Raw genomic sequence first — 57,671 nt, forward strand, 5'->3', positions numbered from 1 at the left:
CCCCATTCAAACGTCTCACACTAACTTCCACCATAGCGGAACTTAATCTGAAACGCCTTCAGATGAGGGGATTTTGTGCGCTCTTTTTTTCGATACCTTTCGGCTACAAAAGCGATGAAATCAAGCAGTAGTAAAACCAGTGGAACTTACCCTGACACGGATTTCCACTGGTTTTTATGATTTTTATCAGACTAACTTCCACTTCTACTAGCGGTGGAACTTAGTTTGGGAATTTAGCTTTTTTATTTCAATCCTAGTAAAATTGAAGTATAAAATCTCCAAAATACTCTAGAAAAATAAAATGCATATCATCAAATTTTTCCAATATCTGATAATATGCATTTTTCTGATTTTAAAGATTTTTTAACCAACCTCATACATTTTAGAAAAAAGAAGTTGATTCTCAATTTGAATTTTTCTCTTTTATACTTCCTTTACAAAAACCAATTTCTGTGGCTGTGACAAATCTTCTCGGTAGGTAAATCCTGCAAAGCTTAAGCCACGAGCTTCCTCCACCGTCTGTACTTGATTTTCAATCAGGGCTGTCAGAAAAGCTCCACGCGCTTTCTTGGAAATAGTTGAATGAATCTTCAGCTGACCACCCTTGTCCTCCATGAATTTGAAGGTCACCATTTTTTCTCTAATTTCCTTAGAAAATACAGTCTCAAACTCGGACGACAAGAGGGAGAAAATTACTTCTTCCTTCTTCACAGCTTCATCATAGGCTGCCTTCCAATGGCTCTTCAAAGTCTTAGCAGCGACTTTTAATTTCATCAAAAAATCCAAACGGTGAGGGGCCATAGGTGACAAGGCTGGAACGACTCCGTACAAAGCCGAGGTAATGAAGACATGATTTTCAAGATAAGCTTGTTCTGCCTCGTCCAGTTTGTCTCGCTTGATATGACGGTACATAAGTCCATCAAAAAGTTTCAAGGCTGGATAGTGTTGAGCAGTTTGTTTTTTTAAAGCTTGGATATTTTGAAATTCTTCCATTGCCTTCTCAACTGATACCTTATAAAAACTCTCCAATTGACTAGCAGAATAGAGGGCCAAGGCATCAAGCGCGGCCTGACTTTCTGGTCTTAAAGGTGTTGCCTCGATACTTGGCATATCTGTGTTCATTTCTTTTGCTGTTGGGATTAAAATTTTCATATTAATAGTGTAGCATATTTTTTTGCCACTACCAAGAAATTCATCTGAAAAGAGACTGGGAAAAGGCTTAAAAATCAGAAAAACGCATAATATTAGGTGTTGAACCCTGATACTATGCGTTTTATGATGGAAAGATTTACTTCATTTTTTCCTGAAATTGAGTTTTTGTCCAGCCTCTTCCCTTACTGCACTTTAAAGGTCTTGAGATAGTTGTCTTTCCCTACTTGACCTTCGAAGGTTTTACCATTTTCAAGGTAAGGGAGATCATCTGATACTGAGGCCTTAACCTTATAAATCTTGCCATCAACTTTAAAGAAGTAGACGGTGTCTCCCTTGATAACAGCTGATTTGAGGTCTGCTACTACACCCTTGATACTTTCAGTGGTTTCATTGTCAATTTCAAGGTCGTTTTTATTGGCGTACTTGCTGAGCAGTTCTTCCACTGTCGTGGCTACGATAACATTTTGGTACTCAACTGCGTCTACCAGGGCGTACTCTTTGACCAAGCCCGCATTGTCCTTCAAGCCCATGATATACAGAGGTTTGTCATTGAGGTTGATGAGGATTGGGAAGGTTGCCTTGTAGGATTTCTCCTGAACAGCACCTTCGGCTGATTCACGGGCTGATTCTTCTGTCGCAGAAGCCAAGCTATACTTAGTGATTTCTCCTGTTCGCATATTTTCAAGAATAAAACCAAGATTACTTTCATCCGCATTAGCAGAAGTTACACCTGTGTAGAGGTAGATGTCATTACCGATAGATAAATAATTATAGCCCTTGGTAGTCTGGGTCACGTTTTTCTTGGAAATCATGGCATTCCAGAAACCGTCCTTGTACTTGCCGTTGTAGTTGATTTGCTCAATAGTTTCCTCAGCTGGATAGACCCTGTCCACCCATTCTGGAACATCTGCCAAGCTGTATTCCTTGGTTTCTCCATTTGTGGCATCCAAGATAATGACTGAAACAGGACGAGGAACCGCAAGTCCAAATTGCTTTTGGTAAACCGTTGCTACATAGAAAGGATTGCCCTCATCGTCCACCTCGAAAGATGGAGTCTTGAAGATCTTGGTAGGATACTTAAAACGCAGGTGACGTTTGACATCGCGGTTAAAATACTCTGAATCAGAATACTTGATTGGAGTCTTCAAGTCCACCAAGTTGGCATTTCCAGTTACCATGTCCACCTTGATATACTCGCCGATTCCCTTGGCCTGATTATTAAACCATTTGATAGGGTCAGCGTATTCTAGTGGCGTAACCCGATAAGGTTTCCCATCAATCGTCAATTGAGTATAGGTGTCTGCCGCTACATACTGCGACACCTTATCCGTCAGGGAACCCAAGTAGCGGTCACCAATTTTTTCAGCAGTGCTTCTATCTAAAATAGGAACCTTACTGGTGTCACTCTTAGGAAATTCAGTAAAGTCTTTTTCCGTCACCGTGACTACATTGGCATAATTTTTAGCCTGAAAAATGCTGGAAGTCACCAAGGAAACCAAGGCTGCTAAGAGAAGAATTCCTCCAATGGAAGCTAAAAGAATTTTCCCCAACCGATTGATTTTGAAACCCTCTAGATTTAAGGCAGCTTCCGCCTTTCCGTGGCGCACATGAACTGTTTTGACCAGATTTATTCCCTTGCCAAAGCCAAATAAGATTGCCACAAGCAATAAATGCCCACAGAGGAAGAAGAGAAATTCCCAGCTGGTTAGATTAAGGGGTGGTAAAAAGATATACCAGGTCGTTGCGATAAAAATAAATTCAAAGACTATCCGTTTCATTTGTTTTCCTCCTAAATGATTCGTCCTTCCAAGTGATCCAGTTCATGCTGGCAAATCTGGGCTGGGAAGCCTGTCAAGGTCATGGTCTGTTCCTGCCACTTGCTGTCACGATAAGCAACCCTTATGGTTTCATAACGCCTAGTAGGTCTCACACCTGTCAAGGACAAACAGCCTTCTTCTGTCTCATAAAGTCCTTCATAGGACAGGAGCACTGGGTTAAACATGACCAAAGGAACCAAGCCAAGATTAAAGATAATCACGCGCTTCTGTACCCCAATCATATTGGCAGCCAGCCCAACACAAGTCTCACGATTTGCTAATAGTGTATCCTGTAAATCTCTGGCAAGATACAGGTCTTCCTGACTTGCTGACTGAGACACCTGAGATAAAAACAAAATATCCTTCACAATTTTCTTTTCCACTTCCTCACACTCCTCTTACTTTTTACTATATTATAGCAATTATAGCACAAAAGCCGATAACTGCAAGCCCTTTCCTTCAACTGTAGCAAAAAGCCATCCGAAGATGACTTTTTCTTTTTAAATCGCATTCTTGTCAAAGCCGAGTTTACGTTGAGCAAACTTAACAATTTCGACAATAATAATCATTGAGAAGCTTCCAGTCATGACGATTCCCCATTGTGACAAGTCTAGTTTAGTTACGTGGAAGATTCCTTCAAGCGGTTCTACGACGATTGTTGCCATGAGAAGAATGAAGGATACCAAAATGGACCAGTTGAAGGTCTTAGACTTGAATGGGCCAACTGTCAAGATGGACTGGTAAACCGACTTGACATTGTAGGCATGGAAGAGCTGAATCAAACCAAGGGTTGCAAAAGCCATAGTTAAGGCATCTGCATGAATGGCATGATTGTCACCCACATGAACTGGGTAAGCAAGGGCAAGGCCATAAACACTCATAACAAGGGCTGCTTGGAGTACTCCTTGATAAATGATGGAGCTGAAAACACCACCTGAGAAGAAGCTTGCCTTACGTCCACGTGGTTTATGGGTCATAACACCTGGCTCCGCAGGTTCAACACCTAGAGCGATAGCTGGGAAGGTATCCGTTACCAAGTTGATCCACAAGAGATGAACTGGCTGCAAAACATCCCAACCAAACAAGGTCGATAGGAAGATTGTTAATACTTCAGCAGTATTAGCAGAAAGTAAGTACTGAATAGTCTTTTGAATGTTTGAGAAGACCTTACGTCCCTCTTCAACTGCAACGATAATAGTCGCAAAGTTATCATCTGCAAGAATCATGTCAGAAGCCCCCTTAGAAACCTCTGTACCAGTGATCCCCATACCGATACCGATATCAGCTGTTTTCAGAGCTGGCGCATCATTGACACCGTCACCTGTCATGGCAACGACTTTACCTTGTTTTTGCCAGGCCTTGACGATACGAACCTTGTGTTCTGGAGACACGCGGGCGTACACAGAGTATTGACCAACTACTTTTTCAAAGTCTTCATCAGATAGTTCATTGAGTTCAGCACCAGTTAAAACGTGGCCTTCTGTATCATTTGCATCAATGATTCCCAAACGTTTAGCAATAGCTTCTGCTGTGTCTTGATGGTCACCCGTAATCATGATTGGACGGATTCCAGCTTCCTTAGCCACACGAACAGCCTCAGCCGCCTCAGGACGTTCAGGGTCAATCATCCCGATCAAACCAGTGAAGATTAAATCATTTTCAAGCTCTTCAGAAGTGAGGTTTTCTGGAATGTTGTCAATAATCTTATAAGCACCTGCAAGGACACGCAAGGCTTGATGAGCCATTTCAGAGTTGTTTGTATGAATGAGGTTTGTAACCTTCTCATCAATCGGAGCAATATCCCCAGCCTTATCACGAAGAACACAACGTTTCAAAAGTTGGTCTGGTGCACCCTTGACTGCTACAAGGAAACGACCATCTGGCAATGGGTGAACCGTTGACATGAGCTTACGGTCAGAGTCAAATGGCAATTCAGCTACACGAGGATATTTGTCTAAAAATCCTTTAACATCGTAGCCCTTGTCCAAGGCATACTGGATAAAGGCTGTTTCGGTTGGATCACCAATTAGATTGCCTTCCACATCGATTTTCGTATCATTAGCCAAGACAACTGAACGAAGAAGGGGCATTTCAAGACCTAGTTCAATGTCATCAGCTGAGTCATGTAGGACTGCATCGTAGAAGACTTTTTCGACGGTCATCTTGTTCATGGTCAGCGTACCAGTCTTATCAGAAGCGATGATTTCAGTTGAACCAAGTGTTTCAACTGCTGGCAACTTACGAACGATAGAGTTACGTTTAGCTAAGACTTGAGTACCAAGGGCAAGAACGATAGTTACGATAGCAGGAAGCCCTTCTGGGATGGCTGCAACGGCAAGTGCAACAGAGGTCATCAACTCACCAAGTGGATTTTTCCCTTGGATAAAGACACCAACTACAAAAGTAACAAGGGCAATGACCAAGATTGCATAGGTCAAGACCTTAGAAAGGTTGTTCAAGTTTTGTTTAAGTGGTGTATCTGTCTCATCCGCATCTTGAAGCATACCAGCGATATGACCAACTTCAGTGTACATCCCTGTATTGACAACAACACCCATACCACGACCATAGGTTACGTTAGAGTTTTGGAAGGCCATGTTGACACGGTCACCAATACCAGCATCTGCAGCAAGTTCAACTGTCAAGTCTTTTTCGACTGGCACAGACTCACCTGTAAGAGCTGCTTCTTCGATTTTAAGAGAATTGGCTTCTAATAAACGTAGGTCTGCTGGTACCACGTCACCTGCTTCAAGGGCAACAATATCTCCAGGTACCAATTCTTTAGAGTCAATCTCAGCCATGTGGCCATCACGAAGAACGCGGGCAGCTGGACTAGACATGGATTTGAGGGCTTCGATCGCTTCTTCTGCTTTCCCTTCTTGGTAAACACCAAAGGCAGCGTTGATGATAACCACAGCTAGGATGATAATGGCATCAGCGATATCTTCCCCTCCAGAAGTCACGACTGATAAGATTGCTGCCGCAACTAGGATGATAATCATCAAATCCTTAAATTGCTCGATGAATTTGACCAGTATTGATCGTTTCTCTCCTTCTTCGAGTTCATTGTGGCCAAATTCAGCAAGGCGTTTTTCCGCCTCACTTGATGACAAACCTTGCTCGGTCGCATCCACAGCCTTCAAGACCTCTTCAGGACTTTGAGTATAAAACGCTTGGCGTTTTTGTTCTTTTGACATGTGTCTCCTCCTTGACATTGTGTGCAAAACAGGCTCTCTTTTTCCCATCGTATCTTTTCACGACAAACAAAAAGAGACCTGTTAATCATAACAAGTCTCGCTGTTTAAGATAGGGCCGGAAAACATACTTTTCAGTATAAAATTCGGAATGACGACACTATCACAGGTTTCTGCCAGCTACTCCCTTGAGTAGTACTATTATACCAAATTTTGAAAAGTTTTCAAAGAGTAAAGATTCTATAAAATTCTATCCTTATCAAAAGTACGTTCACTGATAATATATCTAGGACGACGTTTCGTTTCTAGGTAAATCTTTCCAATATACTCACCAATTACTCCCAAACTAATCAATTGTACTCCACCAAGTAAACTAACTATTGCATAGGTGCTTGCCCATCCAGCCACAACCGTACCAACAAACTTACTCCATAAAACCCAAACAATCAATAGAAAACTAAAGAGTGACGTCAAAACACCCAGGCTTGTAATCAAACGAATCGGTTTGATTGATAAACTGGTAATACCATCCATAGCTAAACCAAGCATTTTAGATAGTGGATAATGGCTCTCACCAGCAATTCGTTCATGGCGCTTATATGAAACGTAAGAATATTTAAAACCAACTAAAGGCATTAAACCACGAAGAAATAGATTAACTTCTTGGAACTTCTCTAACTCCTGCAAAAATCTTTTAGAAACCAAGCGATAATCAGCATGATTAAAAACAACTTCTGCTCCAAATAAGCGTAGCACGTTATAAAAACCTTCGGCTGTAATTCGTTTAAAAGCAGAGTCCGTATCACGATTATCACGTACACCGTATACAATTTCAGAACCACTTTTATATTCTTCAATCATTTTGTCCATACAATTGATATCATCTTGACCATCAGCATCAATGGTAATAACAATATCAGCAAACTGAATAGCTTCATACATCCCTGCAAGGACACTACTTTGATGCCCCCTATTACGACTTTGTGATACACCAACCACAGAAGGAATGGAATTAGCATAACTTTCTATCAATTCCCAAGTCCGATCCTTACTGCCATCATTTACATACATGATTTTACTATGGGGATGTATTTCTTCTTTCTTTACTAATTGTTCAATTTTTTCAACAAACATTGGATTAGTATATGGTAGGACTTGCTCTTCGTTATAACATGGAATAACTATATATAAAATTGGATTATTTCTGTTCATTTTTCACTCCTGTTTTTAATTTAAGAGCTCTTTTTTTAAAATTCTGGGTCATTTGTTGAAATCCCACTGAAGCTACAATAATATATATCGGAACAAAAGTATATAAATATCTTGATCTGGATTCAAAGATAGATTCAAACAGGAAAATTCCTATTAACGAAGTCATTAATACTAGAAATTCTCTTGTCATTTTTTCTCTGCCTATCAGTACATTCCCTAAAACTAAAAATAAAATACTCAACCATATACTTTGTACGATTCCTTGAAAAATTAGATGTAGTTTACCTGAAGAATAATAAAAACTTCTAGTTATCTTTGCTACATAAGAATCATTTGGAAAGATTTTTTCAAAAAAACTACCTTCTAACCCCCAACCAAAAGTTCCATCATTATAGTTATTAAGAGTCTTTTTAGCTTGGTGTTTAATCAAACCTGTAACTCCGTAGTTCTTAATTCTTTGTGCAATTATCTGTTTATTATAAATAATTCGCTCTTCTTTATTTTCAATCGATATTGAACTACCAACGTCATTTGACAAATATCCACCATCTGTCTCCGAATTTAAACCCATCTTTATAAAATGGTGGTACGTCATTTCCCACTCATAATCAAGGTCGAATCCTGCAGTTGAATTTATGCGATTTATTGCAAAGAACATAGGAAAACTCACAACAAATATCGCGATTATCGCAGCGATAAGAGGCTTCATTTCTATTTTTTGAGTCAAGAGACTGACCATAATAATTGCAATGATCATTATAGCAATTTGAGGTTTCACTGAATAACCTATAATTCCAATAGCACTCAGTAAAACTGATTTTAGAATGTAATGCATTTTAGGATGGGTATATATATAATACATTAGAATAGGAAAAATAAGTCCCATTGAATCAGAATATGGAATTACAACCCAAGGTGATAGCCAGAGAATTAAAAGATAGAGCCAGTATGAGAAAAAAGCATATTTTTCGCTTTTCGTCAATAAGAGCGTCACCTTTAATATCAAAACTCCTGAAAGTATATTTAATATCGACTGAATCACGAGTAAAAATACGTACGCAAAATCTTGCCCTAAGAGACCATTAAACAAAGTAAATATTTTTGAAAAAAACACCGTTAGGAAGATATTATTGGGGTATCGAGAAAAATAAAAATTATTTAATTCTGAAAAATTCTTATCAGAGAGGGCAATAGCGTTCTTTAATAGCTCCTGAACATCCCAATCGGTATAAAAGTAATAATGAAAAATCAAAAATAATTGAATAAAAAATAAAAATGCAGAAAGCACCAAAACGGTCTTTCTATTGTACTTAAAATGCCTTGAAAGTTTAAAACCTAGAAGTACAGAAATTATACCGATTCCTAACAAGAATACATTATAATTAGAAATATATAACTTGTAAGCATTTATTATTTTAAACGAAAAAATACAAAGTAAGAAAATGAGTAAATGGGTTGTTATAAATAAATACTGAATACTCTTTGAAAAAATATTTCTATATAATTGATTAGTTATTTTCATAAAATTCTCCCAGTCTAAAATACATCATTCATATGATTTTCAAAGTTCTCTGGGAAATCATATGAATACTTAAGCAATCGTTATTTTATAATTTCAGCTTCTGCAAAACACTTTTTATCTTTACTAAAAATTTTTAAAATATTAATTAATCTGTTTGAGTTAAAAAATTTCATTTTTTCTCCTAGTTTATCTGATATATTTTCATTGTATCGATTTGTTTTTCCTCATGATAGTTTTTTTGAATAAGTTCTTTTATAAAGGAGTCCGTCAATCTACCATAATCCCACTTAGAATCAAAAACAATGTACTTAGGAAGATTCATTTTAAATGATTCTTTGAAAGAATCAATAATTGGAGTCTCATCTTTTAAAGACGGAACAAAGAAGAATTTTGTACTAGATAACCTCTCACTATAAAGATAAATAATCCCATTGAGCCTGTGACTATATATTCTATCTTGCTCATTTGTATGTTGATGTATATAGTCGGCAACTTCTTTTTCATTTACAGAATAATCAATTGAACGATTTGTTACTCGATCCTTTATTCCATGGATAGGTCCCCAATAAATAAAAACTAAGCCTATTGTAAATATTAAAAAGCATAGTAGAGAACTTTTATTCATGAATTTATTTATAGCTACACTAATATAAGGAATAAACAAAGGGATAAGGACAATCAGGTAATGCAAATAAGCTCTTTTAGAAATTAAAGCTAACATCAAACAGAAAATAAAAGCACCATTGTAAAACAATATTTTTATACCATATTGTTTCCAAACTGCAATCATAGCAATAACTATCATAAGGTTTAATTGTAAAACATTAACTTGATTCATGTACCATTTTATCATTTCCATAACAGTCAAATAGCCACTTCCTTTGGAATAAATAAAATTCATAACTACTGACTGATAGAACATTTCTTTTAGTGATCCTTGAAACCATAAAAAACAACACAACGGGACAATAAATAAAGCACTTCCAGTTATAAAGAGAGCAATATACTTTAAGAATATGGAGAATTGTTTTTGATAAATAAGTTTTATTGTAACTAGTAACGAAAAAATTAACCAAATTCCTATCATATTTGCCTTAGTAAACAAGACTACAGCAAAAGAAAAACCACTTAATATTATTTCATATTTATTAATTTTATCTTCTAAAAAATATTTTAAAAAAATATAAAGTGAATAAGTTAAGCAAGGCAATATATAACCTTCTAAACCCCATCCGCCTTCAAAAAAAGATTCAAAAATTATAAAAGTAATCACAAGAACAACAAATGAATTTCTTATACCTGTAAAAAGTCTCGAAATATAATATCCAATGTAGAAAAAAACTATCAGACTAACAAGGTATAATATTTTAATTCCTAAAGAAGCTCCGATACTATATCCCAAATAGTTAATCAAGAAAATCACCGGTCCCTTATGATCAAATAAATCTAAATACATTCTCTGTCCATGACTCATTGCATATCCAAAATATTCAAATATACTTGCGTCTAATAAGGGTAAACCTTTACGAACACTTGTCGCTAATGTAAACCAGGTTATGATTCCTAAAAATAATGAGAAACTGAAGGCAATCATTTTCTCTTTCTTCATACTATTACCTCTTTTTTTCAATATATTCTTCCGTTATTAAGTCTATCATATTTTTCTAATTAAAACAAAAGTATTTATAATTTCAGGTAAATTTCCAAACTAAGTTCCACCGCTAGTAGAAGTGGAAGTTAGTCTGATAAAAATCATAAAAACCAGTGGAAATCCGTGTCAGGGTAAGTTCCACTGGTTTTACTAATGCTTGATTTCATCGCTTTTGTAGCCGAAAGGCATCGAAAAAAAGAGCGCACAAAATCCCCTCATCTGAAGGCGTTTCAGATTAAGTTCCGCTATGGTGGAAGTTAGTGTGAGACGTTTGAATGGGGTTTTAGGTTAGTTTTTAGATTTTATGTTGGAGTAATGTAGAAGACTGACAGACATCTTCTGCAGGTATTTTAGAAATACCGAGAAGCTTATGAATCTCTTCTCCATAAGTAAAGGCAAAGAGTTCATAGACTGATTTTCCATTCAAAGCAGCACGTTTGACGCTGTTGACATGCGAACAGATGAGATTAATGTCCTCTTGAGTTAAGTTGTCAAAAGAAGTTCCTTTAGGTAGAATGTCGCGAATTAGTGTGTGATTTTTCTCAATTCTCCCTTTCTGGTCAGAGCGATTAGGGTCACAAAAGAAGAGTTTACTCTCTCCTCGAACATCCATTTCGATGTCATCGACCCTGGCAAACTCTCCACCATTATCTGTGAGGATGACAGGAAAGAGTAGGAAGAAATCTTTGTCAGCTTGGTGAAGAGTGTTCTTGAGCTTATAGAGGTGTTTGGTAACCTCAAGGGCAGTTTTATTATCCATAAGTCTAGCGAAGATAAAGTTACAGAAAGAGAGATTGAAGGTGAGTAGGACTTTACCTCCCATCCTGCCCATAACGGTGTCCATTTCCATCCAGTAGTTCAGTTGGTTAAGAGCTAAATAATTTTGGAAATCCTCATAGGAACGTCCTTTTTTAGCTTCTTTAGGGATGGAGGGTAGTTTACTTTTCCGTCTTTCTTTGAATTTAACGGCTCTGGCTAAATCAATCGGAGCGATAGATAGGTATCCTTTTCGGATGTGTCGATAGACAGTTGAGGAGCTGACATCAAGGTTATGAGTTTTGAGGATATGATAGATGTGTTGTCCCTTTTTAACCCCATCAGAAATGACTTTGTCCATGTCCCAGAAAGTCTGAGAATTAAGGGGAGTCCCTTCACGAGCTTCAACAAGAGTTTGTTCGTATTGTTTTTGAGCTTGTTTAGCGAGGTAGAAGATTTTCTGATAGCCACAGTTTTGTCTTCTTTTAGGGCACCCATTACAGACAAAGGGAGCCTTATCGAGTAGAGGGCAAGGAAGGTTATCGCATGTAGACTCTCGGACTTGTCTGTTTCGTTTGACTTCTTTGGAAACAGTGGTTGGGTCTTTTAGAATGGATTGTCCGATAACTTTGAAGGTTTCACCGCGCTCTAAGCCTAATTGGATATCATTACGGTCTGAAAGGGTAAGGTGTTTATGTTTTGTCATAGTGGACCTCATTTCTAACTCAAACGTCTCATACTTAATTCCACCATAAAAATCCGTTTTAGACTAATTTCCACTTCGGTTGGGCAAGTGGATGTTACTTTGAGAAGTTACCATTTATAATTTCAATTTCTAATCACTTCTTAGTTATTTGAATTTTCCCTTAAAAACCAGTATAATGGTAGAATGCTATGTGACTAGAAAGGAAGTTGAATGAAGCAATCTATTTCAAATCTCAAGTTAGCTGAGCGTGGCGCTATTATCAGTATTTCGACCTATTTGGTCTTGTCTGCTGCAAAATTAGCAACTGGTCACCTCCTTCATTCATCTAGTTTGGTGGCCGATGGTTTTAACAACGTGTCGGATATCATTGGAAATGTCGCCCTCTTGATAGGCATTCGGATGGCGCGCCAGCCTGCAGACCGTGACCACCGTTTTGGCCACTGGAAGATTGAAGATTTGGCTAGCTTGATCACTTCTATCATCATGTTTTATGTCGGTTTCGATGTACTTCGGGATACCATTCAAAAAATTCTCAGTCATGAAGAAACGGTCATTGACCCTCTTGGTGCAACTCTAGGAATCATTTCTGCAGCGATTATGTTTCTAGTTTATCTCTACAATACTCGCCTCAGTAAGAAATCCAACTCCAAGGCACTAAAGGCTGCCGCCAAGGACAATCTTTCTGATGCTGTCACCTCACTTGGTACTACCATTGCCATCCTAGCCAGCAGTTTCAATTATCCCATTGTGGATAAACTGGTTGCTATCATCATCACTTTCTTTATCTTGAAAACTGCCTATGATATCTTTATCGAGTCTTCCTTTAGTCTTTCAGATGGTTTTGATGACCGTCTGCTTGAGGATTATCAAAAGGCCATCATGGAAATTCCCAAAATCAGCAAGGTTAAGTCCCAAAGAGGTCGTACCTACGGTAGCAACATTTACCTTGATATTACGCTTGAGATGAATCCTGACTTGTCTGTTTTTGAGAGTCACGAGATTGCGGATCAGGTCGAATCTATGCTGGAGGAACGTTTTGGAGTCTTTGATACCGATGTCCATATCGAGCCAGCACCTATCCCTGAGGATGAAATTTTAGACAATGTCTATAAAAAACTGCTTATGCGTGAACAATTGATTGACCAAGGAAATCAACTGGAAGAACTCTTGGCTGATGATTTTGTCTATATTCGTCAAAATGGAGAGCAGATGGATAAAGAAGCCTATAAAGCTGAAAAAGACTTGAATTCAGCTATCAAGGATATTCAAATCACTTCCATCAGTCAGAAAACCAAACTCATCTGCTATGAGTTAGATGGTATCATCCACACCAGTATCTGGCGTCGCCACGAAACTTGGCAAAATATCTTTCATCAAGAAACCAAAAAAGAATAGAGAAATCCTGTCCATGAGACGGGATTTTTTCTATTCTTTTAACTATCAAATTCACTGAGATACTCATAGCGCTCGTATTTTTCAAGGAGTGCTTCGTTTTTCTCTTCCAATTCTTTTTGGAGAGTAGCCAGTTTGCCAAAGTCAGAGCCATTTGCCTGCATTTCCTCTTCAATAGCAGCGATACGGTTTTCCAAGGTCTCAATATCGCCTTCAATGCTTGCCCACTCCTGCTTTTCTTGGTAGGTCATACGTTTCTTGTCTTCGCGGACCTTGACCACCTTTTCCTTCTCGGCTTTTTGCACTTGATTGGCCATCTCTGTTTCAAAGGCTTTTTCATCAAGGTAGTCGGTATAATGACCAAAGAATGAACGAATCTTGCCATCCTCAAAAGCGAGAATCTTAGTCGCTACCTTATCCAAGAAATAGTGGTCGTGACTAACTGTCAAGACAGGTCCTGCAAAGCCTTGCAAGAAATTCTCCAAAACTGTAAGAGTTGCAATATCCAGGTCATTTGTCGGTTCGTCCAAGAGAAGAACATTTGGTTTCTCCAAAAGCAATTTGAGGAGATAAAGACGTTTTTTCTCTCCCCCAGACAATTTCTCAATCAAGGTTCCATGCGTCGAACGTGGGAAAAGGAACTGCTCCAGCAACTCTGCAATGGAAGTCGTAGAACCACCGCTTGTCTTGACCTCTTCTGCCACTTCCTGCAGGTAATTGATCACTCGCTTACTTTCATCCAAGCCCTCAATTTGTTGAGAGAAATAGGCGATGCGAACAGTTTCCCCAATCACAACTTGTCCTTCAGTTGGCTCAAGACTTCCTGCAATCAAGTTGAGCAGGGTTGATTTTCCAACACCGTTGTCCCCAACGATTCCAATACGATCTTTAGCCTGCACCAAGAGATTAAATTCTTGCAAAATGGACTTGTTGTCATAGGAGAAGGAAACATCCTGAAACTCGATGACTTTTTTCCCAATCCGACTGGTTTCAAAGTTCATGGTCAAGTCTGTCTCAGCAACACCACCTGAAACTTCTTTCTTCAAATCATGGAAACGATTGATACGAGCCTGCTGCTTGGTCGCACGTGCCTGCGGTTGTCTGCGCATCCAGGCCAATTCTTGCTTATAAAGTTGTTCCTTTTTGTGGAGAAGAGCCGCATCGCGCTCGTCCTGTTCCGCCTTAAGGCGAACATAGTCCTGATAATTGCCCTGATACTCGGTCAAGCCTGCTCGGTCCAACTCGAAAATCCGTGTTGACAAAGCGTCTAAGAAATAACGATCGTGGGTGATAAAAAGGACGGTTTTCTTGGAATTTTTCAAAAAGAGGGTCAGCCACTCAATAGTCGCAATGTCCAGATGGTTGGTCGGCTCGTCTAGAAGCAAGAGGTCGTGGTTGCCAAGTAAAACTTGCGCCAACTGAACCCGTCTTCTTAGACCACCTGACAATTCTCCAACTGGAGTAGATAAATCCTGAATACCTAGCTTGCTAAGAACCGTCTTGACCTGACTCTCAATTTCCCAAGCTTGGAGAGAGTCCATCTCTGCCATGACACGTTCCAAACGCGCCTGCTTGTCCTCACTATAGTTGAGCATGAGGAGTTCATACTCACGAATAAGCTGGATTTCCTTGAGGTCGCTGGATAGGACTGTATCCAAGACCGTCTTGTTATCATCAAAATCAGGATCCTGGGTCAAGTAACCAATCTGGTAATCATTTTTAGCTGAAAAAGGACTTACATCCCCATCAAAGCCAGAAACACCAGAAAGGACATCCAAAAGGGTAGTCTTGCCCGTTCCATTGACACCAATCAAACCGATTCTGTCTAGGTCATGGATGATAAAGGAAATATCCTTAAAAACAGTCTTGTCACCGACGGATTTAGTTAGTTTTTCAACGATAAAATCACTCATTTTTTCTCCCTTAGATAAGCATGAATGGCTTGACGGTCATTTTCCAATTCTCCATCGACAATGGCATACTCAATCTCTGTTAAAATATCTCCCAAGTCTGGCCCTGGTTGATAACCATATTCCTTGATTAAAATGCCACCGTTGATTTGGATTTCTTTCTTATCATGAATGGTCAAGCTCTGGTAGGTTTCTGTGATGACTTGTGGGTTGACTGGTTTTCCCTGAGCCTGACGAAGACTTTCAGCTTGTAGAAGGGAATCCAAGTCAAAGCGGTAACAATCGCGCTTGCTCAATTCTCCTTTTTCACGCAAGGCCAAAATAGTCAGTAAATCCTGAACTTGCTTGGTAAACTGGCGTGAGGTCTTCCAAGCCTTCAAAAATGGCTGCGCATTTGCAATCTCCAAAGCCCACAGTAGAGCCGCCCAGGCTTGTTCAGAGGATTCAAAAGTAAAATCCGTCTTCAAATCAAACAGTCTGTTAAGCTTGTCCTGACTAGAAGTCATATCAGGAAGATAGTCATAAGCTTGACTCTCAATCATGGAAGCCAAGCCCCTTCTCCAAAATGGAGCCAGCAAAAGTTTGTCAAACTCAACGAAGGTACGCTCTACAGAAATTTTCTCCAAAAGGGGCGTCAAGATCTTCATAGCTTTAAAGGTTTCTGGTTCAAGTTCGAAGCCAAGACTGGCCTGAAAACGGAAACCACGCATAATCCGCAAAGCATCTTCGTTGAAACGCTCACTAGCCACTCCAACTGCTCGCAAGACTTGATTTTCCAAATCGTCTAAACCATGGAACAAGTCAATGATTTCTCCTGTCTCATCCAAGGCAAAGGCGTTGACCGTGAAATCACGGCGTTGGAGGTCTTCTTCTAGCGAACGCACAAAAGAAACCGCACTGGGTCGTCGATAGTCCACATAGACATCCTCTGTCCGAAAGGTGGTTACCTCATACTCCTCATCCCCATCTAGGACCAAGACAGTTCCATGCTCGATTCCGATATCGGCTGTTCGCGGAAAAATCTGCTTGGTCTCTTCTGGATAGGAAGACGTCGCAATATCCACATCATGGATAGGACGATTGAGGAGGGCATCTCGAACAGAACCCCCAACAAAATAGGCCTCAAAACCTGCTTCTTTAATTTTTTCTAATACTGGTAAAGCCTTCTGAAATTCAGAAGGCATTTGCGTTAATCTCATAATAAGTGTTCTAATCCATAGACAAGCTCATGACGCTTGACAACTTCTTTAATTCCCAAATTGACCCCTGTCATGAAGGAGCTGCGATCATAGGAGTCATGACGGAGGGTCAATCCTTCTCCCTGATTGCCAAAGATGACTTCCTGATGAGCTACCAAGCCTGGCAAACGAACTGAGTGGATCCGCATGCCATCAAAGTCAGCACCACGGGCACCTGAAATCAATTCTTCCTCATCAGGCGCACCTTGCTGGATTGACTCTCGAACTTCTGCCATCAATTCAGCTGTTTTAATAGCTGTTCCACTCGGGGCATCCTTTTTCTTGTCATGATGGAGCTCAATAATCTCCACATTTGGGAAATATTTGGCAGCCTGCGTCGCAAATTGCATAAGCAAGACAGCACCCAAGGCAAAGTTAGGGGCAATCAAGCCACCCAAATCTTGGGCACGAGAAAATTCTTTTAGCTCTACAATTTCTTCACTCGTGAAACCTGTTGTTCCAACTACTGGAGCAAAGCCATTTTCAAGAGCAAAGCGTGTATTTTCATAGGCAACAGCTGGAGTTGTAAAATCTACCCAGACATCCGCTTCAAAGCCCGCTAAATCAACCTTATCCTTGAAAACAGGAATACCCTGCCATTCTGACTCAGACTCAAAAGGATCCAAAACTGCTACCAAGTCCATGTCTGGATCAGCCAAGACCATCTGACAAGCAGCCTGGCCCATCTTTCCCTTAAAACCAGCAATAATTACTCGAATACTCATCTCTACTCCTATTTAAGATACTAAGGACCTTATCTGCCCATGAAAAATAGGGAATGACGCTGACTTTCCATGAAAGGCAAGGCAGGCATCTTTTTTCAAGAGGCAGGTAGTCCGTGTTCAATTTCTAAGATACAAGGCATCTTAACTAGCCTAGAAGCACCAACTAAATCACTGGAATATAACCCAGAGCAATACTTCCTGCACCTAGGTGGGTTCCAATGACACTACCAAATGTAGCAAGTGAAATATCTGAACCCAAGCCAGAATCAAGCAAGTGCTGACGCAATTCCTCAGCCTTTTCAGGAGCATTTCCGTGAATGACAATAACACGGTATTGACCTGAAGCCGTTGTTTCCTTTATAATTTCAATTAAGCGCTTGGTTGCTTTCTTTTCAGTACGAACTTTTTCGTAAACTTCAATCACACCTTGATCGTTGAAATAAAGGATTGGCTTAATGCTAAGCAAATTGCCCAAAATAGCAGCCCCATTTGAAAGACGTCCACCTTTCACCAAATGATCCAAATCATCTACCATGATAAAGGCTGACGTACGGCTGATTTGAATAGCTAGCTTATCTTGAATAATAGCAAAATCATCTCCTTGGTCTCGCCAGTTAAAGACACTTTCAACCATGATACCCAGCGGAGCACTTGTAATCAAAGTGTCTGGGAAGGCAATGGTTAAGCCCTCATAATCATCGACCATATACTGGATATTTTGGTAAAAGCCTGAAATTCCAGAAGATAGGAAAAGCCCTAAGGCATGGGTATAGCCTTGTTCTTTGAGCGAAGTTAGAATCTCATCTAACTTGGCAATGCTTGGTTGACTGGTCTTAGGCAATTCAGAAGCCTGAGCCATTTTTTGGTAAAATTCCTCAGCAGTCAGATTGATACCTTCGACATACTCCTCACCATCAATATTGACAGGAATATCCAAGACATACAAATCTTCTCTTTGCAAGGTCTCTGCATTGAGATAGGCAGAAGAATCTGTGATAACAGCTAGTTTCATATTAGAACTCCAAATTGATTCCTGGTAAGTCTAATGCAATTTCAGTTACTTCGTAAGTCAAACGGTTGAGCATGTTCAAACATGGACGAGCCAAAGTTTCAACTTCTTCTTGGTTCAATTCACTTGGTTCGTTAACAATACGGCCATCGATATGGTTCACTTGTGAAATGGTTCCACTGATGACAAACTTATCAAATACAATCATAAAGGTCAAGATGACAATCAAGGAAGTCACTTGATTTTCTTGGTCATGTTGAATCAATTGGAAGTTCACATCCACCTTAGTTTCAGGAGCTCCATTTTCATTTTCCCATTCAAAATTACGTGCATCAAAATGATACTGACTAACAAATTCTTGTTCACGTTTAAGATTCATGTCTTTCTCCCTCGGCTACAATATTATAAGCTATTGTACCATAATTTTTTATTTTCATCTAGTTTTCTAGGATTTAGTCAATCCCGATTTCAGCTCGAACCACATCTGCGATGGTATCAACATAGTAGTCCACTTCTTCTGTTGTAGGCGCTTCTGCCATAACACGCAAGAGGGGTTCTGTTCCACTTGGGCGAACAAGGATACGTCCGTTCCCCGCCATTTCTTCTTCCATCTTCTCGATGATAGCCTTGATAGCTACTACTTCCATAGCCTTTTCCTTCATGGCATTTTCCACTCGGATATTGACTAATTTTTGTGGATAGATGGTTACTTCTGCTGCCAACTCTGACAAGCTCTTACCTGTTTCCTTCATGATTTTAGTCAATTGGACAGCAGATAATTGACCATCACCTGTGGTATTGTAATCCATCAAGATGACGTGACCAGACTGTTCACCACCCAGGTTGTAGCCTGATTTTCTCATTTCTTCAACAACATAACGGTCTCCAACTGCAGTGACTGCCTTATTGATGCCTGCGCGGTCCAAGGCCTTGTGGAAGCCAAGGTTAGACATCACAGTTGTTACAATTGTATTTTGAGCCAATTGTCCTTTTTCAGAAAGGTATTTCCCGATAATGTACATGATTTTGTCACCATCGACGATGTCGCCATTTTCATCAACAGCAATCAAGCGGTCACTGTCTCCGTCGAAAGCCAGACCGATAGCTGACCCGCTTTCTTTGACCACTTCTTGAAGGGCTTCTGGGTGTGTAGAACCAACATTAAGGTTGATGTTAAGACCATCTGGTGTTTCCCCGATAACCGTCAATTGAGCACCAAGATCTGCAAAGATTTGACGGGCACTTGTAGACGCTGCACCATTGGCTGTATCCAAGGCAACCTTCATTCCTTCAAGGGGAGTTCCAGTTGAAACCAGATAGCTTTCATACTTACGCAAACCTTCTGGATAATCTACCAAAGTTCCCAAACCTTCTGCACTTGGACGAGGAAGAGTATCTTCTGCAGCATCTAACAAGGCTTCAATTTCTGCTTCTTTTTCGTCGTCTAGTTTGAAGCCATCCCCACCAAAGAACTTAATTCCATTATCAAGGGCTGGGTTGTGGCTAGCAGAAATCATGACACCTGCACTTGCTCCTTCAGTTTTGACCAAGTAAGCTACTGCTGGTGTTGCCAAAACGCCTAGTTTGTATACGTGAATTCCCACAGACAGTAGACCTGCCACCAAGGCTGATTCTAGCATTTCCCCAGAAATACGTGTGTCACGTCCTACAAAGACTTTCGGTGCTTCCGTTTCATGTTGGCTAAGAACATAGCCTCCAAAACGTCCCAGCTTAAAGGCCAATTCTGGCGTTAGTTCTACGTTAGCTTCTCCACGGACTCCATCAGTCCCAAAATATTTACCCATTTTTATAAAATCCTTTTTCTATTTTTAATTTGTTTTTGAACTAGTTGCTTTCGTTGACGAGGATGTCTCCGACGAACTGCTTGTAGTTGAATTTGATGTACTTGAACTTGGTGTCACTGGTTTTGTAGTCACCTTCATTGTTGTGTCAAACGGAGTGATAACTACTGGTAAGACAACCCCATTGCGGTCGATTGCCTGCAAAGGTACTGAACCACTGTAATTACCTGTTATGCGTTCGCTAGTTGGTAAAAGCGCAATAACTTTGTCAATCTTAGCTAATGTTTCTTGGTCAGTTGTGACCGAAACTCGTTCATTTGACACGGTTACACTATCAATTTGTAACTTGGGATCAATCTGGTTTTGGTCAACTTGTGGCACAACAATCATCCCATCTCTTTTAACCTTCTTCCCAACTTTCACTGTGATCTTTTGAGGCGTTGCCACAGCGGTCAATCCACTTGGAAGATTTTCAATGTTCAAGGGAACTTCAATCGTTCCAACACTGGCATCCGTCAAATCCGCTGTGACCTTAAACTTACGAGTACTTTCCTGCATTTCGCTGGCCAAAGTCACACGATTGGCACCTGTCAGCACAACTGAAACTTCTGAAGCAAAACCACTAATAAAGTATTGACTATTATCATAATGAATATCGATAGGAACATTCGTTATCGTATTGGTGTAGGTTTCCGATTTGACCTGCCTTGCGGTATTGCTATTTTGAAAGTTGGTTGACGTTGCATAGACAAATAAGACACAAGCAAAAAAGAGAGATGAAATGATATATAGACTATTTTTTCTCATATTTCCAACCTCCTAGCAAACGTTCCTTGAAACTGGCTTTTTCCTCAACAGCTGGCAAAAGAATTGTTCGTAGCTCCGCTTCAAATTCTTCAATCGTCAAGTCATGCTTGAAGACCCCATTGTAAGTAATAGAGATACCACCTGTTTCCTCTGAGACGATGAAGGTCAAGGCATCGGACACTTCTGATAAACCAATAGCCGCCCGGTGTCTGGTCCCAAATTCCTTGGAAATCCCTGTACTTTCTGTTAAGGGCAGATAGGCAGAAGTCACTGCAATTCGATTTTCTCTGATAATCACAGCACCATCATGTAGGGGAGTGTTGGGGATAAAGATATTGATGAGGAGTTCAGCCGAAATATTGGCATCCAAGGGAATCCCTGTAGAAATGTATTCTTGCAGGGTGCGAACTCGTTGGATGGCAACTAGGGCACCTATCTTACGAGGGCTCATATATTCAACTGACTTGACAAAGGCACGAATCATTTGCTCTTCTGCACTAATTTGAGTAGTAGAAAAGAAATCTGTCGCCCTTCCCAAACGTTCTAAACCAGTTCGAATTTCTGGAGAGAAGATAACAACCGCAGCAATAACCCCATAGGTGATAATCTGATTAATCAACCAAGAAATCGTTGTTAAACCAAGGATATTGGCCACGACCTGGGCTAATACAAAAATCAAGACCCCCCGTACCAAAATCATAATCTTGGTGCCAGCTATCGCTTTTGTAAAACGATACAAAACATAGGTCACAATCAAAATATCAAACAGATTGATGGCAATACTCCAAGGACTAGAAAACAAGCTAGTCCAATATTGCAGGTTGGATAATTGTTGAAAGTTCATCTGCTGTCTCCTCTCTGTCCAAATATGTTCCTTTCTATTATACCATTTTTCTGACATTTTTTTCCCTATCCTACTTCATTTTAAATTAAGGAAAAATATGATAAAATAAACTGACTAGGAAAAACAAAGGAGAAACCATGTCTCAACTCTATGATATCACTATTGTAGGTGGTGGTCCCGTCGGGCTTTTTGCAGCCTTCTATGCCCACCTACGCCAAGCCAAGGTTCAAATCATCGACTCTCTTCCCCAACTCGGTGGACAACCTGCTATTCTCTATCCTGAAAAGGAAATCCTCGACGTTCCAGGTTTCCCAAACCTGACTGGAGAAGAATTGATCAACCGCTTGATTGAACAGTTAAACGGCTTTGATACCCCTATTCATCTCAACGAAACGGTTCTTGAGATTGAAAAACAAGAGGAAGGATTTGTCATCACAACTTCTAAAGGAAGTCACCTGTCTAAAACAGTTATCATCGCTATGGGTGGCGGTGCCTTTAAACCACGTCCGCTGGAACTAGAAGGCGTTGAAAGCTATGAAAATATCCACTACCACGTTTCCAACATCCAGCAATACGCTGGTAAGAAAGTGACGATTCTTGGTGGTGGGGACTCGGCTGTAGATTGGGCTTTGGCTTTTGAAAAAATTGCGCCAACTACCCTTGTCCACCGCAGAGATAATTTCCGCGCCTTGGAACACAGTGTCCAAGCCTTGCAAGAATCATCTGTGACCATCAAAACACCATTCGTCCCTAGCCAACTCCTTGGCGATGGAAAAACGCTTGACAAATTGGAAATCACAAAAGTAAAATCTGATGAAACCGAAACGATTGACCTAGACCACCTCTTTGTCAACTATGGTTTCAAATCTTCTGTCGGTAACCTTAAAAACTGGGGTCTGGACCTCAACCGCCACAAGATTATTGTCAACAGCAAACAGGAATCTAGCCAAGCAGGTATCTATGCTATCGGTGACTGCTGCTACTATGACGGAAAAATTGATCTGATTGCGACAGGTCTAGGGGAAGCACCGACTGCTGTAAACAATGCCATCAACTACATTGACCCAGAGCAAAAAGTACAACCAAAACACTCAACCAGTTTATAAAAAAGAACCACGAGTCACATAGGATTCGTGGTTTTATAGTTTAGCTACAATCTTGTTAGTTCATATCTTTCCCTTTTTTAGCAAAAATAAAAATGCCTATCAAACTGATAAAACATGTGATATAAGAGGAACGGCACTAACAATACGCCTTGGAAAAGAAGGTATTACAGATGCTAGAACTTCTCAAAATAATACTTATCGCAGTCATCGAGAGTATTATCTCATGGCTGGTGACTCGTTGGTTAGACGATCACTTCGACAAGTAATACTCCTCGAAAATCTCTTCAAACCACGTCAACGTCGCCTTGTCGTACTCAAGTACAGCCTGCGGCTAGTTTCCTAGTTTGCTCTTTGATTTTCATTGAGTATAACCTCCATGGTTAGTACTATCTAACCCAGAAAAAATCCCCTCGGTATTGCAGTACCGAGGGGATTTCTGTTAGCACTAAGATGCTAGAACTTCTCAATTTCCCTTTATTATCTCACATACTCTATTCAATTGTCAAAAAACAGGTTGATATTTTGTAAGTTAGCGATATTAGACCATTAGAAAAAATAGAATCAACCAATCACACTAATAATTCAAAGGAGTATATCTTTATAGTTCATCGGCTAATTTATTTATCTTTCTAAGTCTGTGGTTAACACCACTTTTAGTCAGAGGATTGCTGAGGCTATCTGCTAACTGCTGGATTGAGTAGTCTGGGTGTTGAATCCGCAGTTGCGCTACTTCCTGCAAATCCACTGGCAGATTTTCTAAACCCATGATATCTTTGATTTTACTGATATTGTTGATGGTCTTCATGCTGGCAGAAACTGTCCGAGCAATATTCGCCGTTTCAGCATTATTAGCCCGATTGAGATCATTACGAGTTTCTCGCAAAATTTTAACCCGCTCAAAATCATCACGCGCCTGCATAGCTCCGATTACTATCAAGAAGTCCATAATGTCTTCGGCTCGCTGGAGATAAGTCACAGCCCCCTTCTTGCGCTCAAGCACCTTGGCATCCAGTAAAAATTGCTGGAGAAGGGAGGCAATCCCTTGCGCGTGGTCCAGATAAACAGAACTGATTTCCAACTGGTACTTACCCGATTCAGGGTCACGAATGCTCCCATTTGCTAAGAAGGCACCACAGAGATAGGCACGACCTGCTTCCTCATCCGATAAAATCGCCTCATCAATACCTGTTTCCAAACCAAAGAAAGAGTCGGCCAAGTGCAAATCACTCAACAAGTCCTGCACCTTTTCATCTGTAAAAACAGTATAGACCCGATTCTTGCGAAGATTGCTCCGTTGGTGGTGGCGAATTTCCGATTTGATTTCATAAAAATGGAGAAAGGACTCATAGAGGTGCCGAGCCAGCTTGGCATTTTCTGTCACGACAGACAAGGTCAAGCCCGAGGTCGAGAGACCGATACTGCCAGACATCTTGATAATGGCAGATAATTCATGCCGGCTCAGATGGTGCTGACCTAGAATTTCTTCTTTTACTGCTACTGTGAAACTCATTTTCTCACCCGTATAATCCGCATCAATTCGTCCACAATCAAATCCCCATCGTGGAAGGCACCTCCATTTTCCAGACGAAGGAAGTTAGATGAAATCACACGCGGAACTTGCTTACAAAGCCCAGCAAAATCGTGTTCCACCTGCACCAAGTATTCATCAAAACGGTTGGAATTCATGTATTCCTGAGGCACTTTTTCGATATTCACCAAAACAGTATCGATAAAAGAGCGACCAAGGTGACGATGTAAGACCTCCACGTGGTCACTATCTGTAAAGTGTTCCGTCTCCCCACGTTGGGTCATGATATTGCAGACATAGGCGATTTCTGCCTTGGTTTCCAAAAGTGCCTGCCCAATTTCCTTAATCACGATATTAGGTAAAATCGAGGTAAAGAGGGAACCAGGTCCAAGGACAATCATATCACTTTCAAGAATGGTCTGCACCACTCGACGACTGGCCAGAGGCGTATCATCGTTGAGGGTATTGGTTACATAGACATGGTCAATCATGCCTGGATGGTCTGCAATATGACTCTCTCCAGCCACTTCTGTCCCATCCTGAAAGACTGCATGCAGGGTCAAAGGATGGTCACTGGAAGGATAAATCTTCCCAGTTGTATGGAAAAATTTGCTCAATAACTGCATGGCATTATAGGTCGAACCCTGCATTTCTGACAGGCCTGCGATAATGAGATTGCCCAGCGGATGTCCAGCAAAGGCTCCGGCATCCTCAGAAAAACGATACTGAAAGACCTTCTCATAAAACTTAGGCATATCCGACATAGCCACAAGGACATTGCGAAGATCACCTGGAGGTGTCAACTGCTGCATATTTTTTCGGAGTTCACCTGATGAACCACCATCATCCGCCACCGTTACGATAGCAGCGATTTCCACATCTTTTTCACGTAGACTTTTTAGAATGACAGGGATCCCAGTCCCTCCACCAATCACCGTTATCTTTGGTTTTCTCATGAACGGTTTACCGTTTCCTTTCTTCGGTCTTTGTCGCGATGCCCTTCATTGACAGGCCAATTCTTGGATAAGTCCTGTGCCAAACGCTTAGCAAAGGCCACACTACGGTGTTGTCCACCCGTACATCCCATGGCAATAGTCAAAACAGACTTTCCTTCCTTTTGGTAACTTGGCAAAATCGGCTCAATCAAGGCCAATAAATGTTGATAAAAATCATCTGACTCAGGATGATTCATTACATAGTCATAAACTGGTTCATCTACACCCGTTTGATTACGCAGTTCTGGTAGATAGTAGGGATTTGGCAAGAATCGGACATCAAAGACCAAGTCCGCATCAATCGGGATACCATACTTGAAGCCAAAAGACATAACTTCGATACGGAAAGACTGGGCTTGTTCTTGGTCAGAAAACTGCTCTGCAAGGGTTTTACGTAGCTCACGTGGAGTCAGTTCAGTCGTATCCACCACATTTTGGCTCATATTTTTCAAAGGTGCCAAGAGTTCACGTTCCAGTTTGATACCATCTAAAATCCGACCATCCGCTGCTAGAGGGTGACTCCGTCTGGTTTCCTTGTAACGCGCGACCAATTCCTTATCAGCTGCATCCAAAAAGAGAATTTTAAAGTCCAGTTCTTCCTTATTTTCCAACTCATCCAAAACAGTTTGAATCTCTGAGAAGAAAGAACGGCTACGCATATCCACTACCAAGGCCAACTTATGGTCGTCTTCCTTTGTTTCCACCAACTGCAAAAACTTAGGCAAGAGAGCTGGTGGCATATTGTCAATGGTGAAATATCCCAAGTCCTCGAAGGACTGAATGGCCACAGTCTTTCCTGCACCACTCATCCCTGTCACAATCACCAAGTGAAGTTGTTTCTTTGTCATCTTTTTCTCCTTATATCAAAAGAAGTTTGGCAACACCAAACTTCAACTAGCTTATCCAATCTCTGCGATAACTTCAATTTCGACTTTTACATCACGAGGAAGACGAGCTACCTCCACAGCTGAACGAGCTGGAAATTCCTCTTTAAAGGCCGTTTGGTAAACCTCATTAAAAGGAACAAAGTCGTTCATATCGCTCAAGAAGCAAGTTGTTTTGACAACATGGTCAAAGTCTGTTCCAGCTTCTGCCAAAATAGCACCGATGTTTTTTAAGACTTGTTCTGTCTGTTCTTGAATCGTTTCTCCAACGATTTCCCCAGTTTCAGGAGATAGGGGAACTTGACCGCTAGCAAACAAAAGGTTGCCAACGATTTTTCCTTGAACATATGGTCCGATAGCCTTTGGAGCTTTGTCTGTATGAATTATTTTTGCCATTTTCTTTTCCTCACAATTTTTCTAAGATTGCATCCCAAGCCTCATCCATCCCTGCCTTGCTGACAGATGAAAAGAGGATGAAATCGTCACTTGGGTCAAAGTTTAATTTCTTTTTGATTGCTGATTCGTGCTTGTTCCATTTACCACGAGGAATCTTGTCCGCCTTGGTCGCAACGATGATAACCGGAATCTCATAATACTTGAGAAATTCGTACATCTGCACATCATCTGCTGACGGGTCATGACGGAGGTCAACTAAACTGACCACTGCACGAAGATTTTCCCGAGTCGTTAAGTACTCCTCAATCATGCGCCCCCACTTTTCACGTTCCTTTTTGGAAACACGGGCATAACCATAACCAGGCACATCCACAAAGCGCATCTTGTCGTCAATGTTAAAGAAGTTGAGAAGCTGGGTTTTCCCAGGTTTCCCTGACGTACGAGCCAGATTCTTACGGTTCAGCATAGTATTGATAAAGCTAGACTTGCCAACATTTGAACGCCCTGCAAGAGCGATCTCTGGCAATTCATCCTGCGGATAGTGGGACTTGTTAGCCGCACTGAGCAAGATTTCAGCATTGTGTGTATTGATTTCCATAGTCACCTCTAGGCTGTTTCTAGGATTGGTTTATCCGTTCCATCGACAGCTTCTTTTGTGATGCGAACCAATTTCACATTTTCCTGACTCGGTACTTCAAACATGACATCTAGCATGGTTTCTTCAATAATCGAACGAAGACCACGCGCACCAGTTTTGCGTTCGATGGCCTTGTTGGCAATCTCTTGAAGGGCTTCGTCGTCAAATTCCAACTCGACATCATCATAAGACAGCAAGGTTTGGTATTGTTTGACCAAGGCATTTCTTGGTTCTTTCAAGATGCGAACCAAGTCATCCACTGTCAATTGCTCAAGAGCCGCAAAGACAGGCAAGCGTCCAATCAACTCAGGGATAATACCAAATTTTTGAATATCTTCTGCGATAATTTCTTGCATGTAGGAGCTGTTTTCATCAATCGCTTTATTATTTTGACCAAAGCCAATGACTTTTTCACCCAGACGTTGTTTGACAATTTCTTCAATGCCATCAAAGGCACCACCCACGATGAAGAGGATATTTTTTGTATCCACTTGAATCATCTCTTGTTGTGGATGCTTGCGTCCACCTTGAGGCGGAACACTAGCAACGGTTCCCTCGATAATCTTGAGGAGAGCTTGTTGCACCCCTTCACCAGAAACATCACGTGTGATAGAAACATTCTCGCTCTTCTTAGCAATCTTGTCAATTTCATCCACATAGATAATCCCACGCTCTGCTCGTTCGATGTTAAAGTCAGCAGCTTGCAAGAGTTTGAGGAGGATATTTTCCACATCCTCACCCACATAACCAGCCTCAGTAAGAGCTGTCGCATCTGCGATCGCAAAAGGCACATTCAAGCTCTTAGCCAAGGTCTGGGCAAGGAATGTTTTCCCAGAACCAGTTGGGCCAATCATCAAGATGTTTGACTTCTGCAAATCCACATCTTCCGACTCTTCACGCGTATCGTGAAAATTGATACGTTTGTAGTGGTTATAAACCGCCACTGCCAAGGCACGCTTGGCACGATCTTGACCAATTACATAGTGGTTCAAGATATGGAGGAGTTCGATTGGTTTTGGTACCTCAGACAAGTCTGCTAAAACTTCCTCAGCCAACTCCTCTCGAATGATTTCCTGGGCCAACTCTACACATTCATTACAGATAAAGGCGTTGTTGCCTGCGATTATTTTTTGTACTTCTTCTTGGCTTTTACCACAAAATGAGCAATAAACCATCATATCATTATTCCTATTTGTAGGCATGATTTCCTTCCGTTCTATTCTTTTTATACTGTCATTCTATCTAAAATAAGGTCATGTAAAAAGCATGGATACTATTGACCAAATTAGTAAAGGCATTTAACCAGAGCAGGACAGAAAGTCCATAACGCTTCTTACGAAAAGCCTGTGCTCCAGCAAGCAAGCAGACCAAACACAGCATGGCTGTGAAAAAACCAAATATACTACGTTCCATTAGACTTCCTTTCTCTTGCGATATTGGATGGTGAAATCATAAGGATTTTTCTCATCTTTGACGTAAAATTTGCTTGAAACTGTCTCAAAAAGAGACAAATCAAACTCTTCAGGGAAATAGGTATCTCCTTCCACCCGAGCATGAATTTGAGTCACAATCACTTCATCAAGGTAAGGTTCAAAAGCCTGAAAAATTTGCTTCCCACCAATAATATAGAGATTCTTTTCTTGACTCTGATACCAGTCCAAGACAGACTGAACATCATAAAAAGTAGTAACACCATCCATCTTTTCTTCTGGGTTATGTGTCAAAATCAAGGTTTCCCGTTTTGGAAGCAAGCGACGCCCCATCCCATCAAAGGTCACACGCCCCATCAAGATGGCATGATTCAGAGTTGTTTCCTTGAAATGTTGCAGTTCTGCTGGCAAATGCCAAGGCAGACGATTGTCCTTACCAATCACACCCTCTTCATCCTGAGCCCAAATAGCTACGATTTTCTTAGTCATGCTTCCATCCTTTTCACTGATAGTACTATTTTATCAAAAAACTAAAAAAAAGGCTGGTTTGGAATAGCTTACAGAATAGAAAAAATCTGTAAGAAATTTCCTACAGATTTATATATGTTACTATTATTTCTTACAAACCAGGTGCTTGTCCAAGTTCTGCTGCAAGCATCCAGATTGTTTTGTCCGTTTCAGTTTTAGCATCTGCAAAGATACCATTTGTCACATCGTCACCTTCTTCATCAGTAACATCCAAACCTTTTTGGAAAAGTTCTGACAAGTAACGGTAGATAACAAGAACACGTTCCAAGCTTTCTTCAACATTACGGTATTCACCAGCTTCTTCTTCGATTTCACTGTTTTGAAGGAATTCTGTCAATGTAGAGAATGGGCTTCCACCAAGTGTAATCAAACGTTCGCTAATTTCATCCAATTGACCGTCAAGAGCTTCCATATACTCATCCATTTTTGGATGCCATACAAGGAAACCACGACCACGCATGTACCAGTGCACTTGGTGCAAGGCAACGTGAGCTACATACAAATCAGCAACAGCTTGGTTCAAGACTTCCTTTGTTTTTGCCAATGCTACTGGTGCTGCTTTTGTTAATGATGTTACGTCTTTTACTGCTTCTTTTTTCAATTCTACCATTGTTTTTACCTCATTCATTATTTTTTGTAACCACTTCTTAATGATTACTACCTTAGTATACTACTAATAAAAAACAATAGCAAGCCAAATGACTCACATGAGAAAAGTTGCAATAGACTGATAATTTAAGAATTTTTAAAATAATACTCTTCGAAAATCTCTTCAAACCACGTCAGTTTCCATCTACAACCTCAAAACACTGTTTTGAGCAACCTGCGGCTAACTTCCTAGTTTGCTCTTTGATTTTCATTGAGTATAAAACACAGTTCCTTTCAAACTCTCTTAACTTCTATAAAATAAAGAAAAAAGAGGATGCAATTTTCTTGCACACCCCTTTCTCAAACTTATATCTTAATACCAGACGCTGACATCGACACGTCCTCTAATCCCTTTAAGAGAGTCAGATGAAGTATATTGCCATCCTTTTTCTCCTGAATAGTGATGATTTGTCCAATCAAGTGCATCAGTATAAGCTGCAACCCAGTTGACATGTTGTAAAATATCTGGATGATTCAAACGAGTTTGCAAGAGTTGACGATAGCTATAAACTTTCACATTTTGGTAACCAGCCTGCCTCATTGTTTCCATATACTTATTGATGATCTTGACCAAGATTCCAGTATCACTTGGGGCTCTCTTTGTTTTATTGACATATTCCCAGTTCTCAACATTATAATATATAGGGTAAGATAAGTTCATCTTGTATTTTTTCAAGAGTTCAATGGTTTGATTGGCATCTGTTTCATTTTCTGCATAACGACCATCTGACTTAATATAAAACCAAGCCTTATAGTAGTTATCAAAAATCCACTCACTCTTAGCTTTAGAACCATCAGCCTTTACTCCTTCGCTCGTTTGAGTTTTATTAGAAGACTGATTTTGCTCTGAACTACTTGAAACTGTCGTTGTATCCTGCGAAGTTTTTGCTACTTCAGTTTCATTTGCAGCGACCTAGCTAGTTGCCAAGCCTAGTAAGCAGATACTTGCTAATCCAATTTTTTTAATCTTTGTTTTCAATCTTTCCTCTCCTATAAAAAATGGAACAGACATCTGAATGCTGTTCCACCTAGCTTTTGCTACTTACTAATTATTTTACAAAGTCAAGCAATGCCAAGAAGCTTTCAGCTTCAAGTGACGCACCACCTACAAGGGCACCGTCAACGTCTGGGCAAGCCATGTATGAAGCAACATTCTCAGGTTTAACAGAACCACCGTATTGAACACGAACTTTGTCTGCAACCTCTTGACCGAAGTCAGCAGCTACAACGTCACGAACAACTTTACACATTTTTTGTGCATCGTCTTGTGAAGCTGATTTACCAGTACCGATAGCCCAGATTGGCTCATAAGCGATAACTGATGCCGCAACTTGTTCAGCAGTCAAACCAGCCAATGCAGCAGATACTTGAGCACCTACGAATTCAGCTGCTTTACCAGCTTCGTAAGTTTCGAGTGATTCACCACAACAGATGATTGGAAGCATACCATTTGCAAAGATTGCTTTAGCTTTTTTGTTAATATCTTCGTCAGTTTCATGGAAGTAGTCACGGCGTTCTGAGTGACCGATAACAACGTAGTCAGTACCGATTTCTTTCAAAACTTGTGGGCTAGTTTCACCAGTGAAAGCACCTGCATTTTCAAAGTAGCAGTTTTGAGCAGCAACTTTAAGGTTTGAACCTTTTGCAGCAACAAGAACAGTTGTCAAATCAAGAGCTGGAGCAGCGATACCTGCTTCAACAAGATCTGATGAAGGAAGTTTTGATGCAACTGCTTCAACAAATGCTTTAGCTTCTTCTGGATTTTTGTTCATTTTCCAGTTACCAGCGATAAATGGTTTACGTGACATTTCACATACCTCTTTTTTCAATTTATTTTCTATTTATTTTATCACAATTATACACAGCTTGCAAATCTTACTAGAATTTCAAGCCTGCTGCCATGGATTAATCCTTCCAAAGATCCATGGCATTTCTGAAATCTGCAGATACCTGTGTTAACTGAGGATTGCTTGCTTCTCTTTCTGCTCGCTTAGCCTCGATTTGAGCCACACTTTTGATACCTTCATGGCGCCAGTTTCTCAAAATCGCCTGAATATACTTCCAGTTTGGTTTTCCATTCAAAACAGCTTCACGAAGAGCTTCCTTAATCAAGTCAGCACTGGTTCCATCTTCCTTTAGCGTTTTAGTCAAATCCTCAATCTCAAAAGGCGTCAACAAGCGTCCCAACTCCTGCTGGAAGGTTTCTACCAAATCCTTGAGCTGATTTTGAGGTGTCAACTGGTCTGAACTCGAATGACTAGCGTCAAGCAAGTCATCCAAACGTTCCAAAGCCAAGCTAGCATCAAAAAGCAATTCGATTTCACCATTCAATTCGATGGTTCTATACTGAAGCAGTCCCCTCTCCGTCAGATTGGAAATGGCCTGGTTGACATCCGAAATTTCCTTGCCAATCCTTTCAGCAATCTGGCTTGGCGACATTTCTTCCAAACCTGTCGTATTTTGCAAATAGAAAAATTGCCAGACCAGAAAATCGTCGCTAGAAGGAAAGAGTTCCTTAAAATGCAAGAGCAGGGCACTCGGTAAAACCAAGTTCCCTGATTTAAAAGCGTCTAAATATGTCATAATTCCTCTTATAAATACCCAAATGCAGATGCATCATCTTCTATCTTTCTCCAGTCAAAAGGCGTCTCCTGATAGACAGCATAGTTCACCCAGTTACTGAAAAAGAGGGCTGCCGATGAAGACCAACAAAGACAAGGTGTCTGATTGACATCATCATCCTTAAAGTAATTTTCTGGAATATGTGGGTCTAAACCTGCGTCACGGTCCCTAAAATACTCTTTTGCCAAGGTATCACGGTCATATTCCAAATGCCCAAAACTATAAATTTCTCGTAAATCACGACTGGCCAAAATCGAAACCCCAACCTGAGGTCCTTCTGATAAAATCTCGAGATTGGTTTTGTTTAAGATCTCGTCCTTATAAATTTCTGTATGCCGAGAATGAGGGGAAACGTAGCTATCGTCAAAGCCTCTAAAGAGAAGATGTCCTTCTTTTAAAGTATCCTGAGGATAGATACCTGATAACTTACTGTCCATCTGGTATTTTTCCACCCCATAACGCAGATAAAGACCAGCCTGAGCCCCCCAACAGATATGAAGGGTCGAATAGACATGAGTCTTAGACCACTCAAGCACCTGAGTAAATTCCTCCCAGTAGTCTACTTCCTCAAATGGTAAATGTTCAACTGGAGCACCCGTGATAATCATCCCATCAAAATACTCATCCTTGACCTCAGGAAAAGTTTTATAGAAGGTTTCCATGTGCTCTGAACGAGTTGTTTTAGAACGGTGGGTCTCCATATAGAGAAAATCAATGTCCAATTGCAGGGGCGTATTAGCCAAATGGCGCAACAATTGGGTTTCTGTAACCATTTTCTGTGGCATGAGATTTAAAATTAAAATCTTCAAGGGACGGATATCTTGGTGGGCCGCACGTTGATCATCCATGACAAAGATATTCTCTGTCCGTAAAATCTCAACAGCTGGCAATTTTTTATCAATTCGAATCGGCATAACCCTCTCCTAGCTGTACTCTTTCAGGAATAATTGCATGTGTTTGAAGTCAAAACTCAAATACTTGTTCCCTTTATTATACTGCAAGAAGATATAGTTTTCAATTATAGTTTTTCTCTAACTAGATATAGTCTGTTTTTATATCCTAATGTAGAGAAAACAGCCCTAGGGACTGTTTTTCATTAATAATGCATAAGAACCTTGTAATCGTAGTCACCGATTTTTTCACGACCGTTCAAGTCATCCAATTCAACAAGGAAGGCACAACCTGCTACAACACCACCAAGTTTTTCAATCATCTCGATGGTTGCCTTAACAGTTCCACCTGTTGCCAAGAGGTCATCTACGATCAGAACACGTTGACCTGGCTTGATGGCGTCAGCATGCATAGTCAAGGTATCAACACCGTACTCTTTTTCATAGTCAGCAGAAATGACTTCGCGTGGCAATTTTCCTGGCTTACGAACAGGCGCAAAACCAATTCCCAACTCAAAGGCAACTGGACAACCCACGATAAAACCACGAGCTTCAGGCCCTACGATCATATCAATTTTCTTGTCAGTAGCATACTGAACGATTTCACGAACAGCATAGCTATAAGCATTTCCATCAGCCATCAAAGGACTGATATCACGGAAAGTAATACCTTCCTTCGGATAATTTTCAATTGTTGCAATGTAATCTTTTAAATTCATCTTTTTCTTTCTTTCAAAGTTTTTTACTCTCTATTATAGCATATTTTTTAAGAAAGAAAAAAGGAAAAGTTAACTTCAATAATTATCTAACGATTTAACGATTTATAACTAGCCATCGCAATAAATCCCAAGTTCTTTTTATTCTTATTAAACATTTTATACATAGTTAAAAACTGCTTTCTATTCTCCTTTTTACAAGCATTTACACAAATTTTCAAAGTTCCTAGCCAACCTTCGTCATAAATCATACCTGATAATTTCATTAATGTCATTTCACCAGTCAATACTTTCACATCACAATAACCTGATTCTATCATCACCTGTTCCCAACCATCTTGAGTTAAAGGACCTACATTTACATGAATTGCTTGCGACAATTCCTGTCTGACAGACTCTTTAGCTTCCTTAAGAAGCACATCATGTGTCAGGAGAAGACCTCCAGGCTTTAAAACCCTTAGATACTCCATTACACATTTTTTCTTAGCTTGATCGACTTGCATAGTCAGCATAGCTTCATTTATAACAATATCAAAACTAGCATCTTCATAAGGAAGTTTCATTGCATTGGCTCTTTCAAACCTAATTAAATGACCAACACCTGCCGTTTCAGCAGATTTTTTAGCCGCTTCTAAAGCTTGTCCATCCATATCAACAGCAGTTATCTTACAACCAAAACGCTGTGCCAACTCAATTGCTGTAGTTCCCCTATTGCACGCAACTTCTAGTATTCTCTTTTCTTTTGAAAATCCTCCTTCCGCAATTAACCAATCTGTGGCACGTTTTCCACCTGGACGTAAGCGTTTTTTCCCCAGTTTTGCTAAAAACTTATGACCTGCTTCTGACATTTGAACACCTCTGTTTTTTCTTCATTATAACATAAAATGATATTATCTGACAATTCTAATCTATTATTTGATAAACTAGAATCAAAAGCATACAAGCTGTCATGACTATAGCATAAATTTATTATTACCTCTCTGGTTCAAATTCAATTACTCACCTAGTTTACGCATATAGGTTACGACTACATATTTGGACTTTAGAGTTGCTGGTACCCTTATCCACTATATACACCTTACTATCACGTGCCTATTCGTATAACCACGATTTCGCTATCTCACTCTCTACCGATTCTTATTTCCAGCGTCAGACTTGAGAATCTCTAACAGGTTTACTAGTATATGGTACCCACAGAAGACTTACATCTCAGATGAACGAAATGCCCGTCATACCTAAAAAAACGAGCACTTTCGTACTCGTTCTCTGATATAAACTACTGATTAAAGTGAGTTTACGTCAACTTTGATACCAACACCTTGAGTAGTTGTGATAGTCAAGTTTGTTACGTAAGTTCCTTTAGCTGTAGCTGGTTTTGCTTTTTGGATTGTTTCGTTGAAAGCTTTGAAGTTTTCAACCAATTTTTCAGCTTCAAATGATACTTTACCGATGATTGCTTGAACGTTACCTGCACGGTCAGCACGGTAAGTGATTTTACCACCTTTAGACTCTTCAACTGCTTTTGCAACATCCATTGTTACAGTACCAGTTTTAGGGTTTGGCATCAAGTTACGTGGTCCAAGGACACGTCCAAGACGTCCAACAAGAGCCATCATGTCAGGTGTAGCGATAACTACGTCGAAGTCCAACCAACCGTCGTTGATTTTAGCAACAAGGTCATCTTCACCAACAAAGTCTGCACCAGCAGCTTTTGCTTCTTCAGCTTTTGCACCACGTGCGAAAACAAGAACGCGTGAAGTTTTACCAGTACCGTTTGGCAATACCATTGCTCCACGGATTTGTTGGTCAGCTTTTTTAACGTCAATGTTCAAGTTGTAAGCAACTTCTACAGTTGCGTCAAATTTTGCAAAGTTAGTTTCTTTTGCAAGTGCTACAGCTTCTTCTACACTGTATGCTTTTGTGCTGTCGATTTTCTCAAGAGCAGCACGAAGTTGTTTGCTTTTTTTAGCCATTTTCTATTCTCCTTGTAAGTGGTTCAATCGATTTTCATCTCCCACGTCACTCCTCGAAATGATGAAGTCTTGCGGGTTTTCAGTCTATTATTTTCCTTTTCCTACATCGTTAAGTTCCCTTGCTGTACCCAAGTACAAGCCTCAATCACTTGCCTAGTATGAAAAGCAACTAATAGACTGCTGTGAGATTTTCTACTGTGTTATTGATTAGTCAACAACAGTGAATCCCATAGAACGAGCAGTACCTTCGATCATACGCATTGCAGACTCCACGTTTGCTGCGTTCAAATCTGGCATCTTAGTTTCTGCAATTTCTTGTACTTGTGCACGAGTAACTGTAGCAACTTTAGTTTTGTTAGGTGTACCTGATCCTTTTTCAACACCTGCAGCTTTTTTCAAAAGAACAGCAGCTGGTGGTGTTTTAGTGATGAAAGTAAATGATTTATCTTCGTAAACTGAGATAACAACTGGAATGATCATACCAGCTTGGTCAGCTGTACGAGCGTTGAACTCTTTTGTGAATCCCATGATGTTGATACCAGCTTGACCAAGAGCAGGTCCAACCGGTGGAGCTGGTGTAGCTTTACCAGCAGGGATTTGCAATTTTACAAGTTTTTCGACTTTTTTAGCCATTTTTAAATCCTCCTTTGTGGTTTTGGCGGTAATTAGAGATTTTTACCTCCCACAAGTATGCTTTTTCACATACCCATCTATTATACACTATTTATCTGGAATTGCAAGAGAAAAGTTTATTTTTTAATCGACGTAATCTCCGCCTTCAAAGCCATAGTATTCTTCCAAACTGAGACCACTCTCAGCAATTTCTTTTGCTTCTTTTCCGACATAACGCAGGTGCCATTCCTCAGCCATATAGCCTGTTTCCTTTTCCTTACCTTTGAGATAACGGACAACAAAGCCATAGTCAGCTGCATGGTTCAAAAGCCATTGGGCTGCTTTTTCTTCTGTTACCAAATCACCATCAGTCCCAATCACATCAAAGGCCAAGCCTGTTTGGTGTTCGCTATAGCCAGGTCGGGCAGAGTAACGGTCAGCTGCTGCTTTCCCATCTTGATTGACATAATCTTGATAGAGCTTGGTCTGAGTTTCATAACTTCTAAAGCCACTATAATGGTCACTAATTGGGAATCCTGCCTCTTGCATCGCTTTGATGAGTTTGACCAACTCTGCCTTGGCAGTCGGATTTTCCCCTGGATTGTAGTCTTTAGACAATGGATAGTGTTTATTGGCTACGATGATTTCATCGTATTTCCCTTGGATGCTGTAGTAGTCTCCTTTGTTAACCACTTCTGCTTTTTTCTGGGCAGCTCCTTGAGACTTACTGCCGACTGTTCCATCAGCCTTGGCTGTTTGTTCTGTCTTAGCTGCGCCATCTTCGTTTTTTGCTTTTTCTTGTGAACAAGCTGCTAGACTCAAGGCTAGCAAGGCTGTCAAGACAAGGTATCTTTTTTTCATTTCTACTCCTTTATTTCTAATAGGTTATCTACTTCTGACGATAAACATTTGACTAATCTTTCAATCTCATCCGATTTTACTTGGCAAGTTTCTGCTGTCATTTCTTCAAAGGGAACCCACCAGACTGGACCACGTCCATTGAGACCGTGACCATTCATATCACCTCTTCGTCTAGGGAACAGATGCCAATGAAGATGGGCATCACCATTTCCTAGCAGTTCGATATTCATTTTCTCAGCAGCAAAGGCCTTAGCAACTGCCTCTTGGACTAAACTCATTTCTTCTAGAAAATGGAGTCTTGTTTCCTTTTCTAAATGGTGCAATTCCGTGACGTGTTCCTTGGCTAGAAAGAGACTATAACCTGCAAAATACTGGTGATCTCCAATGACAAGATAGCCTGTTTCCAACTCTTTGACAAAGTAGGGATTTTCCCCAGCTTTAATGAACTCAATTCTCTGACAAATCAAACACATATTAGTCTACCAATGCGCTCTTAAGATAAGCATCAACCATATGCTCTGTTGCAACCACCGAGTCAATATGAGTACGCTCATAAGAATGGCTAGACTCGATACCAGCACCTAGAAGGGCGTGTTTGACTTCTGCTCCTGCAGACATAGCCGCTGAAGCGTCCGATCCATAGAATGGATAGATGTCCAGCTTAAATGGAATATCTTGCTCTTTAGCCAAGGCAACCAAATGTTGACGGAAGTCATAGTGATAAGGCCCAGAAGCATCCTTGACACAGATAGACACTGTGTACTCATCTGTTTGCTGGTCATCTCCCATGGCTCCCATATCCACAGCCAGATATTCTACTACCTGAGCAGGGATATTGGAGTTAGCACCGTGGCCTACTTCTTCAAAGACTGAAAAAGCAAAATGGGTTGTTACGGGCAATTCAATCTTCTCTTCCTTATAAATACGAAGCAGGTTAAGCAAAATCGCTGCGCTGACCTTATCGTCCAAATGACGAGACTTGATAAAACCTGTCTCTGTCACGACAGTTCGTGGGTCAAAACTGATAAAATCACCGACCTCAATCCCCAAGGCACGAGTTTCTTTTTCAGTGGTTACTTTTGCATCCAAACGCACTTCCATATTGTCTTGCGTGCGTTCTGCAGTTCCTGCATCCTTGTAGACATGGCAAGAAGTTTGGTGGATAAGGATGGTTCCTGATACTTTTTCACCTCTACTAGCCACATGAACAGTACAGTTTTCTCCTTCAATCATGTTCCAAGGGAAACCACCGATACGGTCCATTTTGAGACGGCCATCTGGTTTGACAGCACGGACAATAGCCCCCAGCGTATCTACATGGGCAGTCACATAGCGTTGTTGCTCATCATTTTGACCTTTGATAGTCACATTGACACCGCCCTTGGTTGTACGAACTGGCTGGTAACCAAAACCTTCTAGAGTCTTGACTAAATAGTCCGAAATCTCCCGAGTGAAGCCCGTTGGTGACGCAATGGCTGTCAGTTCTTTTATATATTCTACTGTTTGATTCATTTCTTCACCTCTTTTGCTACCTATTATAACACATTTATCATCGGATAAAAAAGAAAATCACTCCTGTAGACTGACTACAAAAGTGATTTCAATGATTATTCCATTTCAAAAACATCGCTTTCTTGCTTGTTTGGTAAAACCAATGAAAGCAAGATTCCGACGATGGCTGGCACCAACCATGGAAGAGATGCCTTGGCAAAAGGAAGAGCGTTGACAAGGTTTGCAAGAAACTCAACCTTAAACGAGCTTCCTAGTACGCTTGCAATGGCAATAGCTGTAACAACAGCAATTGTCAACTGCATACCTGGTTTTGAAAGAGCCACAAATTTGTTGACAATGACAATCATAACGATGGCAATCGTGATTGGGTACAAAATAACCAGTACAGGAATGGAGTACTTGATAATCGCATCAAGACCCAGATTAGCAATAGCAAATCCAATCAAAGTAAAGGCTGTCGCATAAACCTTGTAGCTGATTTGTGGGAAGCGTTCATTAAAGAACTCAGCTGTTGACACAATCAGACCAACTGTTGTTGTGAAGCAGGTTACGGTAACCATAGCTGCGAGGAAGAGTTGAGCTGTTGAGCCGAAGATTTCTTGAGTAGCTTGTGACAAGATGTAAACACCTGGTGTTCCACCCTTCATCGCTTCAGCTGGTACTGGAAAATGATTTCCAAGGAAACCTAAGCCGATGTAAAGAGCGCTGAAGGCAAGGGCTACAACGATACCAACCACCCAAATAGTTGAAATGTATTCTTTCTTACTTGAGAATCCAAGTTGTTTCAAGGTTTGAACTGCGATTACGCTAAAGGCAACTGAAGCAAGGGCGTCCAAGGTATTGTAACCTTCTAGGAAACCTGTCCCAAAGGCAGAAGCTTGATAAGCAACTGAAGCAGCTTGTGGACTTGTTCCACCGTATTTGAAAGCTCCCAGAACAACCAAGATAACAATCAAAATCGCAAAGACTGGCGTTAAAATACGGCCGATACGATCCAAGATTTTTGATGGATTAAGCGAAATTAGATAGGCTGCTGCAAAATACAGAACCGTAAAGACAATCAAGCCAAGACCTTTATTTGCATCCGACAAAAGGGGGCTAATCCCTACCTCGTAAGCTGTTGTAGCAGTACGTGGGATAGCAAAGAATGGACCGATTGACAAGTAAAGAACTGAGAGGTAAAGAGTCGCAAACCAAGGCGCTATCTTTGTTGAAATCTCGTAAATATATCCTTTAGGATTTAGCGTTCCAATAATAAGGGTCAAGACGGCGATACCAACACCTGAAAAGACAAAACCTGCGATGGCAGGAAGAAAATGTTCTCCAGATAGAGCACCTAGAGAAGGCGGAAAAATCAAGTTCCCCGCACCAAAAAATATTCCAAACAAGAGTAAACCTGTTAAGGCACCTTTTTTAGCCATGAAAATCTCCTTCATATTTATAAAATACTGACCTAGTATATCATGAATAAGAGTATGAAAAAAGCTTCACGAAGTAAATATTGAATGTTTTCAAGATTCTTAAAAATAAGAATTATCTAAAAATAAGATTCTCCTACCTAGTTCACACCAAGTAGGAGAAAATTGTACTGTTTAAAGTTCTTCAAATGCCATCATGCCACCTTGAACATTGATAACCTCATAACCTTGTTCTGATAAGAATTGGCAAGCACGCGTCGATCTCATCCCAGATTTACAAATGACATAATGCAACTGGTTCTTGTCCAATTGATCATAAGTATCAGCTAATTGACTAAGTGGCAGGTTATGGGCATCTTCTAAATGAAGAGCTTCAAACTCATCCACTTCTCTCACGTCCACTAGAGAAAGTTGCTCGTTTTGGTAAAGCTGGTAAAATGCGTCAAAGGTGATTTCTTTCATTCTTCTTCTCCTAAAATGGTTTTAATTCTTTTTTTCAAATACGGCACTACTTCTGACTCAAACCACGGATTTTTTGCCATCCAGATTTGATTGCGAGGTGAGGGGTGTACCAGTGGAAAATAGGTTGGCAAGTAGTTCTGGTAATGTTTTACCCGTTCTGTCACCTTGCCACTGATTTTTTCATGTAAATAGTAGGCTTGGGCATACTGACCAATCAAGAGGGTCAATTGAATATCTGGCAATTCTTGCAAGAGCTGAGGATGCCATTTTTCAGCAAAACCTGCTCGCGGTGGCAAATCACCTGATTTTCCATGCCCTGGAAAGTAGAAATCCATAGGCAGAACAGCAAAATAACCTGAATTGTAAAAGGTATCTTCATCCACACCTAGCCAGTCCCGCAAACGATCACCACTTTTGTCCTTCCAGTAAAGGCCTGCTTCTTGGGTTTTAAGTCCCGGTGCCTGACCGATGATATTGATGCGAGCAGTCTTTGGCGCTGCAAAGAGAGGCTCGATGCCACGCTTTGTAAAAGTAGCATTCTGCGGATCTGCCATAATAGCCTGCTTGATTCTTTCAATTTGAGACATATGTTTTCCCTCCAAAAAGAAGTCCAAGCATAAAATCTCAGACTTCTATCGTTTTATTTGATCAATTCATAAATAGCTTCGGCGTAGATTGCTGCAGCTCGGAAGAGATCGTCCAAGGCGATAAATTCATTGGCTTGGTGCATGGTGTCAATTGAGTCTGGGAACATAGCACCGTAGGCAACCCCACGTTCGAGCAAACGACCAAAGGTTCCACCACCGATAACTTGTTCATGACCTTGAAGACCAGTTTGTTTTTCATAGACATTCAACAAGATTTGCACAAGTGGATCTTCCATGGGTACATAGTGAGGGGTATGACCATGTTCTGATAGACTAACAGAAGCAACTGGCAAGTTTTCAAGAATTGACTTGATTTGCTCTGGGTTGGTTCCTTTTGGATAGCGGATGTTAAGGGCAATGGTATTATCAGCGCTTGTTTCATCGAAGCGGAAGACACCTGCGTTCATAGAAAGGGCACCCATCTTTTCATCCACATGAGCAATCTTGAGACTTTCACCTTCATGGTCGCTCAAGAGAATTTTACCAGCGATGTCAAGGTAGTCTTTGGCTGGACCAGCAAAGTCAAACTGACTGAGGAAGAGAGCTAGGTAAGTCGCACCATTGACACCTGAAGCAGGCATAGCACCGTGAGCTGATTTACCAATGATCGTCACCTTGTATTGGCCAGCTTCTTCTTGGAGTTCTCCTCTGAGCTTGTGTTCTGCAACAAAAGTATCTAGTTTCCCTTGCAAGTCAGCCAAGTCGCCTGAAACAACTGCTGTTGCTGATTCAGGCACCATGTTTTCACGCAAACCACCTGTAAAGCTGTGAAGACGGGCAGCACCTGTATTTTCTCCTGTAAAATGAAGATATTCTGTGATATTTCCTTTTTCACCGTTGATGATAGGGAATTCAGCATCTGGAGAGAAACCGAAGTCTGGTTTGGCAAGTCCTACGTGCTCGAAATAGTAGTCCATGTCTGCCCAACCTGATTCTTCATCTGTTCCAACGATGAAACGAACTTTCTTAGAAGTTGGAAGGCCCAATTCTTTGATGATTTTCAAACCATAGTAACAAGCTGTTGTAGGCCCCTTATCATCCGAAGCTCCACGTGCATAAAGGCGACCGTCTTTGATAGTTGGTGTATAAGGGTCTGTGTCCCAACCGCTACCAGCTGGCACCACGTCCATGTGGGCAAAGATTCCGAGAACTTCTTCGCCATCACCAAACTCAAAATGTCCTGCGTAGTTGTCAACATTTTTAGTTGGGTAGCCATCGCGGTCTGCGATTTCAAGGAATTTCTCCAAAGCTTTTACTGGACCAGGTCCAAATGGATGCTGGGCATCCGCCTTGTTGTCATCACGTTCTGAGTTGATTTCTAAAAGGCTAAACAAGTCTGCCAAGAGGTCGTCTTTACGCTTTTCTACTTCTGCTGTAAAATCAATTGCTGTCATTTGTTCTTCTTCCTATCTTTTTTCAATTATTTCATCCACTGGCAAGCGATAGCTTGGTTCTAATTTTTCATCTGTGTAACCCACTGTAATCAAGAGTTCTGGGCGGAAACGGTCTTCGATATCCAAAACTTCGTTGACTTTTGATTTGTCAAATCCAAGAATCATATTTGATCCAATTCCTTGGTCTGTAAGAGCGAGAATCAAGTTCATGGCAACCAAACCTGCATTGAGAGCTAGGTAATCGCTAATCTGTTGTTCATTATAGCGCGCAAATTCAGCGGGTAAGTTCTGCATGAAGTATTGTAGTTGTTCTTCTGAAAAATTCTTTGCCCCACCGACACGGGCAATCTTACGAGCACGTTTTGCTAAGTCCGTATCTGTAAAGAGGGCAATGGTTACAGGCGCTGATGATACTTGCTCAAAGTTTGAACCATAAGCCAACTTCGCCAATTCAGCATTTTTCTCACGAACCACCACAAATTTCCAAGGCTGACTGTTGTGGGCGCTTGGAGCCAAGGTTGCAATTTCGATAGCCGTACGCACATCTTTTGGATCAACAGGCTTATCAGTAAACTGCTTAGTCGCATGACGTTTTTTGTTTAATTCCAGAAATTTCATAATCGATTTCCTTTTCTAATTCTACTGCTTCCATTCTACCATAATTTGAAAGAGCTTGCAGGGATTTTTCATGATTAAGATTTTTTATTACGGCCATAAAAAATATATATTGGTTCATCAGGAACATTTCTGATAAACTAGCAGATAACTTTACATTTGAATGGAGACATTATGAAAAAATTTAGCCTATTATTAGCCATCCTACCATTTTTAGTTGCCTGTGGAAATCAAGCCACACCTAAAGAGACCAGCTCTCAAAAGACAATCGTCGTTGCTACAGCTGGCGATGTGCCGCCATTTGACTACGAAGATAAGGGCAATCTAACAGGCTTCGACATCGAAGTTCTAAAAGCAGTTGATGAAAAACTCAGCGACTACGAGATTCAATTCCAAAGAACTGCCTGGGAGAGTATCTTCCCAGGACTTGATTCTGGTCACTATCAGGCTGCAGCCAATAACTTGAGTTATACAAAAGAGCGTGCTGAAAAATACCTCTACTCACTTCCAATTTCGAACAACCCCCTCGTCCTTGTCAGCAACAAGAAAAATCCTTTGACTTCACTTGACCAAATTGCTGGTAAAACAACGCAAGAGGATACCGGAACTTCAAACGCTCAATTCATCAATAACTGGAATCAAAAACATACTGATAATCCTGCTACTATCGATTTTTCTGGCGAGGATATCGGTAAGCGAATCCTAGACCTCTCTAACGGTGAATTTGATTTCCTAGTCTTTGACAAGGTATCCGTTCAAAAAATCATCAAGGACCGCGGCTTAAATCTCTCAGTCGTTGATTTACCTTCTGCCGATAGCCCCAACAACTATATCGTTTTCTCAAACGACCAAAAAGAGTTTAAAGAGAAATTTGATAAAGCGCTCAAAGAACTCTACCAAGATGGAACCCTTGAAAAACTCAGCAATACCTATCTAGGTGGTTCTTACCTCCCAGATAAATCTCAATTACAATAAGATATATTAAAAACGATTGGGCCAGCCAATCGCTTTTATAGTTTGCATTGGTTATTTTAGGAAACTCTTACAAAAAATCAAAAAATTTCTTCACATCTTCTACATACCCATGCTTTTCTATTAAGCTTGCTAATAGTTCCAGATTGTGCCCCTGATAGTTGTCTTCTCTTCGTAGCTCTTCATACATTTCGATAAAGGGAAGTCCCTTGGACTTGGCCAGTTCTAACTCCGCTTCATAATCATAAGCGACTTTACGAAATAGGATATTTACCAATTCCCCATCTTCAACTTCTATCACGGCATACTGGGCACGGTGATTTTTTAACGCCTCCCAATTAAAATAGGGCATGCCAATCGACCCTGGATTGATGATTTGTTGCCCTTGACTGCCATAACGAAGCAACTGCTTGTGAACATGACCATAGACTGCCACGTCAACTTCATCATCTAGGAGTTTGTCAAATTTCTCTGTATCATTCTCAACTAGCAAGTCACCACCATAGTTCTTATTTGGCAAATTATGAGAGATAGAAAAGCGTAGCCCCTCAACTTCTTTCTTTTCCAGCAAAGGCAAGCTTCGTAACCAGACAATCGTTGCAGGATCCATTCGCTCCATCAAAAACTGGGTCATTCGCATTGATTGGATTTCTTGTGGATGTTCCAAACCATATTCACCATCCAAGGCTTCAAGGACACAATCATCCCAATTGCCTCGAACACTGGCTGTGATAGGAAGGTCCTTTAACAGAGCGACCAAGTCATTTGCGCCTGGACCAGGAAGAAAAATATCTCCCAGAAGCCAATATTCACTGACTCCTTGATTTTTAGCATCTGCAATCACTGCTTCTAGGGCAGTTGTATTGCCATGAATATCTGATAAAATTGCGATTTTATGCTTCATTGTGGTTTCCTTCCGTTTGGTAATCTACTTGTTTTTCCGCTACTTGAGCTAATTCCTCTTCTTCCTGCGGGTTCAACTTTCTTTGCACAGCTTCTGCTACTGCTCTTGGTACTCCAACTTCGACAATCTCATCCACACTGGCTTCCTTGATTTTGGTCAGAGACTTGAAATGCTTCATGAGATTCTGCTTACGTTTAGGCCCCAGACCTTCAATCCCATCCAATTGGGATGAAAAGGAATTTTTGGAGCGCAGTTGGCGGTGGAAGGTGATGGCAAAGCGGTGCACCTCATCTTGAATGCGTTGGAGGAGGAAGAATTCCTTAGAATTGCGAGACAACTCCACCACCTCAAGCGGATTTCCAAAGAGCAATTCATGTGTTTGGTGTTTATCATTCTTTTGCAGACCTGCAATAGGGATATCCAAGCCCAGTTCCTCTTGAATGACTTGCTTGGCGATATTGACTTGACCCTGTCCTCCATCAATGACAATCAAATCTGGAGGAGTCAAAGCCTCACGCTGTACTCGACCATAGCGCCTACGAATGACTTCTCTCATACTGGCATAGTCATCTGGCCCAACAACGGTTTTTATCTTGTACTTACGATAATCCTTCTTACTTGGTTTGCCATTGACAAAGACCACCATAGCCGAAACAGGGCTGGTTCCCATGATATTGGAATTATCGAAGGACTCAATGCGGACTGGGGTTGGGATTTGAAGCAAACGTCCTAGATTTTCAATAGCCCCTTGGGTCTTTTCGACAGATTTTTCTAGCAGATTGAACTTCTGCTCCAGACTGACACGTGCATTCTTTATAGCCAGATTGACCAGTTGTTTTTTCTCTCCACGCTGGGGTTTGAGAATCTTGGTATCCACCAAGGCCTTGACAGCTTCTTCGTCAATATCCTGCGGAATCAATACTTCGTTGGGAACCAAGTGGGATTTTTCCTGATAAAATTGTCCCACATAGGTTAGAAAATCCTCATCCGGATCATTATAATAAGGGAAAAGATTGACATCCCGCTCGATGAGCTTGCCCTGACGGACAAAGAAAACCTGAACACACATCCATCCCTTGTCCACATAGTAGCCAAAGACATCCCGATTTTGGAGATCCTTAGCCATGACCCGTTGCTTGGTTCGAAGCGTTCCAATAGCCTGAATTAGGTCACGGTATTCCGCTGCACGTTCAAATTCCATAGTCTGGGCTGCCGTTGCCATCTTTCCCTTGAGGTCATCAATAATTTTGTCATCCTGCCCTTTTAGAAAATCAGAAACCTCCTGAGCCATGGACTTGAAATAGGCCTCATCCTTCTTACAGATAGTGTGGGCCATGCACTGGCCGATATGGTAGTAAAAACAGACCTTAGACGGTGGATTGGTACACTTGCGAAAAGGGAAAATCCGATCCAGCAACCGCTTGATTTCATTGGCGGCCCCCACATCTGGATAAGGTCCAAAGTAGAGACCGCCGTCCTTTTTGACCTGACGGGTAATAATCAAACGAGGATAGCGCTCATTGGTGATTTTGATGAAAGGATAGGACTTGTCATCCTTGAGCATGATATTGTATTTAGGCTTATTTTCCTTGATCAGATTAATTTCTAGGAGAAGTGCCTCAATATTGGACTCCGTAACGATAAATTCAAAATCCACAATTTCAGATACCAGAGCCTCTGTCTTAGTATCATGACTTCCACGGAAATAGGACCTCACGCGATTACGCAGATTTTTAGCTTTTCCTACATAGATAATCGTACCGTTTTTATCCTTGTGAATGTAGCAACCAGGGCTGGTCGGCAAGAGCTCTAGTTTTGATTTAATCAAGTTATTCATAGTTCCATTATAGCAAAAAAGTAGGGAAAGATAGTCCCCTACTCATTGATCTCATATATTTTTCGGAGGTTTGTAACATCTTCTTCCTGGATACCATAAAAGGAACCTGCTGGTTGCATCACAGACTTCTCATCTGTATGATCCAAGCCAATCGCATGCCCCAACTCATGTTCTGCCGTATGGACAATACGCTCATAGGAATAGCCATAGTTAGGATTGGACAGATAATAGTGATTCAGACGCACCGTTACAGACAAGAATTGACCCGTCAAGAGATTGGTCTGACTTTCTGCCTCTCCTGCCACAGGAGTGCCTCCGTCATTCATCTCCGTAGCCATAATATCTGCCTTGCTAGACTCGGTGACAACTTTAAAGTTAAAAGCACCAGTTTGATTCCAGTTCTGAATCGCTTCTAAATACGCCTCTTGAAATCCTGAATCCATCTGAGGATCTAGGTAAATACGAGCTGAAGCCTGCGGCCACCTTCCCTCAGAGTGTTGATGGCTATCTGTCTGGTTCAACTTAGGCAGTTGCCCTGTTTTTCCCCATTGGCCGATACTTTGTTGACCAATCTTTACTGACCGCTCTGCTTGCTTTAGCGCTCCTTGAAAATCCCCGTTCAGATACCAGAGAAGTCCGAAAGCAAGAGCACATAAGAGCACGGCTATCCAAACTAGGCGCCAAAACAAACGCCACAAAAAAGAAAAGAAAGCCCCTATCAAACGAAAAATCCAGCGCATGTCTCTCCACCTTTCTAGCAAATAAAGACTATTTTACTAAAATAAGCTGAAAGAAAGCTAAATTATGACAATCTCTCTTCTAATTTGAAGTCAATTGGCAGGGTTGCTAAAAAACGTTCCAATTGTTTTTCCCAGTAGTACCACTCGTGAGTTCCAGCGCTATGGCTATAGGTCACATCAAATCCAAGTTTTTTGAGATTTTTCACTGAGAGATTATTGGCTTCATACAAGAAATCCTGTTCGCCACACCAAGCCCAAAGCTTGGTCTTTTTGTCCGAATTTTTAGCCAGACTTTCAAGAGAATAGGGGCTAGCTGTCCAATCTTTAATCTCCCCAAACACACCTCTCCAGTAAGCTGGTGTCCCCAGATTTTGGCTTTCAGGAGAAAAATCTTGAAAACTAAGGGCACCTGAAAAGCTAGCTGCATGAGAAAAACGATTTGTAGCAAGAGCCAGTTTGAAGCAGCCGTAGCCTCCCATGGAAAGACCAGCGATAAAGGTCTTTTCACGCTTGCTGGTCATATTAGGGAAGAAGCGTTTTAGAACCTGTGGCAATTCCTCTGCTAGAGCCGTGTAGTAGTCAAAACCATATTGGGTATCGGTATACCAACCGTTGCTGGTATTGGGCATAACAACGATGAGATTGGTTCCTCGAAGTAAGCGTTCTACGTTAGTCCGCTTGAGCCAACTATTATGATTGCCAGACATCCCGTGCAAGAGGTATAAGACGGGAATGTCATGACACTCTGGTTCTTCCACTCGATTGGCATCAGGATAGAGAACATTCACTCCCCATTCCATATCCAAAACCTGTGAGTAATACTCAATTTTCATTACTGCCACAATTTGCTCCTTCTATTTTCCGATAAGAAAAAGCCGAAACTCGACTTTCTCTCTGTTTATTTCAACGATTATTTTGCTTCCATGACTACTGGTAAAATAGCTGGACGACGCTTAGTCTGGTCAAAGAGATACTTGGTCAGATTATCACGAACCTTCCCTTTAAGATCTGCCCAGTCAAAGTCATCTCCTTGAAGATAGTCTTCTACCGTCTGGTTAATCAATTCTGAACTTTCACGGAGAATATCGCGACTCTTCTTGAGATAAACAAATCCACGCGTGTGAACACGAGCCTTGGCTACAATTTTCTTCTCACGACGGTTAACGGTGATTGCGACGATGAAAATTCCATCTTCTGACAAGACCTTACGGTCACGAAGAACCACATTACCAACATCACCGATGGCATTTCCGTCAATCAAGACATCCCCTGCCGAAACCGCGCCAGCTGGGACAAAGCCCCCATTCTCATAAGCCATGCTGGTTCCCTTTTTAGGGATGAAAATGCGTTCTGGCAACATCCCAACTGCCATAGCAGCCTTAGCATGAGCATCTAACTCACGGTATTCCCCTTGAATTGGGAAGAGATATTTGGGTTGCAAGAGATTGATCATCAACTGCAAATCACGCGCATTTCCATGCCCTGACACACGCAAGCTTTGAGTGATCAGTTTGACAACCCCGCCAGCTTGGTAAATCATATTTTCCACACGCGCCATAACTGCTTCTTTAGCGATAGACGGAGTGGTTACGATATAAACTAGGTCACCGTCCTTGATTTCCACATAACGGTGGCGACCAATCGACATCTTGCGAAGACCGTTGATTGGCTCACCCATACGACCTGTCTCAAGGATAATCAACTCATGGTCTTCAAAACGAGACATATCTTTTGGCTTAATCAAAAGACTCTCGTTAGCTAGGGACAATTTCTTAAGACGAATAGCAGTGCGGACGATATTTTCAATATCAAATCCTGTCAAGACCACACGACGGCCTGTTGCATCCGCAGCGTCAAACACCTGCTGGATACGAGAAAGGTTGCTAGCTACCGCCGCAACAATGATACGTCCCTCCCAGTCCGCAATGGTTTGGGTGATTTCATCCCCAACTTCACTTTCGCTAGCCACTTGAATATTGCTGTCTGCATTGGCTGAGTCACTGAGAAGAGCTAGAACTCCATCACGACCGATTTCTGCCAAGCGAGCGAAGTCTGTCGCATAGGATTCACTAGCTGTCTGGTCAAATTTGAAGTCACCTGTATAAACGATACTACCCTCAGCCGTCTTCAAGACAACACCCAAACTTTCTGGGATAGAGTGGGTCGTACGGAAGAAGGACACCACTGTCCCTCCAAAATCAATCTCCGTATCCTCATCAATGACATGGAAATCATTGAATTTCTTAACCGTATCATTTCCTTTGACAAAGAGTTTGGCCAACTCAATGGTCAACTCAGAGCCAAATACAGGCACCTTGGCTTCAGCCAAGAGATAAGGCAGAGCACCAATGGCATCCGCATGACCGTGGGTCAAGAAGACCCCAGCGATACGGTCGCTATTTTCAAAAAGGTAGTCCATGTTTGGAATAACGACGTCCACCCCTAGTTGTTCATTTTCAGGATATTTCAGACCTGCATCCAAAACGAAAATAGACCCATCGATTTCAGCGATATACATATTTTTCCCATTTTCACGCACACCACCAAGTGTTGTTAAACTGATATTACTCATTTTTCCTCCGAAAGCTTAATTTATCTTGATTATAGGGTTGCTTACCCTCTTATTCTAAAAGCACTATTACTTTTAGCCGAATCTTTTCCTACCATTATACCATTTTTTTGATGATTTTCAAAATGAAGATTTGTTTTCAAAAAAGAGCTGGTTTCCCAACTCTTTCCTATCTGCTATTCTTTTTCCATTAAAAAGTCATAAATTTCTTGCACGGTACCCAGCGCCATCATTTCTTGGTCTTTGACGGTTTGTTTAAGATTTTGGTAAATCTGACTTTCTCCTATCTCCCGCTTTGGTGCCTCTTTATTCACTGTCATGACCCCATCTTTGATGGTCACAAAGCCTAGTTCTTCAAATACTTGAATCATCTTGACCAGCAAAATTTGTTGAATATTAAGATAAGTGGCCAAATCTTTCAGCTTATAGCGAATATCAAACTCTGGGAACTGGTAGATGATCTTGTACAATTTGGCAAATTGCTCTCTAGTCCCATACCCTGTCAGATAGTAGGCCTTGTCAATGTCATTTTTGAAATAAACAGCAGAAAAATTCTGTTCCTGAAAAATAGTCTTCAGCTGAGTAATATCCTCAGGAATGGTTTTTACAACAACTGCGTCACTAGCTACTAAATCTGGTAATTCTCCAGAAAAGTCCAAGACTGGAACCCCTTCTGGCAAGACTGCATTTTTCCCACGGATGTTAAAAAGTTGAACACCCTCCACCCGCGCATCCACCATCATCAACTGGAGGGCAGTTTGACCATTCCATTGATTGACAGACAATTTGACTGCCAGCTCTAGATTCTTGGTTTGAGAAAACTCTGTTGCCCATCTTCCTTGGCCAAAAGCTACCACTTCAAAACTAGCTTCACCCTTAGAGATTTTCAGCTTGAGATGGGCATTGCCTGCCCCCATGGTACGGGCACTTTCGACCTGAAAATCCTTGATATAAAAGACAGGTTTCTGATTGTCCATGCCAAAGGGAGCTAAACGTTCAAAACTTTTAACTGTTTCAAGACTCAAAACCTCCAAATCCAGTTCTTCATCTAGATTTAGCTTGTTCTTGCCAACAGCATCTGCACCTTTTTCACGGACATAGTTTTCCAAGACATGAGATAAATCTGAGAGTTTCTCAACTTCCAGCGTCATACCCGCTGCACCCGCATGACCTCCAAAGGCGATGAAGAGGTCTCGATGAGGATCCAGAGCCTCAAAAATATCCACTGCTTCCACACTACGAGCACTACCCTTGGCACGACCGTCTTCTATATTAAGAACAATGACTGTCTGCCCCAATTCTTCCAACAAACGACCAGCTACGATTCCTAGAACCCCGGGATTCCAGCCTTCCTTAGCCAAGACTTGGACTTTCTTCTCAGGATCCACCATGGTCTTGGCTTCTTCATAGATAGACTGGACGATTTCCTTGCGCTCTTCGTTTTTCTGATGAATCATAAGGGCAATCTCGTGCGCTTCCTCGTCATCAAAACCAGTCAGCAAATCAATGGCTGGATTAGGATCATCCAAGCGACCCAAGGCATTCAAACGGGGGGCAATCTGGAAACCAACCGTTTCTTCTGTTACTTCGTTGGCGGCAATCCCAGCCATATCCATCATTTCTTGTAGACCAATGCGCTGAGTGTGCCCCAACATTTCCAGACCATACTGAACCAAGATACGGTTCTCATCTGTCAAACTCACCATATCTGCAATGGTACCAATAGCGACCAAATCAAGCAATTCCACTTGTACTTCTTCTAAAAGGGCACAAGCCAACTTGAAGGCCACTCCGCAACCAGCCAAATATTTGAAAGGATAATCCGCATCCGGATGTTCAGGATGGACGATCGCATAGGCATCTGGCAAGGTTTCAGGCATGGAATGGTGGTCAGTCACAATGACATCTACCCCCATAGACTGGGCCAGTTCAATCGCCTCGTGACCAGCAACCCCATTATCCACCGTCACGATCAAGGAAATTCCTTCTTGCTCGATAAAATATTTGTAAACACTGGCATTAGGTCCATAGCCATCAGTAAAACGATTAGGCAAGTAAACACGGCACTCAGCACCAAGCTGTTCCAAACTTTCCTTCACAATAGAAGCCGAAGTCATGCCATCCGCATCGTAGTCTCCATAGATGAGAATATTTTCCCCTTCTTCAATGGCCTGACGAATCCGTTCCACTGCCTTATCCATATCATGGAGCAGATAAGGATTATGCAAGTCCTCCAAGGAAGGTTCTAAAAACTTCTTCAGACTTTCTTGGTCCTGAATCCCTCTCTCAAACAATAACCGAGCCACCTCAGGACCCAGTCCAGCCTTCTTGGCTATCTTTGTAAAATCCGCATCTTCTACCTGCGGGGCAAACTGCCATTCATAAGTAGGTGTTATCAAAAAGACATCCACTCTTTCTAAGAATTCTATTGCTTCATTATAACACGATTTAGGCTTTTTCTCTATCTGGATTGCTTTTTTATAAAATTTTAGTGAATTTTTTCAGATATGATTTGACAAGACAAATCTTTTGGTGTAGAATCATGTTATAAAATCTAACACAAAGGAGATTCCTTATGGCTTTAGTAGAATTTGAACACGTCGAAAAATATTACGGAGACTATCACGCACTCCGCGACATCAATCTCCGTTTTGAAAAAGGACAAGTCGTTGTCCTCCTAGGCCCTTCTGGTTCAGGGAAGTCCACTCTTATCCGTACCATCAATGGTTTGGAGGCTGTTGATAAAGGAAGTCTTCTAGTCAATGGTCACCAAGTTGCTGGTGCCAGCCAGAAAGATTTGGTGCCTCTTCGTAAGGAAGTCGGCATGGTTTTCCAACATTTTAATCTCTATCCGCATAAAACAGTGTTAGAAAACGTAACACTCGCACCCATAAAAGTTCTAGGAATTGATAAAAAAGAAGCTGAAAAAACAGCTCAAAAATATCTTGAATTTGTAAATATGTGGGACAAGAAAGATTCATATCCAGCCATGCTATCTGGTGGACAAAAACAACGGATTGCCATCGCGCGTGGACTCGCTATGCATCCGGAACTCCTCCTCTTTGATGAGCCAACATCTGCCCTTGACCCTGAAACCATCGGTGATGTTCTGGCAGTTATGCAAAAATTAGCCCACGATGGTATGAATATGATTGTCGTTACCCATGAAATGGGCTTCGCCCGTGAAGTTGCTGACCGCATCATCTTTATGGCTGACGGAGAAGTTTTGGTGGATACAACAGATGTTGATGACTTTTTCGACAACCCAAGCGAACCTCGTGCCCAACAATTCCTCAGCAAAATCATCAACCACGAAAGTGACAAAGTCAAATAAGGAGGCGCCTATGAAAAAGAAATTCTTTTTATCCGCATTATTGATTAGCCTTTTCAGCCTTACTGCTACAAAACCAGTTCAGGCTGATACCAGTGTCGCAGACATTCAAAAGAGAGGCGAGTTAGTTGTCGGTGTCAAACAAGACGTTCCCAATTTCGGCTATAAGGATCCTAAGACTGGGACCTATTCTGGTATCGAAACCGACTTGGCCAAGATGGTAGCTGATGAGCTCAAGGTCAAGATTCGCTATGTGCCTGTTACAGCGCAAACTCGCGGACCACTTCTAGACAATGAACAGGTCGACATGGATATCGCGACCTTTACCATCACAGACGAACGCAAAAAACTCTACAACTTTACCAGCCCTTACTACACCGATGCTTCTGGCTTTTTGGTCAATAAGTCTGCCAAAATCAAAAGCATTGAGGACCTAAACGGCAAAACCATCGGTGTTGCCCAAGGTTCCATCACCCAACGCCTAATTACTGAACTGGGTAAAAAGAAAGGCTTGACCTTTAAATTCGTCGAACTTGGTTCCTACCCAGAATTGATTACTTCCCTACACGCTCATCGTATCGATGCCTTTTCCGTTGACCGTTCTATCCTATCTGGCTACATCAGTAAACGAACAGAACTACTAGATGATAGTTTCAAGCCATCTGACTACGGTATCGTTACTAAGAAATCAAATACAGAGCTCAACGACTATCTTGATAACTTGGTCACTAAATGGAGCAAGGATGGTAGTTTGCAGAAACTTTATGACCGTTACAAGCTCAAACCATCTAGCCATACTGCAGATTAAGGAGGACACCCCATGACAGATTTATCATCTTGGACATCCTATTTTCAGGATTTTGGACAATTTTTCAATGGTTTCCTCTTCACTCTTGCCCTAGCGATTGGATCCTTTATCCTCGCCATGGTCTTAGGAATCTTCTTTGGTGCCATGTCAACCAGTAAACGTCCAATTTTACGCATTTTAGCTCGCATCTTTGTCGAATTTTACCAAAACACTCCCCTCTTGGTGCAGTTTGTTATCGTCTTTTATGGCCTACCTCTTATCAGTGACCATATCATCATGATTCCGATTTATTGGACAGCTGTACTCTGCGTGGGACTCTATCACGGTGCCTATATCGCTGAGGTTATTCGTTCAGGGATTCAGTCGATTCCTAGTGGTCAGATGGAGGCCGCCTTGTCGCAAGGTTTTACCTATATCAGTGCCATGCGCTTGATTATCTTGCCTCAGGCCTTTCGTATCATTCTCCCTCCTTTGACCAACCAAATCGTCAACCTCATCAAGAACACCTCGACAGTCGCTATCATCTCTGGAGTGGACCTGATGTTTGTGACCAAGTCTTGGTCGGCTCTTAACGGAAACTACATTCCAGCATTTTTAGGTGCTGCCCTGCTCTACTTCTCTCTCTGCTTCCCTGTTGCCCAGTTTGGTCGCAAGATGGAGCAAGCCAACAAAAAAGCCTATTCACTTTAGGAGGTTACTATGGAATCCATTTTAGAAGTTTTAACCCCAGATAACCTAGTCTTTATCTTTAAAGGATTTGGCTTGACCCTCTATATTTCTCTGATTGCAATCATCCTCTCTACCCTTATCGGTACGGTGCTAGCTGTCATGAGAAATGGGAAAAATCCTGTCTTGCGCATCATCTCCAGCATTTACATCGAGTTTGTGCGTAACGTTCCCAACCTTCTCTGGATTTTTACTATCTTTTTAGTTTTCAAAATGAAATCCACACCAGCAGGTATTACTGCCTTTACCCTCTTTACATCAGCAGCCTTAGCTGAGATTATTCGAGGTGGTCTCAATGCCGTAGACAAGGGACAATACGAAGCAGGAATGTCACAGGGCTTCACCTCAGCCCAAATCCTCTACCACATCATTCTCCCACAAGCTATTCGCAAAATGTTGCCAGCCATTATTTCCCAGTTTGTTACCGTGATTAAGGATACCAGTCTTCTCTACTCAGTTATCGCCCTGCAAGAACTCTTTGGAGCCAGCCAAATTCTCATGGGCCGTTATTTCGAACCAGAACAGGTCTTCAGTCTTTATATCCTGATTGCCCTCATCTACTTCAGCTTCAACCTAGCCATTTCTAGCCTGTCTCATATGCTAGCCAAACGCTGGCAACAAGCTGCAGAATAAACAGCCACTCTCCAGTTAAATTGGAGAGTTTTTTTAATGAGAGTAAACATTTATAGACTTCAATTTGACACCATACTTTTTCTATGATAAAATGTAACAAATTTATTTACAACAAATCAAATCTAAATGAAATGGAATTTTTTATGAAATCACTCAAAGGAATACTCTTTATCATAGCTAGTTTTGTCTTGACTATTTTGACTTGGATGAACACTTCTCCCCAATTCATGATTCCAGGACTAGCTTTAACAAGCCTATCTCTGACTTTTATCCTAGCCACTCGTCTCCCACTACTAGAAAGCTGGTTTCACGGTTTGGAGAGGGTCTATACTGTCCACAAATTCACAGCCTTTCTCTCCATCATCCTACTACTCTTTCATAATTTCAGTATGGGCGGTTTGTGGGGCTCTCGCTTAGCTGCTCAGTTTGGTAATCTTGCCATCTATATCTTTGTCAGTATCATCCTTGTCGCCTATTTAGGTAAATATATCCAATACGAAGCTTGGCGATGGATTCACCGCCTGGTTTACCTAGCCTATATTTTTGGACTCTTTCACGTCTACATGATGATGGGCAATCGCCTCCTCACATTTAATCTTCTAAGTTTTCTTGTTGGTAGCTATGCCCTTTTAGGCTTGCTAGCTGGTTTTTATATCATTTTTCTATATCAAAAGATTGACTTCCCCTATCTAGGGAAAATCACCAATCTCAAACGCTTAAACCACGATACTAGGGAAATTCAAATCCATCTTAGCAGACCTTTCAACTATCAATCAGGACAATTTGCCTTCCTAAAGATTTTCCAAGAAGGCTTTGAAAGTGCTCCGCATCCCTTTTCTATCTCAGGAGGTCATGGTCAAACTCTTTACTTTACTGTTAAAAATTCAGGCGACCATACCAAGAATATCTATGATAATCTTCAAGTCGGTAGCAAAGTAAGCGTAGACAGAGCTTACGGACACATGATTATAGAAGAAGGACGAGAAAATCAGGTTTGGATTGCTGGAGGCATTGGGATCACACCCTTCATCTCTTACATCCGTGAACATCCTATTTTAGATAAACAGGTTCACTTCTACTATAGCTTCCGTGGAAATGAAAATGCAGTCTATCTGGATTTGCTCCGTGACTATGCTCAGAAAAACCCTCATTTTGAACTCCATCTAGTCGACAGTAGGAAAGACGGATATCTTCATTTTGAACAAAAAGAAGTACCCGAACAGGCAACCGTCTATATGTGTGGCTCCCTTTCTATGATGAAGTCACTTGCTAAACAGATTAAGAAACAAAATCCAAAAACAGAGCTTATTTACGAAGGATTCAAGTTCAAATAGCCACTCATATTCTCCTGGAATTTCCCAGGAGTTTTTTCTACACAAACACTTAAAAACACTACCAGATTTCTAGCAGTGTTTTGAGTTTCATTTATCTTAGTAGACTGTTCTTTCAGTTTCTACATCGAAGAAGTGGGCTTTGTTCAAGTCAAATCCAAGTTCAACTGTTGCGCCTGTTTGCAAGTAGTCACGAGCATCCACTTTAG

55 protein-coding genes and 1 pseudogene (1 of these 56 running past the window's edge) are annotated in these 57,671 nt (G+C 41.2%); 8 read left to right on the forward strand and 48 right to left on the reverse strand.

Features of this window, described 5'->3' with window-relative positions; all coding sequences use genetic code 11:
• Nucleotides 1–423 precede the first annotated feature (423 nt).
• The 8 genes from yaaA to GEZ84_RS05355 form a co-directional block, all read right to left on the reverse strand.
• Entirely contained in the window at nt 424–1,152 is a 729-nt protein-coding gene (gene yaaA / locus GEZ84_RS05320; RefSeq protein ID WP_153223772.1) for a peroxide stress protein YaaA, read from the reverse strand.
• Nucleotides 1,153–1,334: 182 nt separating this feature from the next.
• On the reverse strand, nt 1,335–2,930 hold the full coding sequence (locus GEZ84_RS05325; RefSeq protein WP_000822843.1) for a hypothetical protein: 1,596 nt from the start codon (nt 2,928–2,930) through the stop codon (nt 1,335–1,337).
• 11 nt (nt 2,931–2,941) lie between these two features.
• Nucleotides 2,942–3,352, reverse strand: a complete 411-nt coding sequence (locus GEZ84_RS05330; protein WP_319946426.1) for a peptide deformylase — start codon at nt 3,350–3,352, stop codon at nt 2,942–2,944.
• A gap of 117 nt (nt 3,353–3,469) precedes the next feature.
• On the reverse strand, nt 3,470–6,166 hold the full coding sequence (locus GEZ84_RS05335) for a cation-translocating P-type ATPase (RefSeq protein WP_153223773.1): 2,697 nt from the start codon (nt 6,164–6,166) through the stop codon (nt 3,470–3,472).
• Nucleotides 6,167–6,403: 237 nt separating this feature from the next.
• Complete coding sequence (locus GEZ84_RS05340) at nt 6,404–7,375, reverse strand: glycosyltransferase family 2 protein (protein WP_153223774.1); 972 nt, start codon at nt 7,373–7,375, stop codon at nt 6,404–6,406.
• A complete protein-coding gene (locus tag GEZ84_RS05345) occupies nt 7,362–8,897 on the reverse strand; it encodes a hypothetical protein (protein ID WP_153223775.1) in 1,536 nt (511 codons plus the stop codon). Before GEZ84_RS05345 ends, GEZ84_RS05340 begins: the two co-directional genes overlap by 14 nt.
• A 181-nt stretch (nt 8,898–9,078) precedes the next feature.
• Nucleotides 9,079–10,506, reverse strand: a complete 1,428-nt coding sequence (locus GEZ84_RS05350) for a hypothetical protein (RefSeq protein WP_153223776.1) — start codon at nt 10,504–10,506, stop codon at nt 9,079–9,081.
• A gap of 337 nt (nt 10,507–10,843) precedes the next feature.
• Nucleotides 10,844–12,010: an IS30 family transposase gene (locus GEZ84_RS05355; protein WP_153223777.1), complete on the reverse strand. Its 1,167-nt coding sequence runs from the start codon at nt 12,008–12,010 to the stop codon at nt 10,844–10,846.
• A gap of 210 nt (nt 12,011–12,220) precedes the next feature.
• On the opposite strand from GEZ84_RS05355, the gene mntE reads away from it, so the two are divergent.
• Nucleotides 12,221–13,405 (forward strand): CDF family manganese efflux transporter MntE, encoded by a 1,185-nt coding sequence (gene mntE / locus GEZ84_RS05360; RefSeq protein ID WP_153223778.1) that lies wholly within the window; start codon nt 12,221–12,223, stop codon nt 13,403–13,405.
• Nucleotides 13,406–13,443: 38 nt separating this feature from the next.
• Here mntE and GEZ84_RS05365 read toward each other — a convergent pair whose 3' ends face one another.
• The 8 genes from GEZ84_RS05365 to cdaA form a co-directional block, all read right to left on the reverse strand.
• Nucleotides 13,444–15,315, reverse strand: a complete 1,872-nt coding sequence (locus tag GEZ84_RS05365; RefSeq protein WP_153223779.1) for an ABC-F family ATP-binding cassette domain-containing protein — start codon at nt 15,313–15,315, stop codon at nt 13,444–13,446.
• Complete coding sequence (locus tag GEZ84_RS05370) at nt 15,312–16,511, reverse strand: CCA tRNA nucleotidyltransferase (protein WP_153223780.1); 1,200 nt, start codon at nt 16,509–16,511, stop codon at nt 15,312–15,314. Before GEZ84_RS05370 ends, GEZ84_RS05365 begins: the two co-directional genes overlap by 4 nt.
• Complete coding sequence (gene dapB / locus GEZ84_RS05375) at nt 16,508–17,275, reverse strand: 4-hydroxy-tetrahydrodipicolinate reductase (RefSeq protein ID WP_153223781.1); 768 nt, start codon at nt 17,273–17,275, stop codon at nt 16,508–16,510. Before dapB ends, GEZ84_RS05370 begins: the two co-directional genes overlap by 4 nt.
• A gap of 163 nt (nt 17,276–17,438) precedes the next feature.
• Nucleotides 17,439–18,287, reverse strand: a complete 849-nt coding sequence (locus tag GEZ84_RS05380; RefSeq protein ID WP_153223782.1) for a DegV family protein — start codon at nt 18,285–18,287, stop codon at nt 17,439–17,441.
• A 1-nt stretch (nt 18,288) separates the two neighbouring features.
• Complete coding sequence (locus GEZ84_RS05385) at nt 18,289–18,663, reverse strand: DUF1149 family protein (RefSeq protein WP_001050080.1); 375 nt, start codon at nt 18,661–18,663, stop codon at nt 18,289–18,291.
• A gap of 73 nt (nt 18,664–18,736) precedes the next feature.
• Entirely contained in the window at nt 18,737–20,089 is a 1,353-nt protein-coding gene (glmM, locus tag GEZ84_RS05390) for a phosphoglucosamine mutase (RefSeq protein ID WP_153223783.1), read from the reverse strand.
• A gap of 24 nt (nt 20,090–20,113) precedes the next feature.
• Entirely contained in the window at nt 20,114–20,893 is a 780-nt protein-coding gene (locus GEZ84_RS05395) for a YbbR-like domain-containing protein (protein WP_153223784.1), read from the reverse strand.
• A complete protein-coding gene (gene cdaA, locus GEZ84_RS05400; RefSeq protein ID WP_153223785.1) occupies nt 20,880–21,737 on the reverse strand; it encodes a diadenylate cyclase CdaA in 858 nt (285 codons plus the stop codon). Before cdaA ends, GEZ84_RS05395 begins: the two co-directional genes overlap by 14 nt.
• Before the next feature lie 137 nt (nt 21,738–21,874).
• Here cdaA and GEZ84_RS05405 point away from each other — a divergent pair, with 137 nt between their 5' ends.
• Nucleotides 21,875–22,843: an NAD(P)/FAD-dependent oxidoreductase gene (locus GEZ84_RS05405; protein WP_153223786.1), complete on the forward strand. Its 969-nt coding sequence runs from the start codon at nt 21,875–21,877 to the stop codon at nt 22,841–22,843.
• Nucleotides 22,844–23,441: 598 nt separating this feature from the next.
• On the opposite strand, the gene whiA is transcribed toward GEZ84_RS05405, so the two are convergent.
• From whiA to GEZ84_RS05530, 25 genes and pseudogenes are all read right to left on the reverse strand, one after another.
• On the reverse strand, nt 23,442–24,353 hold the full coding sequence (gene whiA, locus GEZ84_RS05410; protein WP_153223787.1) for a DNA-binding protein WhiA: 912 nt from the start codon (nt 24,351–24,353) through the stop codon (nt 23,442–23,444).
• Nucleotides 24,350–25,327, reverse strand: coding sequence for a YvcK family protein (locus GEZ84_RS05415; RefSeq protein ID WP_153223788.1), 978 nt, complete (start codon nt 25,325–25,327; stop codon nt 24,350–24,352). Before GEZ84_RS05415 ends, whiA begins: the two co-directional genes overlap by 4 nt.
• The gene (gene rapZ / locus GEZ84_RS05420; protein ID WP_153223789.1) at nt 25,324–26,214 is read right to left on the reverse strand and encodes an RNase adapter RapZ; all 891 of its coding nucleotides are present in this window, start codon (nt 26,212–26,214) and stop codon (nt 25,324–25,326) included. The genes GEZ84_RS05415 and rapZ overlap by 4 nt, the downstream gene beginning before the upstream one ends.
• A gap of 51 nt (nt 26,215–26,265) precedes the next feature.
• The gene (locus GEZ84_RS05425; RefSeq protein ID WP_001062610.1) at nt 26,266–26,646 is read right to left on the reverse strand and encodes a RidA family protein; all 381 of its coding nucleotides are present in this window, start codon (nt 26,644–26,646) and stop codon (nt 26,266–26,268) included.
• Nucleotides 26,647–26,656: 10 nt separating this feature from the next.
• Nucleotides 26,657–27,244: a ribosome biogenesis GTP-binding protein YihA/YsxC gene (gene yihA, locus GEZ84_RS05430; RefSeq protein ID WP_000405202.1), complete on the reverse strand. Its 588-nt coding sequence runs from the start codon at nt 27,242–27,244 to the stop codon at nt 26,657–26,659.
• 8 nt (nt 27,245–27,252) lie between these two features.
• On the reverse strand, nt 27,253–28,485 hold the full coding sequence (gene clpX / locus GEZ84_RS05435; protein ID WP_012972566.1) for an ATP-dependent Clp protease ATP-binding subunit ClpX: 1,233 nt from the start codon (nt 28,483–28,485) through the stop codon (nt 27,253–27,255).
• Nucleotides 28,486–28,525: 40 nt separating this feature from the next.
• Nucleotides 28,526–28,696, reverse strand: coding sequence for a hypothetical protein (locus GEZ84_RS05440; protein WP_000442260.1), 171 nt, complete (start codon nt 28,694–28,696; stop codon nt 28,526–28,528).
• Complete coding sequence (locus GEZ84_RS05445) at nt 28,696–29,202, reverse strand: dihydrofolate reductase (RefSeq protein WP_153223790.1); 507 nt, start codon at nt 29,200–29,202, stop codon at nt 28,696–28,698. Before GEZ84_RS05445 ends, GEZ84_RS05440 begins: the two co-directional genes overlap by 1 nt.
• A 130-nt stretch (nt 29,203–29,332) precedes the next feature.
• Nucleotides 29,333–29,851: a Dps family protein gene (locus GEZ84_RS05450; protein WP_050365263.1), complete on the reverse strand. Its 519-nt coding sequence runs from the start codon at nt 29,849–29,851 to the stop codon at nt 29,333–29,335.
• Between the two features lie 351 nt (nt 29,852–30,202).
• Nucleotides 30,203–30,901, reverse strand: a pseudogene (locus tag GEZ84_RS05455) (hypothetical protein).
• Between the two features lie 37 nt (nt 30,902–30,938).
• Nucleotides 30,939–31,697: a triose-phosphate isomerase gene (tpiA, locus tag GEZ84_RS05460; RefSeq protein ID WP_042901359.1), complete on the reverse strand. Its 759-nt coding sequence runs from the start codon at nt 31,695–31,697 to the stop codon at nt 30,939–30,941.
• 97 nt (nt 31,698–31,794) lie between these two features.
• The gene (locus tag GEZ84_RS05465) at nt 31,795–32,472 is read right to left on the reverse strand and encodes a DnaD domain-containing protein (protein WP_153223792.1); all 678 of its coding nucleotides are present in this window, start codon (nt 32,470–32,472) and stop codon (nt 31,795–31,797) included.
• 8 nt (nt 32,473–32,480) lie between these two features.
• On the reverse strand, nt 32,481–33,425 hold the full coding sequence (gene metA, locus GEZ84_RS05470) for a homoserine O-acetyltransferase MetA (protein ID WP_153223793.1): 945 nt from the start codon (nt 33,423–33,425) through the stop codon (nt 32,481–32,483).
• A 182-nt stretch (nt 33,426–33,607) separates the two neighbouring features.
• Nucleotides 33,608–34,120: an adenine phosphoribosyltransferase gene (locus GEZ84_RS05475; protein ID WP_020902089.1), complete on the reverse strand. Its 513-nt coding sequence runs from the start codon at nt 34,118–34,120 to the stop codon at nt 33,608–33,610.
• A gap of 86 nt (nt 34,121–34,206) precedes the next feature.
• On the reverse strand, nt 34,207–34,965 hold the full coding sequence (locus GEZ84_RS05480; RefSeq protein WP_153223794.1) for a class I SAM-dependent methyltransferase: 759 nt from the start codon (nt 34,963–34,965) through the stop codon (nt 34,207–34,209).
• Nucleotides 34,966–35,400: 435 nt separating this feature from the next.
• Nucleotides 35,401–36,090 (reverse strand): 50S ribosomal protein L1, encoded by a 690-nt coding sequence (gene rplA, locus GEZ84_RS05485; protein WP_001085675.1) that lies wholly within the window; start codon nt 36,088–36,090, stop codon nt 35,401–35,403.
• Between the two features lie 207 nt (nt 36,091–36,297).
• The gene (gene rplK / locus GEZ84_RS05490; protein WP_001085807.1) at nt 36,298–36,723 is read right to left on the reverse strand and encodes a 50S ribosomal protein L11; all 426 of its coding nucleotides are present in this window, start codon (nt 36,721–36,723) and stop codon (nt 36,298–36,300) included.
• Nucleotides 36,724–36,846: 123 nt separating this feature from the next.
• Entirely contained in the window at nt 36,847–37,563 is a 717-nt protein-coding gene (gene ldcB / locus GEZ84_RS05495) for an LD-carboxypeptidase LdcB/DacB (RefSeq protein WP_153223795.1), read from the reverse strand.
• A gap of 2 nt (nt 37,564–37,565) precedes the next feature.
• Entirely contained in the window at nt 37,566–38,036 is a 471-nt protein-coding gene (locus GEZ84_RS05500) for an HIT family protein (protein WP_153223796.1), read from the reverse strand.
• Nucleotide 38,037: 1 nt separating this feature from the next.
• Entirely contained in the window at nt 38,038–39,075 is a 1,038-nt protein-coding gene (locus GEZ84_RS05505) for a M42 family metallopeptidase (RefSeq protein WP_153223797.1), read from the reverse strand.
• A gap of 95 nt (nt 39,076–39,170) precedes the next feature.
• Nucleotides 39,171–40,496 carry a branched-chain amino acid transport system II carrier protein gene (brnQ, locus tag GEZ84_RS05510; RefSeq protein WP_194252035.1) on the reverse strand — a complete coding sequence of 442 codons (1,326 nt, stop codon included), beginning with the start codon at nt 40,494–40,496 and terminating at the stop codon, nt 39,171–39,173.
• Nucleotides 40,497–40,667: 171 nt separating this feature from the next.
• A complete protein-coding gene (locus GEZ84_RS05515) occupies nt 40,668–40,955 on the reverse strand; it encodes a rhodanese-like domain-containing protein (RefSeq protein ID WP_153223799.1) in 288 nt (95 codons plus the stop codon).
• The gene (locus tag GEZ84_RS05520) at nt 40,952–41,542 is read right to left on the reverse strand and encodes a uracil-DNA glycosylase family protein (RefSeq protein ID WP_153223800.1); all 591 of its coding nucleotides are present in this window, start codon (nt 41,540–41,542) and stop codon (nt 40,952–40,954) included. Before GEZ84_RS05520 ends, GEZ84_RS05515 begins: the two co-directional genes overlap by 4 nt.
• Before the next feature lie 53 nt (nt 41,543–41,595).
• Nucleotides 41,596–42,996, reverse strand: coding sequence for a dipeptidase PepV (gene pepV / locus GEZ84_RS05525; protein ID WP_153223801.1), 1,401 nt, complete (start codon nt 42,994–42,996; stop codon nt 41,596–41,598).
• Nucleotides 42,997–43,008: 12 nt separating this feature from the next.
• Nucleotides 43,009–43,614, reverse strand: coding sequence for a nitroreductase family protein (locus GEZ84_RS05530; protein ID WP_070478535.1), 606 nt, complete (start codon nt 43,612–43,614; stop codon nt 43,009–43,011).
• A 171-nt stretch (nt 43,615–43,785) separates the two neighbouring features.
• Between GEZ84_RS05530 and GEZ84_RS05535 the strand changes: the two genes are divergently transcribed.
• Nucleotides 43,786–44,586 (forward strand): amino acid ABC transporter substrate-binding protein, encoded by an 801-nt coding sequence (locus GEZ84_RS05535; protein WP_070478533.1) that lies wholly within the window; start codon nt 43,786–43,788, stop codon nt 44,584–44,586.
• A 67-nt stretch (nt 44,587–44,653) separates the two neighbouring features.
• Here GEZ84_RS05535 and GEZ84_RS05540 read toward each other — a convergent pair whose 3' ends face one another.
• The 6 genes from GEZ84_RS05540 to recJ form a co-directional block, all read right to left on the reverse strand.
• A complete protein-coding gene (locus GEZ84_RS05540; RefSeq protein ID WP_153223802.1) occupies nt 44,654–45,487 on the reverse strand; it encodes a metallophosphoesterase family protein in 834 nt (277 codons plus the stop codon).
• The gene (gene uvrC, locus GEZ84_RS05545) at nt 45,477–47,324 is read right to left on the reverse strand and encodes an excinuclease ABC subunit UvrC (RefSeq protein ID WP_153223803.1); all 1,848 of its coding nucleotides are present in this window, start codon (nt 47,322–47,324) and stop codon (nt 45,477–45,479) included. The genes GEZ84_RS05540 and uvrC overlap by 11 nt, the downstream gene beginning before the upstream one ends.
• 38 nt (nt 47,325–47,362) lie before the next feature.
• The gene (locus tag GEZ84_RS05550; protein ID WP_070478527.1) at nt 47,363–48,064 is read right to left on the reverse strand and encodes a M57 family metalloprotease; all 702 of its coding nucleotides are present in this window, start codon (nt 48,062–48,064) and stop codon (nt 47,363–47,365) included.
• A 62-nt stretch (nt 48,065–48,126) separates the two neighbouring features.
• A complete protein-coding gene (locus GEZ84_RS05555) occupies nt 48,127–48,906 on the reverse strand; it encodes an alpha/beta hydrolase family protein (RefSeq protein WP_319946427.1) in 780 nt (259 codons plus the stop codon).
• A gap of 68 nt (nt 48,907–48,974) precedes the next feature.
• Nucleotides 48,975–50,636, reverse strand: coding sequence for a ribonuclease J (locus tag GEZ84_RS05560; RefSeq protein ID WP_153223804.1), 1,662 nt, complete (start codon nt 50,634–50,636; stop codon nt 48,975–48,977).
• Nucleotides 50,637–50,809: 173 nt separating this feature from the next.
• Nucleotides 50,810–53,032: a single-stranded-DNA-specific exonuclease RecJ gene (recJ, locus tag GEZ84_RS05565; RefSeq protein ID WP_153223805.1), complete on the reverse strand. Its 2,223-nt coding sequence runs from the start codon at nt 53,030–53,032 to the stop codon at nt 50,810–50,812.
• A 176-nt stretch (nt 53,033–53,208) separates the two neighbouring features.
• On the opposite strand from recJ, the gene GEZ84_RS05570 reads away from it, so the two are divergent.
• From GEZ84_RS05570 to GEZ84_RS05590, 5 genes are all read left to right on the forward strand, one after another.
• Nucleotides 53,209–53,967, forward strand: coding sequence for an amino acid ABC transporter ATP-binding protein (locus tag GEZ84_RS05570; RefSeq protein ID WP_001229569.1), 759 nt, complete (start codon nt 53,209–53,211; stop codon nt 53,965–53,967).
• A 10-nt stretch (nt 53,968–53,977) separates the two neighbouring features.
• Nucleotides 53,978–54,772: a transporter substrate-binding domain-containing protein gene (locus tag GEZ84_RS05575; RefSeq protein ID WP_153223806.1), complete on the forward strand. Its 795-nt coding sequence runs from the start codon at nt 53,978–53,980 to the stop codon at nt 54,770–54,772.
• A 12-nt stretch (nt 54,773–54,784) separates the two neighbouring features.
• A complete protein-coding gene (locus GEZ84_RS05580) occupies nt 54,785–55,462 on the forward strand; it encodes an amino acid ABC transporter permease (RefSeq protein WP_153223807.1) in 678 nt (225 codons plus the stop codon).
• 9 nt (nt 55,463–55,471) lie between these two features.
• Nucleotides 55,472–56,131, forward strand: coding sequence for an amino acid ABC transporter permease (locus GEZ84_RS05585; protein ID WP_094753431.1), 660 nt, complete (start codon nt 55,472–55,474; stop codon nt 56,129–56,131).
• Nucleotides 56,132–56,274: 143 nt separating this feature from the next.
• Complete coding sequence (locus tag GEZ84_RS05590) at nt 56,275–57,465, forward strand: ferric reductase-like transmembrane domain-containing protein (RefSeq protein WP_194252036.1); 1,191 nt, start codon at nt 56,275–56,277, stop codon at nt 57,463–57,465.
• 96 nt (nt 57,466–57,561) lie between these two features.
• On the opposite strand, the gene GEZ84_RS05595 is transcribed toward GEZ84_RS05590, so the two are convergent.
• Nucleotides 57,562–57,671 carry the 3' portion of an ABC transporter ATP-binding protein gene (locus GEZ84_RS05595; RefSeq protein ID WP_153223809.1) on the reverse strand. 1,021 nt of this gene lie beyond the right edge of the window, so 110 of the gene's 1,131 nt are visible here — the last part of the coding sequence; the start codon falls outside the window, past its right edge — the gene reads right to left on this strand; the stop codon is at nt 57,562–57,564.

Source organism: Streptococcus mitis (assembly GCF_009496155.1).
Lineage (GTDB): Bacteria > Bacillota > Bacilli > Lactobacillales > Streptococcaceae > Streptococcus > Streptococcus mitis_BQ.

Excerpts from the sequence above, each read along its gene's own strand:
- yaaA (WP_153223772.1), bottom strand. The coding sequence starts at position 1,152 with ATGAAAATTTTAATCCCAACAGCAAAAGAAATGAACACAGATATGCCA.
- GEZ84_RS05325 (WP_000822843.1), bottom strand. The coding sequence starts at position 2,930 with ATGAAACGGATAGTCTTTGAATTTATTTTTATCGCAACGACCTGGTAT.
- GEZ84_RS05335 (WP_153223773.1), bottom strand. The coding sequence starts at position 6,166 with ATGTCAAAAGAACAAAAACGCCAAGCGTTTTATACTCAAAGTCCTGAA.
- GEZ84_RS05340 (WP_153223774.1), bottom strand. The coding sequence starts at position 7,375 with ATGAACAGAAATAATCCAATTTTATATATAGTTATTCCATGTTATAAC.
- GEZ84_RS05345 (WP_153223775.1), bottom strand. The coding sequence starts at position 8,897 with ATGAAAATAACTAATCAATTATATAGAAATATTTTTTCAAAGAGTATT.
- GEZ84_RS05350 (WP_153223776.1), bottom strand. The coding sequence starts at position 10,506 with ATGAAGAAAGAGAAAATGATTGCCTTCAGTTTCTCATTATTTTTAGGA.
- GEZ84_RS05355 (WP_153223777.1), bottom strand. The coding sequence starts at position 12,010 with ATGACAAAACATAAACACCTTACCCTTTCAGACCGTAATGATATCCAA.
- mntE (WP_153223778.1), top strand. The coding sequence starts at position 12,221 with ATGAAGCAATCTATTTCAAATCTCAAGTTAGCTGAGCGTGGCGCTATT.
- GEZ84_RS05365 (WP_153223779.1), bottom strand. The coding sequence starts at position 15,315 with ATGAGTGATTTTATCGTTGAAAAACTAACTAAATCCGTCGGTGACAAG.
- GEZ84_RS05370 (WP_153223780.1), bottom strand. The coding sequence starts at position 16,511 with ATGAGATTAACGCAAATGCCTTCTGAATTTCAGAAGGCTTTACCAGTA.
- dapB (WP_153223781.1), bottom strand. The coding sequence starts at position 17,275 with ATGAGTATTCGAGTAATTATTGCTGGTTTTAAGGGAAAGATGGGCCAG.
- GEZ84_RS05380 (WP_153223782.1), bottom strand. The coding sequence starts at position 18,287 with ATGAAACTAGCTGTTATCACAGATTCTTCTGCCTATCTCAATGCAGAG.
- GEZ84_RS05385 (WP_001050080.1), bottom strand. The coding sequence starts at position 18,663 with ATGAATCTTAAACGTGAACAAGAATTTGTTAGTCAGTATCATTTTGAT.
- glmM (WP_153223783.1), bottom strand. The coding sequence starts at position 20,089 with ATGGGTAAATATTTTGGGACTGATGGAGTCCGTGGAGAAGCTAACGTA.
- GEZ84_RS05395 (WP_153223784.1), bottom strand. The coding sequence starts at position 20,893 with ATGAGAAAAAATAGTCTATATATCATTTCATCTCTCTTTTTTGCTTGT.
- cdaA (WP_153223785.1), bottom strand. The coding sequence starts at position 21,737 with ATGAACTTTCAACAATTATCCAACCTGCAATATTGGACTAGCTTGTTT.
- GEZ84_RS05405 (WP_153223786.1), top strand. The coding sequence starts at position 21,875 with ATGTCTCAACTCTATGATATCACTATTGTAGGTGGTGGTCCCGTCGGG.
- whiA (WP_153223787.1), bottom strand. The coding sequence starts at position 24,353 with ATGAGTTTCACAGTAGCAGTAAAAGAAGAAATTCTAGGTCAGCACCAT.
- GEZ84_RS05415 (WP_153223788.1), bottom strand. The coding sequence starts at position 25,327 with ATGAGAAAACCAAAGATAACGGTGATTGGTGGAGGGACTGGGATCCCT.
- rapZ (WP_153223789.1), bottom strand. The coding sequence starts at position 26,214 with ATGACAAAGAAACAACTTCACTTGGTGATTGTGACAGGGATGAGTGGT.
- GEZ84_RS05425 (WP_001062610.1), bottom strand. The coding sequence starts at position 26,646 with ATGGCAAAAATAATTCATACAGACAAAGCTCCAAAGGCTATCGGACCA.
- yihA (WP_000405202.1), bottom strand. The coding sequence starts at position 27,244 with ATGGAAATCAATACACACAATGCTGAAATCTTGCTCAGTGCGGCTAAC.
- clpX (WP_012972566.1), bottom strand. The coding sequence starts at position 28,485 with ATGCCTACAAATAGGAATAATGATATGATGGTTTATTGCTCATTTTGT.
- GEZ84_RS05440 (WP_000442260.1), bottom strand. The coding sequence starts at position 28,696 with ATGGAACGTAGTATATTTGGTTTTTTCACAGCCATGCTGTGTTTGGTC.
- GEZ84_RS05445 (WP_153223790.1), bottom strand. The coding sequence starts at position 29,202 with ATGACTAAGAAAATCGTAGCTATTTGGGCTCAGGATGAAGAGGGTGTG.
- GEZ84_RS05450 (WP_050365263.1), bottom strand. The coding sequence starts at position 29,851 with ATGGTAGAATTGAAAAAAGAAGCAGTAAAAGACGTAACATCATTAACA.
- tpiA (WP_042901359.1), bottom strand. The coding sequence starts at position 31,697 with ATGTCACGTAAACCATTTATCGCTGGTAACTGGAAAATGAACAAAAAT.
- GEZ84_RS05465 (WP_153223792.1), bottom strand. The coding sequence starts at position 32,472 with ATGACATATTTAGACGCTTTTAAATCAGGGAACTTGGTTTTACCGAGT.
- metA (WP_153223793.1), bottom strand. The coding sequence starts at position 33,425 with ATGCCGATTCGAATTGATAAAAAATTGCCAGCTGTTGAGATTTTACGG.
- GEZ84_RS05475 (WP_020902089.1), bottom strand. The coding sequence starts at position 34,120 with ATGAATTTAAAAGATTACATTGCAACAATTGAAAATTATCCGAAGGAA.
- GEZ84_RS05480 (WP_153223794.1), bottom strand. The coding sequence starts at position 34,965 with ATGTCAGAAGCAGGTCATAAGTTTTTAGCAAAACTGGGGAAAAAACGC.
- rplA (WP_001085675.1), bottom strand. The coding sequence starts at position 36,090 with ATGGCTAAAAAAAGCAAACAACTTCGTGCTGCTCTTGAGAAAATCGAC.
- rplK (WP_001085807.1), bottom strand. The coding sequence starts at position 36,723 with ATGGCTAAAAAAGTCGAAAAACTTGTAAAATTGCAAATCCCTGCTGGT.
- ldcB (WP_153223795.1), bottom strand. The coding sequence starts at position 37,563 with ATGAAAAAAAGATACCTTGTCTTGACAGCCTTGCTAGCCTTGAGTCTA.
- GEZ84_RS05500 (WP_153223796.1), bottom strand. The coding sequence starts at position 38,036 with ATGTGTTTGATTTGTCAGAGAATTGAGTTCATTAAAGCTGGGGAAAAT.
- GEZ84_RS05505 (WP_153223797.1), bottom strand. The coding sequence starts at position 39,075 with ATGAATCAAACAGTAGAATATATAAAAGAACTGACAGCCATTGCGTCA.
- brnQ (WP_194252035.1), bottom strand. The coding sequence starts at position 40,496 with ATGGCTAAAAAAGGTGCCTTAACAGGTTTACTCTTGTTTGGAATATTT.
- GEZ84_RS05515 (WP_153223799.1), bottom strand. The coding sequence starts at position 40,955 with ATGAAAGAAATCACCTTTGACGCATTTTACCAGCTTTACCAAAACGAG.
- GEZ84_RS05520 (WP_153223800.1), bottom strand. The coding sequence starts at position 41,542 with ATGTCTCAAATTGAAAGAATCAAGCAGGCTATTATGGCAGATCCGCAG.
- pepV (WP_153223801.1), bottom strand. The coding sequence starts at position 42,996 with ATGACAGCAATTGATTTTACAGCAGAAGTAGAAAAGCGTAAAGACGAC.
- GEZ84_RS05530 (WP_070478535.1), bottom strand. The coding sequence starts at position 43,614 with ATGAAATTTCTGGAATTAAACAAAAAACGTCATGCGACTAAGCAGTTT.
- GEZ84_RS05535 (WP_070478533.1), top strand. The coding sequence starts at position 43,786 with ATGAAAAAATTTAGCCTATTATTAGCCATCCTACCATTTTTAGTTGCC.
- GEZ84_RS05540 (WP_153223802.1), bottom strand. The coding sequence starts at position 45,487 with ATGAAGCATAAAATCGCAATTTTATCAGATATTCATGGCAATACAACT.
- uvrC (WP_153223803.1), bottom strand. The coding sequence starts at position 47,324 with ATGAATAACTTGATTAAATCAAAACTAGAGCTCTTGCCGACCAGCCCT.
- GEZ84_RS05550 (WP_070478527.1), bottom strand. The coding sequence starts at position 48,064 with ATGCGCTGGATTTTTCGTTTGATAGGGGCTTTCTTTTCTTTTTTGTGG.
- GEZ84_RS05560 (WP_153223804.1), bottom strand. The coding sequence starts at position 50,636 with ATGAGTAATATCAGTTTAACAACACTTGGTGGTGTGCGTGAAAATGGG.
- GEZ84_RS05570 (WP_001229569.1), top strand. The coding sequence starts at position 53,209 with ATGGCTTTAGTAGAATTTGAACACGTCGAAAAATATTACGGAGACTAT.
- GEZ84_RS05575 (WP_153223806.1), top strand. The coding sequence starts at position 53,978 with ATGAAAAAGAAATTCTTTTTATCCGCATTATTGATTAGCCTTTTCAGC.
- GEZ84_RS05580 (WP_153223807.1), top strand. The coding sequence starts at position 54,785 with ATGACAGATTTATCATCTTGGACATCCTATTTTCAGGATTTTGGACAA.
- GEZ84_RS05585 (WP_094753431.1), top strand. The coding sequence starts at position 55,472 with ATGGAATCCATTTTAGAAGTTTTAACCCCAGATAACCTAGTCTTTATC.
- GEZ84_RS05590 (WP_194252036.1), top strand. The coding sequence starts at position 56,275 with ATGAAATCACTCAAAGGAATACTCTTTATCATAGCTAGTTTTGTCTTG.